Below are 55195 nucleotides of genomic sequence, written 5' to 3' on the forward strand. Positions count from 1 at the left end.
TCGCGCACGGGCGCAAGTCCCGCACCGTGTTCGACGACACGCAGCTCGAGCGGATCGCCCGGGACTACCGCACCGCCGGCCTCACGGAGCTGGAGGTGGCGGCGATGGAGGTCGCCGAGCGGCTCAGCGGTAACTCGTCGGCGATGACCGAGGCAGACAGCCTGCGACTGCGCGAGCTCGGGCTCACCGACAGGCAGATCGTCGACGTCGTGCTCGCGGCGGCTGCGCGCAACTACTACAGCCGCGCGCTGCACGCCCTCGCCGTCGACCCGGACGTGCCACCCGACCTGCCCGAGTCCCTCCGGGACGCTCTCGTCGCAGGGCTCTAGCGAGCGTCGAGAGCTGCTAGGCCGCGCATGGTCGGTCCGCGTCCAGGGCGTGCCCGCGCACCGCCTCGGGCCGCGCGGCCGCCAGGACCAGCGAGCGCTGCCTGGCCATCTCACGAACCCGCCGGTACGCGTCGCAGCGCGCCATCAGGTACACGCCGGACCACGGGCCGCGCGGACCGCCGTCCGAGGCCGCGAGCGCCGAGCGCTGCGCCGTCCACCGTTCCCAGTGCCGCACGAATTCCTCGGGCTGCACCACCCGGCCGCGATCGAGCTGGCCGTCGAGCGCCTCGGCCAGGGAGACGTCCACCGCCACCAGGACGGGGTCCCAGCCGCGCAGCCGCGCCAGGGTGCCGAGGGTCTCGCGGCGCCGGGCGCGGGTGGCGGTGTCGTGCACCAGGAGCGGGGCGGCGGAGCGGGGGCCGCGCGCGAGGCGGGCCACCGTCTCCACGGCGTGCAGCGTGTGCACCGCCCACCGGTAGGTGACGTACGGGACGAAGGACGGCAGCCGCCTGGCGATCGCGCGCCGGTAGCGGTCGGGGTCGAGCACGACGGTGCGGGGCGCGTCGTCGGCGACCCTCGCCAGCAGGGTGCTCTTGCCGGCTCCCGGCACGCCTCCCACGACGATCATCAGCGGGCCCGGGGTCTCGCCAGGGCCGGGTACGGGGCGCAGGCGGGGCAGTACAGCGGGTGTCGTCACATGGTCCTCCACTCGTAGGGGGCCGGGTGAGCAGCATCGCGCGAGCCGATCCGGAAACACCGGGAACACCCTGTGAAGGTGCTGGACCCGGCACGCGGACCGGAGCGAGTCAGGTCGTCCTACAGATGCTCATTCCACCGACTAGAACGGATGAAACCGGCACGTTTGTTCCCGGTTCCGGCGACGAATCCTGGCTGGTGGGAGCGCATATCGCAGGTCCCGGCGATCCTTCCGAGCCGCTAGGGTCGGCCGCGTGAAACGCTTCCTCCTGGGTGCCCTGTCCGGTGCGGCGATCGCCTTGGTCGGCGTCGGTACCTGGTCGGTGGTGGCCGACCACCTCCGGCCCCGCCTCGTGCACGAGGTGTGCGACCCGGACCCGGACCATGCGGCAGAGCAGGCGGCAGGGCCGCTGTGCGTCCAGCTGCGCGACGACGGGTCGCCCGGCGGCGTCCTGTGGGTCGCGCGCAAGGACCCGGAGCTCGGCCCGCGCGTCAGCTACGTCGCCAGCCCGTTCACCGACCTCGAGCACCACACCGCCGAGGAGATAGAGGTGACCTTCGAGCCCGACCACCTGGTGGTGCACGGGCACGACGGCTCCGAGCTGATCCTCACCGACGACTTCATCAGCGAGGACTGACCAGGGGAGGACCGAGCCCGCCCGCCACCGCGAGCCGCCGTGCCGTGGCACCATCGCACCGTGACCAGCAACACCTCCGACACACCCGCCGGCAACGCCACCGATGCCCAGCGCGAGGCCCAGCGCCTGCGCGACCTCACCCTGCTGCGCCGGGTGCGCGACCGCATGGACCGCGAGTACACCCAGCCCCTGGACGTCGAGGCGCTCGCGGCAGGGGTCCACATGTCGGCCGGACACCTCTCGCGGCAGTTCAAGGCCGCCTACGGCGAGTCCCCGTACAGCTACCTCATGACACGCCGTATCGAGCGCGCCATGATGCTGCTGCGCCGCGGGGACCTCAGCGTCACCGAGGTCTGCTTCGCCGTCGGCTGCTCCTCGCTGGGGACCTTCAGCACCCGCTTCACCGAGCTCGTCGGCGTACCGCCGAGCGTCTACCGCAACGACCCGCTGCTGGCGGCCGAGTCGATCGACACGGCCGGGCTGCCGGCGTGCATCGCCAAGCAGGTCACCAGGCCGGTCCGGAACCCGGTCAGGAATCGAGAAGCGCGCACCCCCTGACCGGATCTAGCGTGACTGTCATGAGCACAGACACCGGCATCAGCATCCACCAGACGTTCCTCCCGCACACCGACCCGGAGGCCTCGCTCGCCTTCTACCGTGACGCGCTCGGCTTCGAGGTCCTCCTGGACGTCGGCCAGGGCACCATGCGGTGGATCACCGTAGGTCCCGGCGGCGGGTCCGGCCCGTCCATCGTCCTGACCCCGCCCGCCGCCGACCCCGGCGTCACCGACACCGAACGCCGCACCGTGGCCGAGATGATGGCCAAGGGCACCTACGCCGCCGTCATCCTGGGCGCCAGCGACCTCGACAGCACCTTCGAACGGGTGGCGGCCAGCGGCGCCGAGGTCATGCAGGAGCCCATCGACCAGCCCTACGGCTTCCGGGACTGCGCCTTCCGCGACCCGGCGGGCAACACGGTCCGCATCAAGCAGCTCTGACCCTGGTCCGAGGCCGCGTCGGCGGGCCGGCTCAGACCTGGTCCGCCCACAGGTGCAGCACGCCTTCCGCCGAGACGACGCCGCTGCCGGTCAGCTCCACGCCGTCCGGCAGCGCGCGCACCCGGATCAGGCTCCGCCGGCCCAGCGCCGTGCCCTGCTCGATCTCCACGGTCGCCCCCGGGGCGAGGACGCCCTCCTCGACCAGGCGCGCCGCCAGCGGCCCGGCCGCCGTACCGGTCGCCGGATCCTCCGGGATACCCATGATCGGGTTGAAGAACCGCGCGTACGGCGCCACCCGGTCCTCCTGCGCTCCGGCCTCGAGCGTGTACACGTAGCAGCCCTCCGCGCCGACCGCCCGCAGCGCGTCAGCAAGCCGCCGGTAGTCGGGGGAGACCCGGTCCACCACCGCCCGCGACCGCACCTCGGTCAACAGGTGACCGGCACCGGTCGAGATCACCCGCGGCGACCCCTCCGCGAGGTCAGCCGCCCGGATCCCGAGCGCCCCCGCCAGCCCGCCCCGTGCGCCCGCGGGAAGCACCCCGCCCGCGACGGGCGCCAGCTGGGTCATCGTCACCTCGACGCCGCCGGCCGACCCGGGCCCCGCGGCTGCGCCGGGCCGCGTGACCCGCACCTGGAGCAGGTCGCCGCCGATCTCCTGCACGAACGACTCCTGCCCGACCGGCAGCCGGCCCGCGCCCGCGAGCCAGATCCACGCACCCACTATGTTGTGCCCCGCCCCGCCGACCTCCTCGCCGGTCGGCGTGAACGAACGGAACCGGACGTCCGCCCGCCCGTCCGAGGCACCGAGCACGAACGTCGTCTCCGACTGGTTGAACTCCCGCGCGATCGCCCGCATCGTCTCCACGGGAAGGCCGTCCGCGTCCGGGACCACGGACACCGGGTTCCCGGCCAGCGGCCGCCCAGCGAAGACGTCGACCAGCACGAACGGCACCTTGCTCGCGGCATTGCTCGCATCATTCACAGCGCAACTCTAGGGGCGGGAAACGACCGACCAGACAGAGCGATCCGATACCGATCAGATATCGAGAAGCGGCGCTCGCGGCACCCCGCCTAGTGTGGCTGCCATGGACACCCACCCCGCCGACAGCCACGACCTGATCCGCGTCAAGGGCGCTCGGGAGAACAACCTCAAGGACATCAGCCTCGACATCCCGAAGCGACGGCTCACCGTGTTCACGGGCGTCTCCGGGTCGGGCAAGAGCTCGCTGGTGTTCGCGACGATCGCCGCAGAGTCGCAGCGCATGATCAACGAGACGTACAGCGCGTTCGTGCAGGGGTTCATGCCGTCGCTGGACCGCCCGGAGGTGGACCAGCTCGACGGGCTGACCACGGCGATCGTCGTCGACCAGGAGCGCCTCGGGTCCAACCCGCGCTCCACGCTCGGCACCGTCACGGACACCAACGCGCTGCTGCGCATCCTGTTCAGCCGGCTGGGTCAGCCGCAGGTGGGGCCGCCCATCGCGTTCTCGTTCAACGTCCCGGCGCGCAAGGCGAGCGGGGTGATGACGTCGGCCACCGGCGAGAAGCAGATAGTGCGCAACGCCGTCTACCACGGTGGCATGTGCCCGCGGTGCGAGGGCCGCGGTCAGGTCTCCGACCTGGACCTGACGAAGTTCTTCGACGACTCGCAGTCGCTGAACGAGGGTGCGATCAAGATCCCCGGCTACAACGCCGACGGCTGGATGGTCGCGACGTACATCGAGTCGGGCTTCGTGGACCCGGACAAGGCGATCCGCGACTACACCGAGACGGAGCTCGCGGACTTCCTGCACAAGGAGCCCACGAAGATCAAGGCCAAGGGCATCAACCTCACCTATGAGGGCCTGATCCCGAAGGTCCGCAAGGCGGTGCTGAGCAAGGATGTCGACTCGCTCCAGCCGCACATCCGGGCGTGGGTGGAGCAGGCGGTGACGTTCGTGACCTGCCCGGAGTGCGAGGGCACCCGTCTCGCGGAGGCGGCACGGTCCTCCAGGATCGGCGGCATCAACATCGCCGACGCGTGCGCCATGCAGATCAGCGACCTCGCCGCGTGGGTGCGCAAGCTCGCCGCCACCGACGAGGGCGCGGCTACCGGTCCGCTCCTGACGGGTCTGCAGCTCCAGCTCGACAAGTTCGCCGAGATCGGCCTGGGCTACCTCTCGCTCGACCGTCCATCGGGGACCCTGTCCGGTGGTGAGGCGCAGCGCACCAAGCTGATCCGGCACCTCGGCTCGGCGCTGACCGACGTCACGTACGTGTTCGACGAGCCGACGATCGGGCTGCACCCGCACGACATCCAGCGGATGAACCGGCTGCTGGCCGAGCTGCGGGACAAGGGCAACACGGTGCTCGTCGTCGAGCACAAGCCCGAGGCGATAGCGATCGCCGACCATGTCGTCGACCTGGGGCCGGGCGCCGGTTCCGCGGGCGGGACCATCCAGTTCGAGGGCACCGTCGAGGAGCTGCGCAAGAGCGAGACGCTCACGGGCCGCCACCTCGGGTACCGCTCGCGCCTGAAGGACTCCGTGCGCTCCGCCTCGGGAAAGCTGGAGATCCGCGGGGCGAGCGCGCACAACCTGCGCGACGTCGACGTCGACGTGCCGCTCGGGGTGCTGACCGTCGTCACGGGTGTCGCGGGGTCCGGGAAGAGCTCGCTGATCCACGGGTCGCTCCCGGCCGACGCGGGTGTCGTGACGGTCGACCAGGGCGCGATCAGGGGTTCGCGGCGGTCCAACCCCGCGACGTACACGGGCCTGCTGGACCCGATCCGTAAGGCGTTCGCCAAGGCCAACGGCGTCAAGCCCGCGCTGTTCAGCGCGAACTCGGAGGGCGCGTGCCCCACCTGCAAGGGCGCCGGCGTGATCTACACCGAGCTCGGGTTCATGGACACCGTGGCCACCACGTGCGAGGACTGCGGCGGCAAGAGGTTCGACGCGTCGGCGCTGGTCTACACGCTCGGAGGTGACGACGGCAAGGACATCAGCGAGGTGCTCGCTATGCCGGTCGCCGAGGCCGCCGCGTTCTTCGCCAAGGACGGTCCCGCTCCGGTCCCGGCCGCGCACAAGATCCTGGAGCGCCTGTCCGACGTCGGTCTCGGCTACCTGGGTATCGGCCAGCCGCTGACGACGCTGTCCGGGGGAGAGCGGCAGCGGCTCAAGCTGGCCGTCGAGATGGCCCGTGAGGGTGGTGTCTACGTGCTCGACGAGCCGACCACGGGTCTGCACCTCGCGGACGTCGAGAACCTGCTCGCCCTCCTGGATCGCCTCGTCGAGTCGGGCAAGTCGGTCATCGTGATCGAGCACCACCAGGCGGTCATGGCGCATGCCGACTGGATCATCGACCTCGGTCCGGGCGCCGGGCACGATGGCGGCCGCATCGTCTTCGAGGGCACCCCGGCCGACCTGGTGGCGCAGGCGAGGGCGGGCCGGCCGACGCTCACCGGCGAGCACCTGGCGCAGTACGTGGGGGAGTAGCCCGCGCGGCCGCAGCCCCTGGCAGGTCAGTGGCCTGCGCGTACCAGGCCCGACTCGTACGCGCAGACCACCATCTGGGTCCGGTCGCGCAGCTCGAGCTTGTTCAGGATGCGTGAGACGTGCGTCTTGACCGTCTGCTCGGCCAGGTACAGCTCGGTGGCGATCTCGGCGTTGGACTGGCCGGCGGCGACCAGCTTCATGACGTCGAGTTCGCGGTCGGTCAGCGCGGACAGCCTGGCGTCCGCCTTTGCGGGCCGCTCCGGGCGCGCCGCGTAGTCGGCGATCAGCGCCCGCGTGATCTTCGGGGACAGGAGCGCCTCGCCCGCGGCGACCACGCGGACGGCCTGGGTGAGCTCCTCGGGCGGGGAGTCCTTCAGCAGGAAGCCGCTCGCGCCCGCGCGCAGGGCCGAGAACACGTAGTCGTCGGCGTCGAAGGTGGTCAGCATGATGACCTTCGGCGGTGTGCCCGGCATGGCCATGATCGTGCGGGTCGCTTCCAGCCCGTTGACCTTCGGCATGCGGATGTCCATCAGCACGACGTCGGGCTGGGTGCGGCGCACGACGTCGGAGATCCCGTCGCCGTCCTCGGCCGTGCCGACGACCTTGATCCCCTCGTGCGCGTCCAGGAGGGCGGCGAACCCGGCCCGGATCATCGACTGGTCGTCGACGATCAGCACCCGGATCGCACTGTCGGCAACATCGGGAGCTGGGGGCATGAGACCAAAGTAGCCGACGCGGGACAGGGCAACCCGAAAGTATGACGCCGGATCCCTCTCCCGGGTGACGCGCCGCACACGTCGGACGCATAGCCTGCAGAGAATGGACCACCCACATGCTCGTCCACAGGTACCGAGCGCCGTCGCCGCAGCCAGCCGTGGCGCCCGCTACTGGCGGCTGCGCTCGCTGACCCGCCTGGACCTCAGCACGTTCTCGATCGCCCGGCGCGAGGTCGTCTGGATGTGGACCGTGGTCTCCGTCGCCGCGGTGGCGCTCGTCGCCGTCGGCTGGCCGGTGACCGCGTCCGGGTACGACACCCATCCGGCGGCCGCCATGGCCCTGACGATCGTGCACTGCGCCGCCGCGATCATGGCGGTGCGCTGGGCGTGGGCCGGGCTCGGCGCGTCCATCCCGGCCGCCCTGGGGCTGATGATCGTCACCGCGAACGCTGCGCCCGAGTGGCCCTGGCCGTGGCCGGTCACGGTGCTGCTCACGCACTGCCTGACGGTGTTCGTGCTCGCCCTGCGTCACTCCTGGTACTGGGCGGCGTCCCTGTGGCTCGCCGGCGCCATGCTGACGGTCCTCGCCCCGGCGCTGATCGTCGACGACACCGGCCAGTCGGCCGTCGCCAACGGCGTCGTGCTGGTCTCGCTCAGCGCCGCCATCGCCCTGGTCGGTGTGCTCGTGCGCCTGTGGATCCTGAGCGTCGTCCGCATGGAGCAGGCCGAACGCCTCAGCGCCGCCGAGGCCGGCCGACGCCGGGAGCTCGAGGAACGCAACAGGATCGCGCGCGAGCTGCACGACGTCGTCGCGCACAGCATGTCCGTCATCACCGTCCAGGCCTCGACCGCACGCTACCGGCAGCCCGGCCTCGACGAGACGATCCAGCAGGAGTTCGAGGAGATCGCCGCCTCCTCCCGACGCGCCCTGAGCGAGATGCGCGGCCTGCTCGGTCTCCTGCGCGGCCACGACACCGCACCGACCGCCCCCATGCCCAGCCTGTCGGACATCGCCGAGCTCGTCAGGTCCACCCGCGCCTCCGGCGCGGAGATCGCCTACGAGGGCACCGAAGCGGTGGTCCCCGACGCAGTGGGGCTCACCGCCTTCCGCGTCGTCCAGGAGGCCCTGAGCAACGCCCTGCGGCACGCTCCCGGCTCGGCGATCACCGTCACGGTCACCGACGACGGGCACGACCTGCGTGTCCGCATCACCAACACGGTCCCCGCACGCAGCGACGACCCCACACCGGGCGCCCGGCTGGGCCTGGCCGGCATCCGCGAGCGCGCGGTCGCCCTCGGCGGCACTGTCACCTCCGGCCCCACCCCGGACGGCGGCTTCGAGCTCGCCGCGACCCTCCCCGTCGGTGAGGACGAGCACCCGCTGCTCGCATAGGGCTGCCCACCTCGGCGAGACCCACTACTCACGTAGGGGGTGAGGTTGGCTCCCGCGGGGGACGCGCTACCGACAACCCGGTTCCTAGGTTGACACCTATGACGACCACGACCGAAGCGCCGCCTCGTTCGGCCCAGCGGACCCGCCCAGCACGCACCGCGCGCAACCAGCAGACCAACGACTACTTCGATCTCGCCGAGCGCGCCACCGCCGCCGGCCTGATGGGACGTCGCGTCGGCTGGTACGCGGCCCGCGCCGCCTTCCTCGTCGCTGGTCTGGCGCTCGCGTTCACGCTGCTGCTGACGCTGGGCGACACGTGGTGGCAGCTCGCGGTGGCCGTCCTGTTCGGCATCGTGTTCACGCAGGGCGCGTTCCTCGGCCACGACGCCGGGCACCTGCAGATCTTCCGCTCCGGACGGCACAACGAGTGGGCCGCACGGATCATCGCCAACCTCGTCGTCGGCCTCAGCCACGGCTGGTGGGCCCGCAAGCACAACAAGCACCACGGCAACCCCAACGTGATCGGCAAGGACGGCGACATCGCCACCGGTGCCCTCGTGTTCGTGCCCGGCGAAGAGGTCGGCCGCACAGGGTTCATGGGCTGGGTCACCCGCCACCAGGGCTACCTGTTCTTCCCGATGCTGATGCTGTTCGGCCCGGTGCTGCACGCCAACGCCGTCCAGACCCTCGCCACCACGCCGGCGATCAAGCACCGCACCGCCGAGGGCTTGCTCCTCGGGTTCCGGCTCATCGCGTTCCCGACCCTCGTCTTCCTCACGCTCGGCCCCGCCCTCGGCGCCGCGTTCATGGTCGTCCAGCTCGCGACGTTCGGCCTGTACATGGGTGCGACCTTCGCACCGAACCACAAGGGCATGCCGCTGCTGCCCAAGGACCTCAAGATCGACTTCCTGCGCCGCCAGGTGCTCACCTCCCGCAACATCCGCGGCGGCTGGTTCACCGACATCGCCATGGGCGGCCTGAACTACCAGATCGAGCACCACATCTTCCCGCGGATGGCCAGCGTCAACCTGAAGCAGGCCCGGCCGATCGTGCAGGCATTCTGCGCCGAGCGCGACATCCCCTACACCGAGACCGGGCTGTTCGAGTCCTACGGCATCATCACCGCCTACCTCAACCGCGTCGGGCTCGGCGAGGCCAACCCCATGGACTGCCCGATCGTCGCGCAGTACCGGTAGCGCGCGCACTGCCGGCAACGGCAGTACCCGCAGCAGTCAGGTACGTGCCAGGACCTCCGCGACGGACGACGACGCCCGCCCCGTGAGCCGCAGCACCTCACCCGACACCGTGCCCCACCGGTCCTCACGGACCGACGCGAACATCGTCGAGTACGCATACGTCCACCAGGGATCCTCCCCGGACCTGGCCAGCTCCTCGACCAGCACCCGCGCCGGCACGTCGGTGTAGCTCACCGGGATCCCCGCGATCCCGGTGAGCACACCCGCGAGACCCTCGAACGTGAACGACTCCGGCCCCGTCAGATCATGGTGCCGCCCGCTCGGCGGCAACAGCGCGAGCGCCGCCAGGCACCGCCCGACGTCGGCCCGCGACACCAGCGCGACCCGCCCGCCCCCCGCGGGCACCCGCAGCTCACCCGAGAGCAGCGCCGGACGCAGGAACCCCGCGAAGAACTGCGTGAACAACGACGCCCGCGCAAACGTCACACCGCACCCGCTCTCCACCAGCAGCTGCTCCGTACGCCCGTTGGTGAACGCGTAGCAGAACGGCGACGCCACATCAGCGTCCACACCGCTCAGATACACCACGTGCCCCACCCCGCAGGCGCTCGCGGCCCGCACCACGTTCTCGTGCTGGACCAGCATCCGCGCGGCCTCGCCGTCGCCGGACACGAACACCAGCACGTCGACCCCGCGCAGGGCCGCCCGCAACGAGCCGGCGTCGTCGTAGTCGGCATGGACCGGCACGACGACGCCCGAGGCGTGCGCTGCGGGGCTCAGCACGGCCGGTACGGCGTCGGGCCGCCGGGCGAGCGCCAGGACCTCGTGCGGGGCGTTCTCGGGGCCGTGGAGGCCGTCGTGCGTGCTGTGCCCTGCAGTGGCCAGGAGGCCGACGACCTGGCTCCCCAGCGTGCCGGTCGAGCCGGTGACCGCGATCCTCACGGCGGTCAGGTTACCGGGACGCGGGTACGTCCGTGGCTACTACCGTGCCGGCAGTGCGCCGGCGCTGTCGCGGCCGACGCCGTCCAGCACCGCCAGCTCGTCGTCCGTCAGCCGCAGGGCTCCCGCCGCGACGTTCTCCTCCAGGTGCGCCACGTTCCCGGTACCGGGGATCGCGATGACGTGCGGCCCCCGGTGCAGGGTCCACGCCAGGCGTACCTGCGCCGGCGTCGCGCCGTGCGCGGCGGCGACCGCCGCCACCTCCGCCTGACCGGTCTCGTCCGGACCACCGCTCAGCGCGGCCCCCGGCACCGCCGCCCCGACCGAGAAGAACGGCACGAACGCGATGCCGTGCTCACCGCACAGGGTGACCAGGGCGTCGTCCTCCCGGCTGGTCAGGCCGTACTGGTTCTGCACACACACCACAGGAGCGACGGACATCGCCTCGGTCAGCTGCTCCGGCAGCACGTTGGAGATACCGAGGTGCCGCACCAGGCCAGCGTCACGCAGGTCCGCGAGCGCCCCGAAGTGCTCGGCGACCGACTCGGGCTCGCGCCCCTCACCGGCCATCCGCGTGCCCCACCGCAGGTTCACGACGTCGAGGTGGTCGCGGCCGAGCTGGCGGATGTTCTCCTCCACCTGGGCGCGCAGCTCCTCAGGGCGCGCCATGTGCTCGAACGCGCCGTCCCGGGCCCGGGACGGCCCGACCTTCGTGGTGATCGTCAGATCCTCCCCGTAGGGCTGCAGGGCAGTACCGATCAGCTCGTTGGCCGAACGCACGGGCATGAAGTAGAAGGCCGCGGTGTCGATGTGGTTCACCCCGAGCTCGACGGCCCGGCGCAGGACCGCAATCGAACCGTCCCGGCCACGCGGCGTCTCGTCCCCGGGCATACCCACCAGCCGCATCGCCCCGAGCCCTACCCGGTTGACCGTGCGGTCCCCGAGCCGCCAGGTGCCGGCCGCCGCCGCGTCCGGGGTGGCCGGAGTGGCCGGGGCCGTCGCGGCGCTCGCTGCTGTCGTGTTCACGTCTGTCGTCATGCAGCCAGCATCACGCCGCCCGGACCGGATCTCGCCACGATGGCAACAAGTTGCCGTCCCTGGCGCGGGGGAGCGGTGCTGGCAGAATCGGACCCATAATCGAACCCATGCAGACCGGGGAAGCCGTCACCATCGTGCACGGCGAGCGGGAGCTCTTCGAGCGGACCAGGCACCTGTTCACTACCGCGACCGACGTCGCCTGCGCGGCCAACGACCTCGCCACCTGGGCCACCGCACAGTCCTCACCCGAGTTCACCGGCATGGTCCGCGAACGACGGCCGGCCGGCGCCCGCCTGCGCAAGATGTACCGCTCCGCGATGCTGCTCGACCACGTCGCCGCACGACACCTCGCCCGCGACCGCGACCGCCACGGCGCACACGTCCGCGTCACCACCCAGGAGATCAACGAGACGATCATCCTCGACCGCCGCCTGGTGATCCTCGCCGGCGACCTCACCGCCGGCCGGCGCAGCTACACCGTCATCACCCAGCGCGAGGCAGTACAGGCAGTCACCTCCCTGTTCGACGCGGCCTGGCACTCAGCCACCGAGCTCGACGTCTACGACACCCAGATCGCCGAGATCCGCCACCTCGCACCCCAGGTCCTCGACCTCCTCAGTCAGGGAGCCAAGGACGAGGCCGCAGCCCGGACCCTCGGCCTCGGCGTACGCACCTACCGACGCCGCGTCGCCGAGCTCATGGACGCCCTCGGCGCCGAGTCCCGCTTCCAGGCCGGCGTACGCGCACGAGAGCTCGGCCTCGTCTGACGGCTCTGCCGACCTCGTCCGACGACCCCGCCAGCCCCGTCCGAGGACCGTGTCAGTGACTGGTGCAAGACTCCTGCCGTGAGCGAACGAGCCCCCGTCCCGACCGACACCATCCAGCGCCTCGCCGCCATCCTGGAACCCCTCCCGGAGTGCGCCGAGCACGACGCCTGGACCGGCGTCTCCTGGAAGGTCCGAGACGCCACCATCGGGCACGTCTTCGGGGGAGAGGACGGCCTGGTCCGCATCACCTTCCGCGCCGAACCCGACGAGGTCGAAGCCTTCCCCCACCTCGGCCCCCAGTACTTCAAGGCCAGCTGGGGCACCAACGTCGTCGGCCTGATCCTCGACCAGCACACCGACTGGGACGAGCTCGCCGAGCTCCTCACCGACTCCTACTGCATCCAGGCACCACAAGACCTCGCCGCACAGGTCGACCGACCCGCACCCCAGGCCGGCTGAGCGATCCGCTGATTAATCTCGAGACATGACCCAGCACACCACCGTCCAGACCTGGATCCGCAACGACGAACGCCTCTGGCGCACACCAGGCACCGACGCCCTCACCGACCTGTTCACCACCGACGCCACCTACAAGACCTCACCCTGGGCAGCACCCGTCGTCGGCCTGCCGGCGCTCGCGGAGTTCTGGGAGTCCCATCGTGACGGCCCGGACGAGTCGTTCACCATGTCCTCCGAGGTGGTGGCGGTGGAAGGTCCGACGGCGGTCGTCCGCGTGAGCGTCGAGTACGGGGAGTCCGGTGATCGCTGGCTCGACCTCTGGATCATCGACCTCGACGACGACGGCCGGTGCACCGCCTTCGAGGAGTGGCCGATCGCCCCGGACCGGGCCGTGTCCCAGTAGTTCTGCCTGAGCGACCCTGGTCCTGCGGCTCTGCGTCAGCAGCCCCGGCTCAGTAGCCGCGGTCCAGTGCGACCGCCGACGCCGGGCGGACGCCGGCCCGGATCGCCTTCAGGGCCGCGTCGAGGCCCGCCACGACGTCCGAGGACAGCGTGAGGCCCGAGACGTGAGGCGTCACCGTGATCTCGGGGCGACGCCACAGGGGAGAGGAGGCACCTAGGGGCTCCTCCTCGGTGACGTCGAGGGTCGCGTGCCGGACGTGCCCTGTGGCGATCGCGTCCAGCAGCGTGTCCGTGCGGATGGCCGACCCGCGGCCGATGTTGAGCAGGTGTACTCCGTCGAACGCCCGCAGCAGCTCCGGCGTGATCAGCCCGGCGGTCTGCGGGGTGTGGGGGAGTGCGAGCACGAGGACGTCGGCGCCAGGCCCGTCGAGGGCGGGCGTCCGGTGCATCTCGGCGAGGGGGAGCACGACGTCGAAGGCGTCGTCGGGGTGCCCGCTCCTGCTGAGGCCCGTGACCCGATGCCCGACGACGGCGAGGGTTCTGGCGATCGCACGGCCCATGGCGCCGGTGCCGATCACTACCGCACCGTCGCGGGCGCGTGGTGCGGGCGGGTCCGACGGGTCCCAGGTCGCCGTCGCCGAGTCGGCGACGTAGCGGGCCGTCTGCCAGCGTTCGGCGAAGACCCAGGCCAGTACGTACTCGGCGATGCGGTGCGGCATCGTCCCGGTGGTGCGGGTCAGGAGCACCTGGTCCGCCAGGGCCGGCGCCAGGTGCTCTACACCAGCGAAGGGGGAGTGCACCCAGGAGGCGCCTACGGCATGGGCCGGTCTCGTCGTGATCGCGAGCGTCGCGGCGTCCCGGGTGAGCTCCAGGCCGTTCGCGTGCGCCCAGGAGGCGAGCGTGTCCCGCCAGGCCGGTTCGACGTCGTCCCCGAGGCGGACAGTGGGACTGGCGAGGAGTGCTTCGGCGAGCTCCCGGACTGCGTGCTCAGAGGTCATGCTGGTGAGCAGTCATCGTGGTGAGTCCGGTCCCTCGTGGCGGACGTCCAGGCGAAGGGCACGGCAGAGCTCCTCGAGCCCGTGCTCCGCGACGAACGGTGCGAGGAGCGACAGGAGCACCTGGACGGCGTCGGCTATCGCATCGTGGTCGGGGGAGCCGACGAGGGTGGCGGCGAGCCCGTCGGGTACAGGCCGGCCGGCGTTCTCCAGGCTGACTGCCCCGAACTGCGGGAAGACCACCTGTTCCTGTGCGGCGACCAGCTGGAGGTACAGGTCGCGGGCCTCGGTCAGGCTGCGGATCGCTCTCCAGTAGGTGCCCCTGCGGGCGTGCTTGAGCGCGTCACCTGCGGCGATACAGGCGAGGAAGGCCCATTCGCGCCGTCCGTCAGCATCGGGGTCCCACGTCGCCCGATCCAGCGAGGACGAAAGCCTGTCCAATTTGTCCACCAGGGCGAGGGCTTCGGGTGCGAGACCGGTGCGCGTCGCCGACGGCATCACGACGAGCGAGAGCTGCCGTCCGTCCTGGTATATGCAGACCAGGTGTGTCGTCTCCGGCCCGAACGGCTGACGCAGCACCGCGGCCGTAGGGGCGAACTCGGTCACTGCGTGTTCGACGGCGTCCAGGTCGCCGCCGTCCAGCAGGCCGACGCCGGCGTCGATGTCCGAGTACTCGTCTCCGGCGCCTCGTCCCAGCGAACCGGCGAGCTCGAGCCACTCGACCCACGGGGTCTCGCGCGCCCAGGCGGTCAGGCTCTCGACGAGCTCGGCAGGACCTGGCGAGGCTGGTGGTGCTGCGGAGGATGGCGCTGATGACGCCGTCGACTCCGGTGGCACCGAGGACAGCGGCGTCGACGGCTCCGGCTCCGCCGGCAGTTCTGTCCCTGGTGACGATCCTGCTGAAGATCCTGGCGCTGATGCCGGTTCGGCTGATGCTGGTTCGTATGGCGACGACGTGTGCTGAGCCACGGCCGCAGTCTGGCACGTGAACGCGCCGACTTCGCGTCGTGGATCGGCCTGTACAGCCAGATCAGGCTAGAGCCGATAATGCACATTATGTCATTACGGCGAGGAGAACGACCTTGGAACGACTTCCCTGCCCGCACCACAGGCTGCACCACAGGCTGCGCTGCACTCGCCGCGCTGTTGCGCGCCCTGGCGCGCGATTCACGCCCTCAAGCACGATCCGCCCTCGACGCGGCCTTCTGACTTCGGTCCGTTGCTGGGTGCAGTGAGCGACTTCGGTCGGTTGCCCTGAGATCGGTCAATCAACCGACCGATCTCAGGGCAACCGACCGAAGTCGTGAGCAACGCCGCGCAACCGACCGATCTCACGGATCAGCGATGCGCTCCGGACGCCCTCACACCAGCCAAGCCGCCGCACCAGTCGATCAGCGCTCGAGGAACGCCGATGGGCCCGCACGCGGCGGTCGATCACCGCACCCATCGCCGCCAGGAGAAGCCTCGCGGCAAGCCCGCGCCACCCCGCTCCCCACCAACCCCGATCAGCAAGACATCTATAGCATTGTGTATAGCGCAACACAACTGTCTTCCACTACGAAGCAAGGTCAACACGGTAGCAGCCCGAAAATCCTGCGGCCCGTCGCCCTGGTCGAGGCATACCATCCGGGAACCATGAACCTTGCAGGAGTTCTCGCCGCTTCCACGAGCACCGTGCTGCTCGTGGAGGGCGAGAGTGACCGCGTGGCGGTAGAGATGCTGGCCGCACGGCTGGTCCTCCCCCTCGGCGACCTCGGGGTGCAGGTCCTCGCGATGGGCGGCATCACCAACATCGGCCATCACCTGGTGGCGCTCGGCGGCCAGGGCGTTCGCCTGGGCGGGCTGTACGACGCCGCCGAGGAACGCTTCGTCATCAAAGGGCTCGACCGGGTGGGCCTGCGCTCGTTCGCGGCGACCACTTCCCTGACCGACCTCGGCTTCTTCCGCTGCGACCGGGACCTCGAGGACGAGCTCATCCGGGCGATCGGCATCGACGGGTTCCTGGCCCTGATCGACGCCGAGGGCGAGCTGCGCAGCTTCGAGCGCCTGCAGGGGCAGCCCGCTCAGCGCGAGCGCACGACCACCCAGCAGCTGCACCGCTTCATCGGGTCCAAGGGCGGGCGCAAGGAACGCTACGGACGCCGCCTGGCGGAGGTGCTGCCGCTGGACCGGGTGCCGGCCCCGCTGGACGCGGTGCTGCGCTGGGCGACCTGACTCGCGCCCAGCACCCAACGCCCAACCCAGCACCCACGAAGAGAGTCAGTCCCGCCGCGGGTCGAGCGCGACCATCCCGGCGCGCGGTGCGGTGTCCATGGTCGGCACGAGCGCTGCCGCCTCGGCCAGCCCGATGACGCGGTCCAGCAGGTCCTGCGGACGCAGCGTCCCGGAGGCCACGAGCTCGAGCATCTCCGGATAGTCGGCGGCCGCCATGCCGTGGCTGCCGAGCACGTCGAGCTCCCAGGCGATCACGCGGCCCATCGGCACGCGCGGCCCGCCGTCGACCGGTGTGAACAGGCCCACCTGGACGTGGCGCCCGCGGCGGCGCAGGCTGCCGATCGCGTCGGCGCACGTCTGCTCGCTCCCGACGGCGTCTACGGCGACGTGCGCGCCGCCGTCCGTCATCTGCTGCACGACGGCGGGTACGTCGACCCCGTCCGCGAGCACCGTGCGCTCGGCGCCGGCGCGGCGGGCCACCTCCAGTGCCCCTTCGGACCGATCGACAGCGACGACACGAGCGCCGCGTGCGACTGCGATCATGATCGCGCTGAGGCCGACGCCGCCCGCGCCGACCACCGCCACCCACTCCCCTGCCTGGACGCGCGCGCGTCCGGCCACCGCCCGGTAGGCGGTGGCGAAGCGGCAGCCGAGGCTCGCCGCGGTCTCGAAGGAGACGTCGTCGGGGACGGCGACCAGGTTGGCGTCCGCCGCGTACAGCACCACGAGCTCGGCGTACGAGCCCCAGTGCGTGAAGCCGGGCTGGGTCTGGTCCGGGCAGACCTGCGCCTGTCCGCTGCGGCACCACTCGCAGGTGCCGCAGCCGCTGACGAACGGGACGGTCACGCGGTCCCCGACCCGCCACTTCGTGACGCCCGCGCCGACCTCGGCGACGGTGCCGGCGAGCTCGTGGCCGGGTACGTGCGGCAGGGTGGTGATGTCGGTGTCGTGCCCGGCCCAGGCGTGCCAGTCGCTCAGGCACAGCCCGGTCGCGTGCACCCGCACGACCACGCCCCCGTCAGGGGCGCTCGGGTCGGCCACCTCGCGGACGTCGACGGGGCCCTGGAACTGGTCGAAGACGATGGCACGCACGAGCGGATTGAATCACGACCGCTCCCGTCCCAGCCGCATCCCAGCCGCATCCCAGCCGCCCGGCTCAGGGCCGGACCGTCAGCGCGCCGCGCGCAGCAGGAGGTCGCGTGCCCCCGCCAGACGCCGCGCGTGCGCGATCCGGCCCGCGTTCCGGGCGAGCGTCTGGAGGCGCTGGGTCGGGCGGCGGCGCAGGCGGTCGTAGCGGGCCAGCCCTTCGGCGACACGGCCGGGGGCGAGACAGCGGGCCAGCGTGACGGCGTCGACCAGCGCCTCGCACGCACCGCGGCCGAGGTCCGGCGTCATGCCGTGCGCGGCGTCGCCGACCAGGACGGCGTTGCGGGCTCCCCCGGTCACGACGTAGCTGGGCAGGTGCGGGTGTACGTCGTACATGTCGTGGCGCATGACGTCGTCCTCGGTGATCGCGTCCAGGACCTGCCCGATCGGGTCGTGCCAGCCGGCGAACAGCTCGCGCAGCATCGCGACCTCTCCCCCGGCGGCACGCTGCCCGGGCGGGGCGTCGAGCGACGCATACCAGTTGGTGGTGCCGTCGAGGTAGGGCGTGACGCCGAAGCGGCGGCCCGGCCCCCAGGTCTCGGTCACCTCGTGCGTGGTGACCGCCACCCGCCCGCGCAGGCCGCTCTGCCCCGTGTAGCGGGCGCGGTACCGCTCCCCGAGGAGCGCGGTGCGGTAGGTGCTGAAGACGCCGTCCGCCACGACGACGACGTCGGCCCGCGCCTCGCCTGCCTCGTTGTCCAGGCCGGCCAGGCTGTCGAGGCCCGCTCCCGACGGATCGACCTTCGAGCCGTACCGGACGGCACTGACCGGCAGCGCCGCGGCCAGCATCTCGGCCAGGTCACGGCGGGCGATCAGGTGCACCGGGTCGCCGGGGCGGCGCGTGACGCGTTCGGCGCTGAGGGTGGCCAGCACCGCGCCGTCGGGCCGCCGGATGCTGCCTGCCGCCTGGGGAGTGGCGGCCGCACGCAGAGCCTCCCCCACGCCGAGCTCGTCCAGGGCCGCGAGCGCCGTCGGCCAGATGCCGAGGGCTGCTCCGCTGGTCTCTGGGTGGGTGGCGCGTTCGTGGAGGGTGACGTGCCAGCCGGCGTGGGTGAGGCCGATGGCGGTGGCGGTGCCTGCGATCCCGGCTCCGATGATGGTGGCGTGGGGCATGCCGGCGACGGTACTACAGGTGTAGTGCGGTTGACTACAGCCGTAGTGTGTGGGGGTGCCCACCCGTTCCGTGCCCACCGGTACGCCCACCCGTTCAGAGACCCTGCTCGACGCCGCCATCCACGTGGTCGGGACGGACGGCATCCGCGCCCTCACCCACCGTGCGGTCGATGCCGCGGCGGGCCTGCCCACCGGTTCGGCGTCCAACCTGTTCCGCACCCGGGAGGCGTTGCTGCGGGCCATGGTCGTGCGCATGATCGACATCGAGGTCGAGGGCTGGGGCCGCCTGGCAGGTGCGGCGACCCCCACCACCCCGGACGCACTGGCCGCGACGCTCGGCACCATGGTCGAGACCCTCACGGGCTCCCTGCGTACCCTGACGGTCGCGCGGTACTCGCTGTTCATGGAGGCTGCACGCGACGAGTCGCTGCAGGCCGAGATGGGACGCGGCGCGCGGCGCGTGGCCGCCATCGGCCGGGAGTGGCTGACGGCGGCCGGATCCAGCGACCCGGACGCCCACACCGCGCTGCTCATGGCACACCTGGACGGCCTGGTGGTGCACCGGCTCGCCTTCCCCGACACCCCGCCCGGGTCGGACGCCGCCGCGGCCGGCCTGACGACTCTCCTGCGCGCCCTCATACCGGATGCCCGGTGAGAGGGCCCTCTGACACGGCCTGCTGACGAAGCCGGCTGACTACGCAAACCTGCGTACGAGGGTGCCGCTCCCCGACGGACGCCGGAACCGGCCCGGCGCGCGACGGTGGGCCCATGGACAACGACGACGCGCTCGTGCTGCGCACCGAGGGACTGACCAAACGGTACGGCGACCGGGTCGCCGTCGACGGGGTGAGCATGACCGTGCGCCGCGGTGAGGTGTACGGATTCCTCGGCCACAACGGTGCGGGCAAGACCACCACCCTGCGCATGATGCTCGGCCTCGTCCGCCCCACGGCGGGCGGGGCGACCGTACTGGGCCACCCGGCAGGGCGACCCGACACGACCGCACGCGTGGGCGCCCTCGTGGAGGGCCCCGGCTTCTACCCGTACCTCTCCGGCAGGGACAACCTGCGCTCTCTCGCCCACTACCGCCACCTGCCCCGCACCGAGGTGGAACGGGTGCTGAGCCTGGTCGACCTCACCGCACGCGGCGACGACGCCTACAAGGGCTACTCCCTGGGCATGAAACAACGCCTGGGCGTCGCCGCCGCCCTGCTCGGCGACCCCGAGCTCGTCATCCTCGACGAACCCACCAACGGACTCGACCCCGCCGGCATGGCAGACATGCGCGAGCTCGTCGTGTCCCTGGCCCGCGACGGCCGCACCGTCCTGCTCTCCAGCCACCTCCTGACCGAGGTCCAGGAGATCTGCGACCGCGTCGGCGTCATCGACCACGGCCGCCTCCTGCGCGAGGCAGCCGTCACCGACCTGCGCGGCGGCATCACCGTCCGCCTGCGCGCCACACCCCACGACACGGCGCTCGCGGTCGCCACCCGCCTGGCCGGCCCGGGCGGCGTCCGCACCCTGCCCGACGGCGCCCTCGGCGTGGACCTGCCCGCCTCCGCCGCACCCGACCTGACACGGGCCCTGGTCACCGCCGGCGCCGACGTGCACGAGGTCGCCCCCAGCGAACGCACCCTCGAAGAGGTCTTCTTCGAGATGACGACCCCCGGCGCACGCGCCACCAGGCCCGAATCCACCACCAGCCCGAAGGAGCCCGTCTCATGACCGCCCTCGTCGACTGCACGCGCGCCGAGCTGCTCCGCCTGCGCAGGTGGCCCGCCGTCTGGATCACCGTGGGCGCATGGATCGCACTCGCACTGACGTTCGGGTACGTCTTCGACTACGTCTCCTACGCCACCGGAACCGAGAGCTTCGCCACCGAGGCGACGGCCCGCGACGCCCTCCTCGCCGGGCTGCTGCCCCAGGGCGTACCCGACGTCCTCGTCCAGGGCATGCCCATGTTCGGCGGCGCACTCGCCATGGTGCTCGGCGCCCTCGTCGCCGGCAACGGCTTCGGCTGGGGCACCTGGAAGACCGCGTTCACCCAGGGACCCGGACGCCTCGCCGCCGTCGGCGGTTCACTCACGGCCCTGACCACCTTCGTCGTCCTCATCGTCGCCGCCACCCTCGCCCTGTTCACCACGGTCGCCACCGGCATCGCCCTGGCCGAGGGACAGACCATCACCTGGCCGACGGCGACCGCCCTCGCCCAGGCGGCCGGCGGCGGGTTCCTCGTCCTGTCGATGTGGGCACTGCTCGGCTACACCATCGGGATCATCGCCCGCGGACCGGCGCTCGCGGTGGGGCTCGGCCTGGTGTGGGCGCTCGTCGTGGAGAACCTGCTGCGCGGCGTCGGCTCCCTGCTGGGCGCCGTGGAGCAGCTCACCCTGTTCCTGCCGGGTACCGCGGCGGGCTCCCTCGTCGGGTCGATCACCGGAGCCACCGGCACACCGGGCGTGCTCGACGTCATCGGGGGTGACCGGGCCGTGCTCACGGTGGCCGCCTACGTCGTCGGACTGACCGCCGTGGTGCTCCTCGTGATGCGCCGGCGCGACCTCGCCTGAACCCCTCGTACGCCCCCTCGCGGGACCTGCGGCGCGACCTGTCGAGAGGTGCGGGTCGCGCCGCAGGTCAGCGGCACATTCCGGCATATCGGGAGTGTCAGTGGTCCCGCCTAGGGTGGCGGTCATGGTCGCTCCCCCGCGCCTCGAGCGCATCACCGTCGCCGAAGCCACCCGCCGCTACCTCGCGGCGGTCGAGGTCGAGACGATCCGTGGTGTCCTGTCGCCCGCCACGGCGCGCAGCTACACGCGCGACGTCACCGAGTTCGGCCGCCTCACAGGGCGGGACCGCATCCTTGACGACGTCACCGGTTCCGACGTCGACAGCGTCCTGGTGCGCTACCAGTCGGCGCCCGACGCCCGCTACACCGACCCGGACCGCAAACCCGGGCCCGGGCGCAGCACCGCCACGGTCAACCGGTTCCGGCAGTCCGTCACCCGGTTCTTCGCGTACGCCGCCCGGGAGTGCTGGGTACAGGCCGACCCCATGCAGTGGGCAGCGCCGCCGGCCAAGGTGCGGGGCACCCTGCGCACCGCCCGCACGGCGCTGTCGGCGGGTGCGGCGCGCAGCCTGCTGACCAGCGGCCCTGCCGAGACCCCCGCGCGCACCGACCAGGACCTCGCGCTGCGCGACCGGCTGGTCGTCGCGCTGCTCCTGGTCCTGGGCCCGCGCGTCTCGGAGCTGGCCCGCACCGACGTCGACGACGTCGCACGCGAGCCCGAACGCACCACCTGGCGCATCCGCGGCAAGGGCGGCAACACCCGCACGGTGACGCTGTCCCCGCCCCTGGCCCGCGCCCTGGACGACTACCTCACCCACCTGCGCCCCACCCTGGCCGCCAGACGCCCGCAGGACGCCGACGCGCAGCGCGCCCTCCTGCTGTCCTGGCGCGGGCGCCGTATCGACACCCAGGCGATCCGGGCGCTGCTCTCCCGTGCGGTGCGCCGCATGCCGGCGCCCTACCAGCGTGAGGCGACCCCGCACGCCCTGCGGCACACCACGGCGACGCTGCTGGTGGCCGACGGCTGGGACGTCAAGGTCGTCGCCGAGCTGCTCGGGCACGCCTCGATCGCCACCACCGGCGTCTACCTCGACCGCATCGAGGGCGAGCTCGCTGCCGCCATCCGGTCCCACCCCCTGGCGGGCGCCTTCGACTGATCGTTTCACTGATCACGAGAACCGCGTGCAGAACGCGTTGCGGAACCGCTCCTCGCCCGGCCTCGCGCTGCGGCGCCGGGCGACCGTTAAATCCGCGATCCTGGACGTGAGACCGGGTACCGTGAGCCCGTGGCGTCTCGCAAGGTCCCCGGCAACCTCCCCAGCAACGTGCCCAGCAATCTGCCCAAGCTCACGCTCGACGTACCGACCGACTTCATGCAGCGTGCCCGCACGTTCGCGACCCGGGCCGCGATCATCGCGGCGGCGGTACCGGTAGGGGCGGCGGTAGCGCTCACGGTCACGGACAAGATCCGGCAGCGCCTGCATCCGCTCACGTCGAAGTTCCCCACGGAGAAGCCGCTCACCGAGCACATCGACGAGACCGCCACCACGGTCTACACCTATGGCGCCGACCTGTTCGAGGCGATGCTCGAGGCCATCGCCGGGGCACGCAAGACCGTGATGCTCGAGTCGTACATCTGGAAGAACGACGAGATGGGCCAGCGGTTCAAGCAGGCGCTGATCGACGCGTCCGCGCGCGGCGTCGAGGTGTACGTCATCGTCGACGGGTTCGCCAACCTCGTCGTCCCGTACTCGTTCTTCCGCTTCCCGCCCGCCGTGCACGTGCTGCGCTTCCCCGTGCTGCGCCCCGGGATGGCCTACCTCAACATCCGCACCTCGGGTCGTGACCACCGCAAGATCCTCGTGGTCGACGACGAGACCGGGTTCGTCGGCGGGTACAACATCGGCTCCCTGTACGCCACGCACTGGCGCGACACCCACGTCCGCCTCCAGGGGCCCTCCGCGTGGGAGCTGCGCAACGCGTTCGTCGACTTCTGGAACCGGCACCGCAAGCAGCGCCACCCCGTCCTGGCCGACGCCGGGTCCGGGACCTGGCTGCCCCACCTCAAGGCCGCGCGCAACGCGCCGTCCGAGCTCGTGTTCCCCATCCGCGGGATCTACCTCGACGCCATCGACCGCGCCATCAGCCACGTCTACATCACCCAGGCGTACTTCATCCCGGACCACGACATCCACGCCGGGCTCCTGGCCGCCGCCGCACGCGGCGTCGACGTCCGCGTCCTGGTGCCGCACCGCTCCAACCACGTGGTGGCCGACTGGCTCGCCCGCGGCCAGTACGCCTCCCTGCTGCGCGGCGGGGTGCGGATCTTCCTGTACCAGGGCGCCATGGTGCACGCCAAGACCGCCACCATCGACCGCCGATGGACCACCATCGGCACCGCCAACATCGACCGGCTCAGCCTCACCGGCAACTACGAGATCAACCTCGAGGTCGTCGATCCAGGCCTCGCCGGCCGCATGGAGGACATCTTCGCCATGGACCTGTCCAACGCGCAGGAGCTCACCCTGGCCCAGTGGGAGGAACGTGGCGCGCTCGCCAAGATCGGCGAGTACCTGCTCATCCCACTGCGCCCTCTGCTGTGACGATCCGGCGGCTCAGACCGTGACGAGCCGCCGGCTCAGACCGTCAGCGACTCCCCCGCCTGGAGCCGCGAGTACGTGTAGTCGCCGCTGAGCCGCGCCGTGTCCAGCCGTGCTCCGACGATGGTGAGCCCGATCTCGGAGAGCAGCGCCTCGTGGATCGGCACGACGGTACGGGCCGGGACCGACCGCGTGAAGTCGATGGCGTCGGCGATCTTCATCCACGGGCCCGAGACGGGCAGCAGGAGCACGTCCAGGCCGGCGGCCGGCAGGGCCGCGGGGGCGTCGTAGGAGTCGCCGGGGTGGAACGTGCTTGCCCCGTCCGCCTCCACGAGGTAGGTCACGTTGACCGCCCGCGGGATCTCCGGGTGGATCAGGGCGTGGTCGCCGCCGCCCACCGTGACGCGCGCGCCCGCGATCTCGAGCACCTGCCCGGGGGTCACCTCGTGCACGCGGTCGGCCGGTGCGCCACCTTCCCGCAGGGCTTCGGCCGCCGGCGTGGTGGCCCATACCTGGGCGTCCGGCGCGGACGCGAGGTGCTGCACGACGGCGGGTACGTCCACGTGGTCGGGGTGGTCGTGGGTGACGAGCACGGCCGCGGCGCCCGTGAGCGCGGCGGCGGCGTCGCTGAAGGTGCCGGGATCGATCACGAGAGTGCCGTCGCCGTCGGGCAGGTCGATGGAGACACAGGCGTGGCCGTGGAAGGTGAGCTGCATGCCCGCAGGTTACGCCTGACCCCTGGATACGGCAGACCGTCTGGTCGGGGTGCATGGCGCCCCGTCCCAGACGGCTGAGTCGTTCGGTGTGTCGTTCGGTATGTCGACCGGTGCGGAGGTGGTTGTCAGACGGCGGACCTGGCCGCCCGACGTTGCGCGAGCTCGTCACCCTCGACCGTGGGGACCTCACCGATCTCGCCCTGGTCGAGGGTCTCGGTCGGCATCTGGGCCAGGGTCCCCTCGATCTCGCGCCATACGCGCCCGACCGCGATGCCGAACACGCCCTGGCCGCCGGCGACGAGATCGACCACCTCGTCGGGCGAGGTGCACTCGTACACGCTCGCGCCGTCGGACATCAGCGTGATCTGCGCCAGGTCGTCCACGCCGCGCTCGCGCAGTGCGGTGACGGCGGTGCGGATCTGCTGCAGGGAGACGCCGGTGTCGAGGAGTCGCTTGACGACCTTGAGCACGAGGATGTCGCGGAAGCTGTACAGCCGGTGCGTGCCGGAGCCGGTGGCCGGCTTGATGCTCGGCTCGACGAGGCCGGTACGGGCCCAGTAGTCGAGCTGACGGTACGTGATGCCGGCGATGTGGCATGCCGTCGTTCCGCGGTAGCCCGTCGTGGCGTCCTGCTCCGTCAGGTCCTCACCGAAGAGGAGACCCTGCGCGCCGTGCGGGACCGTAGCGCGTGTGGCTCTCTCACCGCTGGTGTTCACTGTGCCTCCTGGGGTGTCGTGGCCACGCTAAGGCGCGTCGAAGGTGATTTCAAAGATGCGCGCCGTGAAAGGTTCGGCGTGTCGCGAGTTGGTGGGTTTTCACCCACCAGATTGATCCCTTTTCACCCGGTTCGACCACCGCCGCCCTGAGTTCCACCTCCTGGCGGTCCGAGGAAGTCTTCGGGCGTGACGTGGTCCAGGAAGTCGCGGAACCGCTCGACCTCGGCCTGCTGGTCGACGTCGACGATCTCCACGCCGGCCAGTGCGACGATCTCGGCGGAGCACAGGACGGGGCTGCCGGTGCGTACGGCCAGCGCTATCGCGTCGGAGGCACGGGAGTCGAGGTGGACGCCGTTGCTCAGGACGAGCTCGGCGAAGTAGATCCCGCCTTCCAGGGCGACGATGTCCACCCGTTCGAGCGCGACGCCCACTGCGCCGAGCACGTCGCGCAGGAGGTCGTGCGTCATGGGGCGGGGGGTGGCCAGCCCGGCCTGCGCCATGGCGATGGCGCTGGCCTCGCGCGCTCCGATGACGATGGGGATGGCCAGGTCGGCGGCGCTGTCGAGCAGCAGCACGACGATCTCCTGATCGCGCTGCTGCTGTCGAACGCCGAGGATCTCCACGGGGACCATCGGCACGTCGTCCGGCCTCACGCTTTCACCGTACGGCCATTGACCGTCACTCGTCGCGCGCTCGGGACAAATTTCTGGTCACGGAGCGGTCGTCCGGTGGCAATGGTGGGTGAATCTTTGTGGCGGTTGGGGGTCAGCCGAGGTCGTCGATGCCCTGCCGGACCCATGCGGCGTGCAAGCGGGTGAACAGTTCCCCCATGTCGCTGGCCATGCTCGCGGCGCGGCCGCGGGCCGCGCTGGCGTGCTGGCTGCGCAGGGGCGCGACGACCTGGTCGACGAGCGTCACCTGCCGGTCGGCGGCGGTGCGGAAGGAACGCAGGTGGCGCGGTTCGATGCCGAACTCGGCCAGCGCGCCCGCGATACGGGCCACCTCGACGGCGCCCGAGCCGAACGTGCCGCCCGACGCGGGCAGGAGCCCTGCCTGGGCGAGGTTCTGCACGAACTCCTCGGTGACGCCGGCCGCGTCGGCCACGGCCTGCGCGGTCCAGCGGCGTCGGGCGGGCGAGCCCGTGCCGGCGAGGCGGGGTGCGGGGTGCTCGGCCGAGTCGGGGTCGGCGTCCATCGCGGCGAGGCGTTCCTTGATCACCTTCAGCGGCATGTAGCTGTCGCGCTGCTCGGTGAGGACGAATCGCAGGCGCTCGACGTCGGCCTGGCTGTACTGGCGGTAGCCCGACGGTGTGCGCACCGGCTCGATCAGGCCCTGCTCCTCGAGGAAGCGGAGCTTGGAGTGCGATACGGACGGGAACTCCTGGCCGAGGGCGCGCAGGACGTCGCTGATGCGCATGGTGGCCTGGCGGGAGATCCCGCGGGGCCAGGGCGCGTCGAGGTCGTCCTGCGCGGCACCGTGCTCCTGACCACGCTGGTCGTGCTGCGGGCTCTGCTCGTCGTCACGCTCGTCGTCACGGATGCGCTCGTGGGCGCGCTCATGACGCGGTTCGGTGCCGCCGTGGAACCCACGATGGTCGCGTGCGGCTCCGGCCGTCACGGGGCGGGCGTCCCCGCGCCCCACTGCGCCGGCGACTGCGGGCTGGCGTGGAAGGTGAGGCGGAACTTGCCGATCTGCACCTCGTCGCCGGTGACCAGCGTGGCGGCGTCGATGCGACCGCGGTTGACGTAGGTGCCGTTCAGGGAGCCGATGTCGCGCACGACGAACGAGTCGCCCTCGCGGACGAACTCGGCGTGCTTGCGGGAGACCGTGACGTCGTCGAGGAAGATGTCGGCCTGCTCGCTGCGGCCGGCGACGCTGCGGCCGGTGTCCAGGAGGAAGCGGGCGCCGAATCCCGGGCCGCGCTGCACGATGAGCAGCGCGGAGTGCCGCGGCAGGGCGGCGACGGCGGCGGCTTCCTCGGGGCTGAGCGCCGTGCGGGGCGCCTGCTCGTCTGAGGTCGGGAACGCGATCCGACCCAGGTTGGCCGTGGTATCGGGCCCGACCGGATGGGCGCTGGGGTCCGTCATCAGGTCTCCTCGGGTGCGGTGGGGATACTGCGTTGGTCACAGGGCGGGGCGCTACGTTCGGACAACGGTCGGGACCGCGTCCGGGTTCCACTCAACCTACCTCGATCAGGTTCGAGGCGGGAACCATAGAAGGGAACCAACCCGGATAAAACTACCCAGGTCACGGCCGTTCCGCATGCCAGTTTTCACAGCCTCGGCCCGATCTGGCGGTGATCTTCGCCAAGAACTGGCGCAAACGTGGCGCGAGTCACTTCTCTCGTCACTTCTCCTGGGCCGGTTCGGCGTGCTCGGGCTCGCCCGGGATGCGCACGGCATCGACGCTGACCTGGTCGGAGACCGTGGTGGTCGCTTCGCCGCCCTCCTCCCGGATCCGGGGCAGCGCGCCGCCGGGGATCTCGAGGGCGCGGTCGATCGTCTCGGGGTTGCCGATGGCGGTCCACTCGTACGGGGAGGCGATCGCGGCGCCGTCGAGCACGACGCCGCCGCCGGAGTCGACGAAGTAGCTGGTGGTGACCAGCCGCACCCCGTTGACCTCGATGGCCTCGGCCCCGGCGTTGCGCAGCTCCTCCAGGAGGTTGAACAGCACCTGCGCCTCCAGCGGCCGGTCGCCGTCCGCCACATGGACCTGCACGCCCGGGCCGTGTGCGGGAAGCCGGCCTGAGAGGATCCCCTCCTGCTCGGCGCGCTGCCGCGCGAGGTCGCGCGCTGCCTGGTCGCGTCCGTCCTCGGAGCGCAGGTCGTCCCGGATCTCCTCCAGGTCCGAGACCTGCGCGTCGAGCTGGTCGGCGCGCTGCGTCACCTCGTCCAGGAGCCGCACGAGCTCGTCCTGGCGCAGGCCGCTGAGCTGGTCGCCCGTCGACTGCCCCACCTGGACGGCCAGCGCGAAGCCCAGCGCCAGGCACAGCAGGCCGGTGAGCACCTCGGACCGGGTACCGCGGGGTCGCAGCAGCTGCGCCACACGCTTCCAGCCCGACGCCGGCGGGGTGTCCTGGACAGCATCCTGGACGTCGTCCCGCACGTCGTCCCGCACCGGACCCTCGGTTCTGTCCTGCTCGATCCTGTCTTGCTCGATCCTGTCTTGCTCAGACTTGTCCTGCTCAGTCCTGTCGCGCTCGTCGCCCATGCTCACGCCTTGAAGATGTGCCGGCGGATGGAGGCGGCGTTCGAGAAGATCCGGATACCCAGCACCACCACGACCGCCGTCGACAGCTGCCCGCCCACGCCGAGCTGGTCACCCAGGAACACGATGAACGCCGCCACCACCACGTTCGACAGGAACGAGACCAGGAAGACCTTGTCGTCGAACAGCCCGTCGAGCATCGCCCGCAGACCTCCGAACAGGGCATCCAGGGCCGCGACCACCGCGATCGGCAGGTACGGCTGGAGTATCAGCGGGACGGTCGGCTGCAGCACGAGACCGGCGACCACCCCGATCACGAGCCCGACGATCGCGATCATCCGTTGTCCTCCTCGGATCGGTCCTGCGTTGACTGCGCTGTCTGTGCTGACGGCGTCGGCTGTGCCGTCTCTTGCGCACCCCCGGACCGCTCGGAGTGCGCGTACCGCAGCGTCGGGGACCCCGCACCCGGCAGGTGCATCCCCTCGCTCGCGGTCACCTCGTGCTCGATGCCGTACTCGGCGCTCAGCAGCTGCAGGAACCCCAGGCCCGCCGAACGCGCGAACTCGACCTGCATGTCCTCCGGGTCACCCACCGCCTCGACCGTGTACGTGGGCCCGTTCAACGGCTGCAGGTCCACCAGGATCGCGTCACCCGCGTTCCGGATCGCCGACAACGACGTCAGCCGCTGATCGTTCACCGCGACCGCCTCCGCCCCCGCCGCCCACAGCTCGTTGACGACGAACTGCACGTCCGCGTCCCGCACCCGCGACTCGGCGGGCGCGTCACCAGGATCCACCAGCCCACCACCCGCGCCATCCGTCAGCTTCACCACCATGCCAGGACCCCGCACCGGCACCGCACCGTTGACCCACCGGTCCAGCTCGTTGATCTCCACCAGCGCCGACGGCAGCAACGCGGCACCCTGCAGCCCGTCCACCTCCGCACTGAGCTCGGCAGAACGCCGCGACAGCGACTCCACCTCGGCGCTGCGCTCCTGGATCTGCTCGATGAGCACCGTACGGCCCCTCGTGAGCAACGGCTGCGGCGCTCGCAGGTCGAGGACGGCGACGGTGGTCGCGGCACCGAGCAGCACGGCGACCAGGAGCAGACCAAGGCTGCTCGCCGTCCCGCGGCGCGACGTCGTCTCCCCCGCCTCCGCGCGCCGCTGCGCCATCAGCGCGTAGCCCGGGTCCAAGGGTCGCTCCGTGACCTCGCGCAGCAGCGTCATCGACTCGTCGGGACGCCGTCCGGTATGCCGTCCGGTATGGCGCGGAGGGATGGTGCTCGGAGCGGTCATGCCGCGGCCGCCAGGCGCCGCACCTGAGCCACGTACTGCAGCCCCGCCAGCCAGTACAGGCCGACCCCCCACCAGGTGAAGGCCCAGCCCACCACGTGCGCCACGGCGCCCAGCCAGCCGGGTACCGCGGCGAGGAGCAGCAGCGGGAACGCGTAGAGCAGGGCGAACGTCGCGACCTTGCCGACCAGCGTCACCTCCAGCGTCCCGTAGCCCAGGCGGGCCAGGACCGGCACCGTCAGCGCGAGCAGCACGTCCCGCGCCACGATCGCCAGCACCAGCCACAGGGGAACCACCTCGCGCCACGCCAGACCGATCAGCGTCACGAAGATGAAGAGCCGGTCGGCGAACGGGTCGAGGATCTGCCCCAGCCGGGTGACCTGGTTCAGGCGACGGGCAAGCACACCGTCGAGCCAGTCCGAGGCGCCCGAGACAGCGAGCACCAGCAGCGCCCAGCCGTCCTCACCCACGACGATCAGCACTGCGAAGACCGGCACGAGCGCCAGTCGCACCAGGCTGATCATGTTGGGCACGGTCAGGACCCGGGAGCTCATCTCCGCCCCAGTGGACACGCGCACCGCCCTTGCTCACGCCGGTTTCGTCTCGGCCGCCATACTACGGGGAGAGCGTTGCGTATCCGCACTGGCGCGCCGTCCGACGGCCCGACAACGCCCCTCACCACGCACGACATCACCCGCGTGCTGCACGTCACGCTCCCCAGCCCTGTGCCGAAGGCCCCAGCACCGGATAGGGTGTAGCCACATCCCCTTGGAGTTCGTCGTCTTCCCGTGTGTGCACAAAACGTGCGAGACAGGCCCGCAGCCTCGGCTGCGGGGAAGGTGTTTCGGGAGCGAGCGACGCGAGGGCCCTCACCTCGGCCCTGACTCCGCCCGCGACGACGAACGGTGCATCACTGCATGTCTATCGACACCCATGACCTGATCGCGCCTGCTGAGCAGGACACCGAGCAGGCCACCGCCGACACCGGCGACCAGACGGCCCCCGAGGCCGTCACCAACGAGAACACCACCTCCGAGGACACCACCACGGAGACCGCGGCCCCCGAGCCCGAGCCCACCGGCCCGACCTTCGCAAGCCTCGGCCTCCCCGCGCAGCTGATGGCAGCCGTCGACAAGCTCGGCTTCGTCACGCCCTCCGCCATCCAGGCCCGCGCCATCCCCGAGCTGCTCGCCGGCCACGACATCACCGGCGTCGCCCAGACCGGCACCGGCAAGACCGCCGCGTTCGGCCTCCCGCTGCTCGCCGCCATCGACCCCAAGCTCCGCAAGGTCCAGGCCCTCGTCCTGGCCCCCACCCGCGAGCTCGCCATGCAGGTCGCCGACGCCATCGAGTCCTTCGCGACCGAGCTCGACGACGTCCGGGTCCTGCCCGTCTACGGCGGCGCCCCCTACATCCCCCAGCAGCGCGCCCTGCGCGACGGCGTCCACGTCGTCGTCGGCACCCCCGGCCGCATCAAGGACCACCTCGACCGCGGCGCCCTCAAGCTCGACGACATCCGCTTCCTCGTCCTCGACGAGGCCGACGAGATGCTCCGCATGGGCTTCGCCGAGGACGTCGAGGAGATCTTCGGCCAGGCACCCACCAAGCGCCAGGTCGCCCTCTTCTCCGCGACCATGCCGCCGGCCATCCGCAAGGTCGCCGACCACCACATGACCGACCCCGTGCAGATCGCCGTCACCCGGCAGGCCTCCACCGTCACCGCGGTGCGCCAGACCTACGCCGTCGTGCCCTTCCGCCACAAGGTCGGCTCCCTCGCCCGCGTCCTCGCCACCTCCGACGCCGACGCCGCCATCGTCTTCACCCGCACCCGCGGCGCAGCAGAAGACGTCGGCTCCGCCCTCATCGAGAAGGGCATCTCCGCCGCCACCATCTCCGGCGACGTCGCCCAGAAGGAACGCGAGAAGATCGTCGAGCGACTCCGCTCCGGCGCCCTCGACGTCCTCGTCGCCACCGACGTCGCAGCCCGCGGCCTCGACGTCGACCGCATCGGCCTCGTCGTCAACTTCGACGTCCCCGGCGAGCCCGAGGCCTACGTCCACCGCATCGGCCGCACCGGCCGCGCCGGACGCACCGGCGAGGCGCTCACCTTCGTCACCCCCCACGAGCGCGGCAAGCTCCGCAGCATCGAGCGCACCATCCGCGCCTCGCTCGAAGAGATCGCCATCCCCTCCCCCCGCGACGTCTCGGCCCACCAGGTCAAGCGCGCCCTCGGCAAGGTCGCGGCCCGCCGCGAAGCCGGACGCCTCGAGATGTACACCGACCTCATCCGCACCTACGCGGAGGAGACCGGCACCGACCCCATCGAGATCGCAGCCGCCATGGCGGCGCTCGCGGTCGGCGACGACGGCCCCCGCGCCCGCGCCGAGCAGGAGGAGTTCGAGCGCGAGCAGGCCGAGGCCAAGTCGGCGGCCGCCAGGCGCACGACGCGCGACGGTGACCGGCACGACCGGTCCGGCGACCGCGGTGCTCCGCGCGGACGGTCCGAGGGCGACCGCGGCATCCGCCGTCCGGCCCGTGGCACGCGCTACCGCATCGCCGTCGGGCACACGCACGGCGTGCAGCCGGGCGGGATCGTCGGCGCGCTGACGGGCGAGGGTGGCATCACCGGCGCCGACGTCGGCAAGATCGACATCTTCGGCAGCTTCTCGCTGGTGGACATCATCGCGCCGCTCGACACCGAGGCACTGGACCGTCTGGGCCGCGCCCGCGTGGCCGGCAAGCCGCTCCGCATCACGCTCGACCGCGGCCCCGCGCGTACCACCGGCGGCGACCGTGACCGCGCCCCCCGGAGCGGTGGCGACCACCGCCGTCCCGACGGCGAGCGTGGCCCCCGTGCCCGCACCACCCCGCACTGGGACGCGCGCACCAGCCGCTGATGCGGTGAACGCAGTCGTATGACGACGGCGGTCGTGCTTACCGAGACCTGATCTCGGTAAGCACGACCGCCGTTCTTTGTCGTCCGGTCGGGTGATCAGCTACGTGCGGTCGGGCTCCGCGGCCTCGCCCAGCTCGGCGATGAGCGCCACCAGGCGGCGCGCCTCGGCCATGCCGTGCTCGCCGTCCGCCCGCTGGATGCCCATCACGGCGAGCACGTCGCCGTCGGCCAGGTCGAGGTGCACCCACGGGTCGTTCGGCCCGAACCGCACGGTCACTATCTCGGCCCAGACGAGCCGGCGGCTCGCGGCGTAGTTGATGACGGTGAGGCCGCCCGGGTCCGGGACGGCGCGCACGGCGCCGAAGCGCCACGCGATCACGGCGCCCACCAGCCCGAAGACGATCATCGCCACGCGGTTGGCGGTGTCAGCGGTGCTCGACGCCAGCGCGACGAACGTGCAGCCGCCCCCGGCCAGGATCGCCAGGCCGTACGCCGTCGGGGTGCCGAAGCGACCCCGGAAGGTGCGGAAGCGGTCACGGTCATGGCGAGGGGCGCTGTCCTCTGCCCCCCGGCCCGTGCCCGCCCCCGCACCCATGAGGTCTACAACCGCGAGGCGTGGATCGACGTCACGATGATGGCGCGCGCCCCGACGTCGTACAGGGCGTCCATGATCCGGTTGGTCTCCCGGCGCGGGACCATGACGCGCACGGCGCAGGCGTCGCTGTGGTGCTGCGCCGAGACGGTCGGGGACTCCTTGCCCGGCGTGATCGCCACCGCCTCCTCCAGCCGCGACGCGGGGACCACGTAGTCCATGAGCACGTACTCACGGGCGGTGATCACGCCCTCCAGGCGGCGGGTCAGGATGTCGAGGCCGACGGGCGGCTCGGCGTCGGACTGCCGGATGAGCACAGCCTCCGAGCGCAGGATCGGTTCGCCGAACACCTCGAGGCCCGCGGCCCGCAGGGTGGTTCCGGTCTCGACGACATCGGCGATGACGTCCGCGACGCCGAGCCGCACGCTCGACTCCACGGCGCCGTCCAGGTGCACGATCGCGGCGGGCTCGACGCCCTGCTTCGCGAGGTGCTGGGCCACGAGCGTGGTGTACGACGACGCCACGCGCCGCCCGGCGATCTGGCTCACGTCGGTCACGGGGTCGGTCTCGCCAGCGCCGGCGGGCGCCGCGTACCGGAACGTGGACCGGGCGAACCCGAGGCCGAGGTGCTCGACGGCGTCAGCGCCGGAGTCGAGCATCAGGTCACGGCCGGTGATGCCGACGTCGACCGTTCCGGTGCCCACGTACACCGCGACGTCGCGCGGGCGCAGGAAGAAGAACTCGACGTCGTTCTCGGGGTCGGCGAGCACGAGCTCACGGGTGTCGCGGCGCTGGCGGTAGCCCGCCTCGCGCAGCATCTCGGAGGCGGGGCCGGACAGGGCACCCTTGTTGGGGACGGCGATGCGCAGCATGTGGTTGGTTCCTCTCTGGGTGTACGACGGATCTGGGCGCGAGACACAAGGTCCCGCTACAGATGCGTGTACACGTCCTCGAGGGTCAGTCCCTTGGCGACCATCAGGACCTGCAGGTGGTACAGGAGCTGGGAGATCTCCTCGGCGGTCTCGCTGTCCGACTGGTACTCGGCCGCCATCCACACCTCGGCGGCCTCCTCCACTACCTTCTTGCCGATCGCATGGACGCCGGCGTCCAGCTGGGCCACGGTGCCGGAGCCCGCGGGACGGGTCTCGGCCTTCTCGGTCAGCTCGGCGAACAAGGTCTCGAAGGTCTTCACGGGCCCAGCCTAGTCGGGCGACGGGGGCGCCGGCCTTCGCCGTCCCACGTGGTGGCCACTCGCCGCTATGACGCGGGCCACTCCGACGGCAGCGCGCCGTCCTTCGCCGGGGTCAGGACGCCCTGGTAGGGCGTGATCAGGTGGAAGTCGTCGACGTCGTCCTCCTCCGCCGAGCCGTCGCCCAAGCCGTCACCCAAGGCGGCGGACAGGAGGATGATCACGGAGCCGTCCTCGCCGCCGAGACCGCTGGCCGGGTCGAGCGGGTCGCCCCCGGGGTACCCCCGCACGCTGCACGTCTCCGGCGTCGAGACGACGGCGATCTGCTCCCCGGGCGAGACCTCGAGCTCGGGCTCCGCCTGCGGGTAGCCCGACGGCGGATCCGGCCGCTCGAGCACCTCCTCGACGGTGACCAGCCAGCGGTTGGCGTCGACGCCGTACATCTGCGCCGTGCCGTCCTGCTCCACCACGGTCCCGCGGAGCGCAACGCCTGCGCCGGACGCCGCCTCGGCCGGCGTCTCGAACAAGACCCAGTCGACGCAGGCGTTGGGGTACTCGCCCAGCGGGTCCTGCGACGTGTCCACGGTTTCCTCTGTGTTCGAGGGTTCCGCTCCCCCGGCCGGCTGCGCCGCCGCGCAGCCGGCGAGCCCGCCTGCCGTGACCGCTGCGACGGAGGCGCTGACGACCGCCGTCCTCAACGCCGATCGTGAGATCAGCCGTGCTGCCGCCCGCGGAGTACGTGTAGTTCTCATACCCCGTACATGTGCCGAGGAGCCCGTTCTTTCAGGCTCTGGTTGGCCTGTTTGCCAGGTGCGGGTGACGTTTTGGACGCTTGGCACACTATTAATGCAGGACTGGAGCGAGAGTCAGGTCGCGCAGCGTCACCGCCGTGGCGACGGCGGCCTCCACCGCCTCGGCACCCTTGTCCTCGCTCGAGCCCTCCAGACCCGCGCGGTCCAGTGCCTGCGCCTCGTCGTCGCACGTCAGCAGACCGAACCCGACGGGGACGCCGGTGCGCACGCTCACGTCCGTCAGGCCGGTCGTCGCCGCGGAGCACACGTACTCGAAGTGCGGTGTGCCGCCCCGGATCACTACCCCGAGCGCCACCACGGCGTCCGCTCCCCCGGCTGCCGCCCGCGACGCAGCGACCGGCAGCTCGAACGAGCCGGGCACGCGGACCTCCGTCCAGTCGGCGCCCGACTCGCGCAGCGCCCTCCTGGCACCCGCCAGCAGGCCGTCCATCACCTGCTCGTGCCAGCTCGCCGCGATCACGACGACCCGCAGGCCGCTACCGTCCACAGTCACCTTCGGTGCTCCGGCGCCGCTCATGCGCATGCTCCTTCGTCCTCGTTCATGCTTCGTTCAAGGCTCGGCTCGAGCTCGAGCTCGAGATCAAGGTCCAGCTCTTCGATGCGGTGGCCCATGACCACGCGCTTCGTCTCCAGGTACCGGTGGTTGTGCACGCCGCGTCCCACCACGAGTCCCCGGCGCCCGACGACGTGGGTGCCCGCCGCCCGCAGACCCGCGACCTTCTCCGGGTTGTTCGTCAGCAGCGTCACGCCGTCGAGCCCGAGGTCCGCCAGGACGGCCGACGCCGCGCCGTACTCCCGCGCGTCCACCGGCAGCCCGAGGTCGACGTTCGCCTCGACGGTGTCCCGGCCGCCGTCCTGCAGCGCGTACGCCTGGATCTTCGCCGCCAGGCCGATACCCCGGCCCTCGTGGCCCCGCAGGTACACGACGGCGCCACCCTCAGCGGCGACCGCCGCCAGCGAGGCCTCCAGCTGCGGACCGCAGTCGCACCGCAGGGAGCCCAGCGCGTCGCCCGTCAGGCATTCGGAGTGCACCCGCACGAGGGAGCCCGCACGCGTCGCCTCCTCCTGCGCGGAGCCCGCACGGCGCGGGCCGGACAGCGCGACGGGCGTCAGCGCCAGGTGCTCCGCGCCCGACCGCAGGTCCCGGTACGCCACCACCCGGAAGGTCCCGTGCCGCGTGGGCAGCGACGCCTCCCCTACCCGGAGCACCCGGGGCCCCGGAATGCCGCCACCTTCGACCACCGGGTCGTCGGCCTGCGGGTCGTCAGTCTGCGAGGCAGGGTCGTGCACCCGGCGCCACGCCACGAGGTCCTCGACCGTCAGCAGCACGAGCCCCGTCTCCTCGGCCAGGGCCTGAGCCTCGGCCAGGCGCATCACGGCGCCGTCGTCCCGGACGAGCTCGGCGATGGCGCCCACCTCGCCCAGGTCCTGCCCTGCACCGCCCGCCAGGCGCACGAGGTCCACTGCCGCCTCGGTGTGTCCCGCACGCTCCAGCACGCCGCCGGCCCGCGCCCGCAGGGGCAGCACGTGCCCCGGCCGGATCAGGTCCCGCGGGCCGGAGGACGGGTCGCCCAGCACGCGCAGCGTCCGCGCCCGGTCCGCTCCCGAGATACCCGTCGTGACGCCGACCGCGGCGTCGACGGACACCGTGTAGGCGGTTCCTCGAGGGTCCTCGCTCCGCTCCACCATCAGCGGAAGCTCGAGCGCGTCCGCGCGGTGCGCGGGCATCGGCGCGCACAGGTACCCCGAGGAGTGCCGCACGGTCCAGCCCACCCACTCGGCGGTCGCGACGCTCGCCGCGAACACCACGTCGACCTCGTTCTCCCGGCCCGCGTCGTCCGCCACGAGGACGGGCCGGCCGGCGGCGAGCTCGGCGAGGGCCCGCTCCACGAGGCCCGTGTCCACGGCGTCCTGGTGCATGACGTGCACCGTCCCGCCCGCGCTCATCGTGCCGCCCCGGTCAGGTCGCCGAGGCCGGCCGCCGCGTCCGCCGCGGTTGTCCCGCCCGGCACCGACGCCCCCGCCGCAAGGAGCCGCTCGACGTACTTCGCGAGCACGTCCACCTCGACGTTCACGACGTCGCCCGGGACCAGTCTGCCGAGCGTCGTCGCGGCGAGCGTGGTCGGGATGAGCGAGACCCCGAAGCCGTCGTCGGACACCCACGTGACGGTCAGCGAGACTCCCGCCAGCGCGATGGAGCCCTTCTCCGCGATGTACCGGGTAAGGGCTGCGGGCGCGGAGAACTCCAGGTCGTCCCAGCGCGGGCCGGGCGTGCGGCGCACCAGCGTCGCCATGCCGTCGACGTGTCCCTGCACCACGTGCCCGCCCAGTCTGCCGTTCGCAGGCAGTGCGCGCTCCAGGTTCACCACGGAACCGGGGACGAGGCCCCCGAGCGAGCTGCGGCGCAGCGACTCGGGCATGATCTCCGCGACGAACGAGCCGTCCGCCACGGAGACGACGGTGAGGCACACGCCGTCGACGGCGATCGAGTCACCGGGCCGGGCGTCGGACGCGGCGAGCGGGCCCGCGACGGTCACGACGGCGTCCGCACCGTCGTCACCGTCGGGACGGTCGAGCGCGACGACGGAGCCGAGCTCCTCGATGATTCCGGTGAACATCAGATCTCCTCCTTGGGGTGCCGGCTGGGCCGGCCGGGCTGGACTGGCTGGACCGACTCGGTGGCCTCGGTGGGCCGAGCGTGCTGGGCGCGGCGCGCTACCAGGAGCACGTCGTCGCCGAGCCGGGTCACGTCGTGGGTGGTGAAGCGTGCGGCGTCGCCGATCGTGGTGACGCCCAGGTCACCGACTGCGGTCGCGCCCGCGCCGAGCAGCACGGGCGCCACGTACGCGTGGAGCTCGTCCACGGCGTCGGCGGCGAGCAGAGCGGTAGCGAGGGTGGGGCCGCCCTCCACGAGCAGGTGGCGCACCTCGCGCTCCGCGAGCTGGCTGAGCACCGCTCCGAGGTCGTGCTCGGGGAGGTGCAGCAGGGCGCCGCCCGGCCCGCGCAGGCGAGCGCCGTCGGGCACCGCGCGGCGGCCGACGACCACCCGGAGCGGCTGGTGCTCGAAGAGGCCGCCGTCGATCGTCCGTGCGGTGAGCGACGGGTCGTCGGTCAGGGCGGTCCCCGTGCCGACGCCGATCGCGTCGACCTGCGCGCGGATCGTGTGGGCGTGGGCCCGTGCCTGCGGGCCGGTGATCCAGCGGCTCGTCCCGTCCGTGGCGGCGACCCGTCCGTCGAGGCTGGTCGCGAGCTTGAGGGTCACGTAGGGGCGTCCGGTCCGGACGGCGTGCAGCCACTGGCGCAGCAGCTCCTCCCCCTCGTCGGCGAGGAGGCCGGTCGTCACCTCGATCCCCGCGGCGCGCAGCTTGGCCGCGCCACCGGTCGCCACCGGGTTCGGGTCGGCGACCGCGACGTGCACCGCGGCGACGCCCGCGTCGATCAGGGCGTCGGCGCAGGGGCCGGTACGGCCGTGGTGGGCGCAGGGCTCGAGCGTCACGACCGCTGTCGTGCCCCGCGGGTCGACGCCACGCGAACGGGCGGCGGCCAGCGCCGCCGCCTCCGCGTGCGGCGTGCCCGCACCGCGGTGGAAGCCCTCGGCGACCGGCTGACCGGCCGGATCGAGGAGCACGCAGCCGACGCGCGGGTTCGGGCCGTATGCAGGGCCCTGCGCGGCCAGCGCGAGAGCGCGGCGCATGGCGGTCCGGAGCGTCGTGGTCTCGAACGTCGTAGCCTCGAACGTCGTGGCCGCGGGAGAGCGCGCTCCGGCGGGTCCTGCCGCATATGCCGCGGCGCGTCCCTGCGGTGGCTGGGTCATGCTGTCCTCCCCGAGCTTCGGTGCTCCGGGGTGGACGACGGGAGCGCGGACGAGGCCGGCCGGCCCTGCCCGCGCGCACGACGTCACGACGACGCACGCCCCGAGGGACGGCGACGCCGCACGTGCTTCCTCCCATCCGGACTTTCACCGTCGGTCCTGGAGTTTCACCAGATCAACCGGTCCTCCTCGCGGAGGACGCGGGTCGCGGACTTTAACCGCCGGCTCGGAATTACACCGACCCCGGAGCACGTGTGTGCGTACTGCTGCCTGCCAGCATGCCACAAACCTCGCGGACGTCGGCATGGCTTGCGTCACACCCTGGCCGGGATCCGCCGACGACGGATCACCCACTCGGCCACCGCCGCGTTGATGACCCACGCAGCGGTCATGAGCACAGTGTTGACGACCGGACCCGGCATACCCGCCACCGCGATGTACGGACCGATCAGCAGCGCCTGCGTCCCCGCGCCCATGGCCAGCGCGTAGGCCCGCATCATCCATGCCGGGTGCGCTACGAAGTCGTGCCGCAGCGCCGCGCGCACGCCCAGGACCAGCGACACCACCATCACGACGCCGACCACGTAGCGGACCCCGTTGACGACCACGGTGTCCTTGGTGGGCAGGTCGTAGAACGCGGTCATCCAGAGCCCCGTCAGCGCGGCACCGAGCCCGGCGGGGAACAGGACGCGGCCCGCCAGCCGGTGCCAGCTGCGGCGCCGCAGGCTCGGGACGAACTGGAACGCGCCCAGCATGCTGTAGACGGTCACACAGACGATGTGCACCAGAACCGGGATCGGCTGGGTCACGAACCGCGCGTTGTCAGTGGTGAGCGCCGGGTCTGAGGCCAGCTCGGAGACGCGTGCGGCACCGCCGAGCGCGGGAACGAGCGCGAGCAGGAGAAGGCCTGCGGGAACGAGCCATTGGCGGCGGCTGGTGGGCTTGGTCCGCACCTGGGATGTGGTCATGGTGCGAGCCTGCTCCGCCCGACCCACGCAGGTCATGGGCCCGCGGACCGGTCTCGTCCTGGCCGAAAGTACGAGTCGCCGAGAGTACGGGTGCAGCCCGCGTCAGTGCTCGCGCGTGGGGCGCGCGGGACGGAGCCGCCCCGTGTCGTACGCCCAGAGCGCCACCTCCACGCGGTTGCGCGCCCCTAGCTTGGTCATCAGGTTCGCGACGTGGGACTTCACGGTGCTCAGCGTGACGAACAGCTCGCGCGCTATCTCGGTGTTCGTCCGGCCGCCGGCCACCGCCAGCAGGACCTCCTCCTCACGCGCCGTGAGCGGGTCCAGCGGCTGGGCGGGCAGGTCGCGCGGGCCGGCGTCGGCGAAGGCGCGCAGGAGGCGCGTGGTGACGCTCGGGGCGATCAGGGCGTCACCCGACGCGGCGGCCTCGATCGCCTGGGCCAGGAGCGCCGGTCCGGCGTCCTTGAGCAGGAAACCGCGAGCCCCGGCGCGCAGGGCTGCGTACACGTACTCGTCCAGGTCGAACGTGGTGATCACGACGACCGCCAGCGGGTCCGCGACAGCGGGGCCGGCGAGCAGTCTGGTCGCCTCGATACCGTCGACGTCCGGCATCCGGATGTCGAGCAGGGCGACGTCCGGACGCAACCGCTGTGCGAGCTCGACGGCGGTCCGGCCGTCGGCGGCCTGCCCGACGACCTCGATGCCCTCCTGGGCGTTCAGGATCATGGTGAGGCCAGTACGGACGATCTCCTGGTCGTCGGCCACGAGGACCCTGATGTTGCCGGTAGTTGTGCGCCCGGCAGTTGTGCGCCCGGCAGTCATGCGGCGCCCGAGAGCGGGAGGATCGCCTCGACGGTCCAGCCGGCCGCGCCGGGCCCGGCGTCGAGCGTGCCGCCCAGCAGCGCCGCGCGCTCGCGCATCCCGGCCAGCCCGTAGCCGCCGTGCCCGTACCCGCCATGGCTCGGAGAGACCGCCGCACCGCCGTCGTCGGACACCCGGAGCCGGACGGACGTCTCATCGACGGTGACGCGGACCGCGATCCGGGTGGCGCCCCGGGCATGACGGCGCGCGTTCGTGACCGACTCCTGCGCGATGCGCTGTACCGCACCGCCCACGGCCGCCGAGACCAGGGCGGGGTCGCCCTCCAGGTTGACCTCGACGCGCGGCACGGTGGGGTCGGCGAGGCGTTCGACGTCGGCCAGCGTGGGCCCGGGAGCGAGCTCGTCCGCCCCGTCGCCGCCGTCCTCTCCAGGGACGAGCTCGTCCGACCGCAGGACGCGGACCAGCGTGCGCATCTCGGCCAGCGCACGGGAGGCCTGCTCCTCGATCACCTGCAAAGCCTCGGCAGCCGCGCCGGGATCGGTCTGCGACACCGCGAGTCCGGCCTGTGCCCGCACCGCGACGGCCGAGATGTGGTGCCCGACGACGTCGTGCAGGTCCCGGGCCAGTCGCTCCCGCTCGAGCAGAACCACCTGCTCGCGTTCGCGCCGGCGCGCGCCGGACCGGTACCGGAGCGCCAGACCGAGTGCGAACGTCGAGCCGAGGATCAGAGCGCCGATGCCCACGTCAGCGAGTGTGAGGAAGCCGAGCGCCGCGTTCGTCCCCATCTTCGCGAGGACCACCGCCGCGCCGAGCACCATGGCCCGCCCGCTCCCCCACCGGAACAGCGCGTACGCCAGGACCAGCATGAAGATGTTCGAGCCGAAGGCCAGGTCCCGGCCGAGGACGAGCGCCGGCACCGTCGACGCCGCGAACGCGACGACGACCGTCGTCAGCGGGTGCGTCCGGCGCCACAGCAGCGTCGGTGCGAGCACGACGACGGTGGCGAGCTCCAGCCACCGCCCCTGGACATCCGGCCGCGCGACCATCTCGATCACGGCCCCGGCCACGACGGCGGCGACGAGCACCCAGTCCCGCCACACGCGCACGGGCGGATCGGCGGGCCGCGGTTCGTCCCAGAGCGAGCGGATGGCGGACACGCGCTCATGCTACGAGGGCCGGGGGCACCGCCGGATCAGGCAAAAGTACGAGCCGGGCTCCCGGGGCCGGGGCTGTTGGTGACGTGCCTCCGGGGCGGGTGTTGTGCGGCACGCGCTTGGCACACTATTTATTCCTACGTAGCGATTGTGCCCAAAACTCCCGTGAATTGTGGGCACAATCGCTGCGTAGAGCGATCCGGTCTCCCTCAGTGCGTGTGCTTGCTCGCGAGCTCGCGCAGCGTCGCGATCTCGGCCGGGATGTCCTCGGCCCCGTACACCGCCGAACCCGCCACGAAGACGTTCGCCCCGGCCTCGGCCGCACGCTCGATCGTCTCTCGCGACACTCCCCCGTCGACCTGGATCCATACGTCCAGACCGGACTCGCTCACGGCCTCCCGTGCGCGGCGGATCTTCGGCAGGGTGCCCTCGATGAAGGACTGGCCACCGAACCCCGGCTCGACCGTCATCACGAGGATCATGTCGATCTCGGCGAGCAGGTCGAGGTAGGGCTCCACCGGCGTCGCCGGGCGCAGCGCGACGCCGGCTCGCGACCCGAGCTTCCGCAGCTCCCGCGCCAGACGCACGGGTGCCTGCGCCGCCTCCGCGTGGAAGGTGACCGACGCCGCCCCCGCCTCCGCGAACGCGGGCGCCCACCGGTCGGGGTTCTCGATCATGAGGTGCGCGTCGAGCGGGACGGGCGACACCTTCGCGAGCCGCTCGAAGATCGGCAGCCCCAGCGTCAGGTTCGGCACGAAGTGGTTGTCCATGACGTCGACGTGCGCGTAGTCGGCGTCGGCGATCCGGCCGAGGTCGCGCTCCAGGTTCGCGAAGTCGGCGGACAGGATGCTCGGGGCGATAAGGGCTGCCATGATGCCAGCGTAGAGCGCGATTCTCCGCACCACCGAACCGCATCCCCAACCGCGCAGTCCCCACAGTCCGGGAGCAAAGATGATCCCCGAAGTGAACTACTGGGCAGTGCTCGTGGCCACGCTGTCCACGCTTGTCGTGGGCTCGCTCTGGTACACGCCGAAGGTGTTCGGCACCCGCTGGATGCGGCTGGCGAAGGTGGACCCCAAGGCCGCCGAGGCGGCAGGCATCTGGCCCATCGTCGTCACGGTCATCGTCAGCTTCCTGACGGCGTGGGTGCTGGCCGGCGCCGTCTACATCTCGTGGGAGTTCTACCAGGGCGCGTTCCTGACGGCGTCGGTCGTGACCGCCGTCCTGCTCTGGATCGGCTTCACCGCAGCGCGCATGATCACGCACGACGCCTTCGAGGGCCGTCCCCCGGCGCTCACCACCCTGAACCTGGCCCACGAGCTCGTGACGATCCTCGTCATGGCAGTGATCATCGGGGTGTGGCCGCCGGCGGGCGTCTGACACCGCAGGCCTGACTGGAAGTCTCTAGCTTCGGCGAAGATCACCCGGCCCGTGCCGCAGAGGTCGTGGTCCGACGTCGGACCGCACCGCTAGCCTCCGTGCGTGGCAGAGCAGCAGGGGCGCGCAGCAGGGACGCGCCTGGGTGCCCTCGTCCGTGAGCTACGGCGTTCAACGACAGGCGGACTCGTATCCACCATCTGCTGGATCGTCGTGCTGTCAGCCATACCCGGCTACCTCACGTTCGGGTACTTCCAGGACAGACAGATCCTCGCGGAACGCGGGGTGCAGATCGTCGCGTCGGTGACCGAGGTCAACGGGTCGCGCAGGGCCCCCGACACGGTGGTCGTCCGTCCCGTTGATCCGCCGTACTTCGAGTCGACGCTCCACCGCTTTCCGGATGTCAGCGTCGGTGATCGACTCGACGTGGTCTTCGATCCACAGAATCCGGCACGGATCGCCGCTGCCGACGGGCCGCTGATCAACGGCTCCGCCCTCGTCGTCGCGGGCCTCGACCTACTCAGCCTCCTGGCGCTGCTCTTTGCCCTCGCGGCAGCCGCCGAACTCGTCCGGCGCGCGTGGGCACGCCTGCGTGGTGATCGAAGGCCGGGCCCCGACGGCTCCCATCGCTAGGCTCTCTTGCGCAGCAGCGTCAGGTGCATCGCGTCCGTGCCGTGCACGTGCGGCCAGAGCTGGACGTCGTCGCGGTCCGACAGGGGAATCTCCTCGCCTGCGCCACTCGCGCTGACCACGGACCGCACGGCGGCGGCCGTGTCGAGCCGCTCGACGTCGTCGCGCTTCTTCAGGACGTCCGAGACCACGAGCTGCGTCTCGGCGAGGTGCGGCGAGCACGTCACGTACGCCACCACTCCCCCGGGCCGGACGGCGTCCAGCGCCGAGGCGAGCAGCTCGCGCTGCAGGCCGGTGAGCTCGGCGAGGTCCGACGGCGTCCGCCGCCACCGGCTCTCGGGCCGACGGCGCAGCGCGCCCAGTCCGGTGCACGGAGCGTCGACGAGCACCCGGTCGTAGGCGCCGGGCTCGTCGGCGCCCACGTCGCGCCCGTCGCCGGTGCGCACCTCTTCGACGACGCCCTCGGGTATGGCCGCCAGGGCGTTCGCGACGAGGCGGGCACGGTGCGGCGCCACCTCGTTGGCGACCAGCGTCGCGCCCCGCTGGGCGGCCAGCGCCGCCAGGAGGGCCGCCTTACCGCCCGGGCCGGCGCACAGGTCGAGCCAGCGTTCGTCACGGCCGTCCAGGGGTGCGCCCGCGAGGGCGAGGGTCACGAGCTGCGAACCCTCGTCCTGCACGCCCGCGAGGCCCTCCCGGATCGCCGGGATTCCCGCCGGGTCCGAGCCCTCCAGGCGCAGCGCGGTCGACGCCCAGCGCCCGCCCACCAGCTCGGCGTCGCCCCACGCGGCCTCGTCCGAGACGTCGACCAGGCCCGGGCGCGCCACCAGCGTGACGCGCGGCGGCACGTTGTCGGCGGCCAGCAGGGCACCGATCTCGTCGACGTCGCGACCGTTGCCCGCCAGCGCCTCGCGCATCGCCCGGGCGATCCACATCGGGTGCGACTCGGTCGCCGCGAGGCCGGCCAGGGCGTCCGGCGCCTCCTTCGTGAGCACCGAGAGCCACTCGTCGAGCGGACGCTCCGAGACCCGGCGCAGCACCGCGTTCACCATCTGCGCGGGCCCGGCGCCCACGCGGTTGCGCGCGAGCCCCACCGTCTCGGAGACGGCGGCGTGCACGGGCACCCGCATGCCGAGGACCTGGTGCGCACCGAGCCGCAGGACGTCGAGCAGCGCCGGGTCCAGCCCGGGCAGCGGACGGTCCACCAAGGTCGCCAGGATCGCGTCGTACCGGCCGCGCAGGCGCAGCGTGCCGTAGGTGAGCTCCGTCGCGAAGCCCGCGTCCCGCCCGCGGATCTGCCGCTCGCGCAGCAGCGGCGGCAGCACGAGGTTCGCGTACGCGTCGGACTCGTCCACCTCGCGCAGCACGTCGAACGCGACCATCCGGGCCGGGTCGGTGCGCTTGCGGCGCTCCGACGGCGCTTGCGACGTGCGAGGACGGTCGCCGGCCCGGAACCGCGCCGCGCTGCGTTCCCGGCCTCGAGAGTTCCGGCGCGGATCGTCGCGGCGCGGATCGTCCTGGGGCGGGTGAGAAGAGGTGTTCGGCACTCCCCGATCCTACGTTGACGCGCCTGGTCAGCCGTCTCTGCACGGATCCGCCCGGAGCACCATGGGGAGATCTCCCCATCGAACCGTCGGGCCGGTCGTCGTCGTGGCTCCTAACCTTTCGTCCGCGCGGTGACAGATGCGCACATCGGACGAGAAGCCACACTGGAGGAAACATGTTCGGGAAGAAGCTGGCACACGGTGCCCTCGTCGCAGCGGCGTCGATCGGGCTCGTACTGGGGGCCATGCCCAGCGCGTCCGCCAACGACATGTCGTGGACCCTGAAGAACGCCTCGGGCACGGTGCTCGCGAAGGCGTTCGCGGACGACTCCGCCAACCGGGTCCAGGCCTGGGACACGTACGTCAACGACCGCAACGTGCGCCTCGACGTCTGGCGGGTCGGGAACGAGGGGGGCACGCACGTGTACTGCCGGGACAACCTCGCCGCGGACGGGGTCAAGTGTGACAAGGCAATGATCTGGGTGGAGGACACCCGCCTCGCCGGGCGGCTCTGCGAGATGAGCGGTTCGACGGCGACGCGCTGCACCGGCGTCAAGGAGTTCTACAACTGACCGTAGGCCTGGGCTGAGCCGACGTGGTCCGCACCGGTGCGGACCACGTCGGCTCAGCCGTCTCAGACGGCCGCGCCGCCCAGCACGAGGCCCGCCTCCACGAGCGGACGCCCGCCGCCCCGCGCCCAGTCGGGCGCCGGCATCGCCTTCTTCCCGACGGGCCGTACCTCGCCGAGCGCGACGGCGTGCGTGGCAGTGCCGACCAGCACCTCGTGCTTCAGTGCGCGCACCTCGCCCGCCCGCAGGTCGGTGACCTCCGGGCGCGGAGCGACCGGCCCGAGACCCAGGCGGGTGCCGTCCGGCAGCACGGTCCACGCGCCGGGCGCGGGCGTGCAGCCCCGCACCAGGCGGTCGATCGCGAGCGCCGGGTCGGTCCAGGCCACGCGGGCGTCGTCGGTGGTGAGCTTGGGGGCCACGGACACGCCGTCGGCGGGCTGCGGCTGGGGCTGGAGGGCGCCGTCCTCCAGCGCGTCGAGGGTGGCCACGAGCAGCTCGGCGCCGGAGACCGCGAGGCGGCCGAGGAGGTCGCCCGACGTGTCGGTGGGCCGGATGGTCTCGGTGGCCGTGCCGAGCACGGGGCCGGTGTCCATGCCCTCGTCGAGGAGGAACGTCGTGGCGCCCGTGACCTCGTCGCCCGCGATCACCGCGCGCTGGACCGGAGCGGCACCGCGCCAGGCGGGCAGCACCGAGAAGTGCAGGTTGATCCAGCCGAGGCGCGGCACGGCCAGCACCGCCGGCCGCAGGATGTGGCCGTACGCGACGACGGGGGCTGCGTCGACCTCGAGGCCGCGCAGCCGGTCGATGAACTCGTCACCGCGCGGGACGTCCGTGATGACGGGGATCCCGGCGTCCTCGGCGCGGGCGCGCACCGGGCTCGGCGTGAGCTTGCGGCCGCGGCCCGACGGCGCGTCGGCGCGGGTCAGGACGGCGACGACCTCGTGGCGCGAGCCGATCAGTGCCTCCAGCGAGGCGACGGCGGGTTCGGGGGTTCCTGCGAAGAGAAGACGCACCGGGTCATTCTAGGTTCGGCGGACCGGCGCGGTGCTCCCGGGCGCCGGGTTCTCCGGCTGCGTCTTCTCGGACTGCTGCTCCGCTACCGGGAGCCCCAGGGCGCGCAGGTCCTTGCGCAGGGTCTCTGTGGTCGTGAACACGACACCGTGGAACCCGACGCCGCGCGCGGCGTCCACGTTCACGTCCTTGTCGTCGATGAACACGGCGCGGGCCGGGTCGATGCCGAACCGCTCCACGACCAGCTCGAAGATGCGCCGGTCGGGCTTGGCCATGCCCTCACGGCCGGACACGATGACGTCCTCCATGAGGCCGATCGCCGGCGCGGCGGGCTCAGCGCTGTGGAACGTCTCGGCCTGCCAGTTCGTCAGCCCGTACAGCCGCAGCCCGAGGCCCTTCAGCTCGGCCACGAGCTCCGCCGAACCTTCTATCGGTCCGGTGAGCGACAGCTCGTAGTGCTCGACGTACCGGCGCAGGTCCTCGACGAGGTCCGGGCGGGTGCGTTCCAGGCGTTCGAGCAGCACGGAGAACGGCGTACCGGCGTCGGCGGCGTGGTTGATCGTGTGGAAGTCCACCGCCTCGAAGAAGGCCTCGATCTCGGCCCGGGGCCGCCCCGCGTACGGGCCGAAGGGGTCCCAGCCGACCAGGACGTTCCCGAAGTCGTACACGACCGTGTCGATGACGGTCGCCGTCTCGGTCGCCGTCTCGTCCTCCGGTCGGGTCGTGGGGGCGGGGACCGGGACGGTCGCGGGGTCGGCAGAGGTCACAGCATCTCCTTCGGGTCGAGCTGGACACGGACCGTCCCGCCCTCGCGGCGCGCGGAGCGGACGGCAAGGCTTGCCTTGAGCCTACGGGCGAGCTCGTCGCCCTGGGCGAGCGGTACGCGCAGCACGGTACGCACGGGCAGGTCCAGCGCCTGCACCCCGGCCGCTCCGCCCCGGCCGGACGACGGCGCCCCCGTGCCGCGGCCTCCCGGCCCGCGCCCGGCGGCGTCCGGGTCGAGCTCGACCGGGCCCAGCACGCCCGAGCCCGCCCCGGGGTCCTCGCGCAGCCCGACGCGCGCGACGACGGCTTCGACGGCCGTCCGGTCCCCGGTCACCGCGGCGACGCGCACGGCCGGCGGGAGGTGCAGCTCGGCCCGCTCGTCGAGCTCGCGCTCCGCGAAGCCGGCAGGGTCCCAGCGCACCAGGCCCTGCGTCGGGCCGGGGGCGCCGTCGCCGACGAGCAGCACCTGCCCCTGAGGCCCGGGCCGGACCAGGGAGGCGGCGGCCAGCCAGCGGTGCAGGGCCTCCGTCCCGGAGGCGAGGCCGGTGCCGCCCGTCATCACCGCCGCGTCGAGGAGAAGGGCCGTCGCGTAGCCGGACTCGGCGACCGGTTCCGCGCCGGGCGTCGCGACGACGAGCGCGGGCGTGCCGGGGACGGCGTCGAGCACGCCGCCGGGCGCCGTGGCGGAGGACAGCCGTACGGGCACCCCGGTGAACGCGCGCCCGAGCTCTTCTGCCGTGCGCGCGGAACCGACACGCACCGACCGCAGGCCGGTCCAGCCGCACTCCTCGCAGTGCCACCCGCCGGCCAGGCGGCCGCACCACGAGCACTGCGGGGCGCCGTCGGCGTGCGGGAGACCCAGCGGGCCGTGGCAGTGACCGCACCGGGCAGCGACCCGGCAGCGGGAGCACGCCACGACCGGCAGGTAGCCCGACCGGGGCACCTGCACCAGCACGGGGCCGCGTTCCAGGGCGTCGCGGGCGGCCTTCCAGGCCACGGACGGCAGCCTGGCCGCCGCCGCCGCGCCGTCCCGCGCCAGCTCCACCGAGGTCAGGGCCCGGACGCGCGGCGCACGGGACCGGACCACGTCCCTGGGCGCCGCCAGCTCACGGGCCCAGCCGGATGCCAGCAGCGCCTGCGCCTGCACCGTGCGACCTGGCGAGCCCAGCAGGAACGCCGTGTTCTCCCGCTCCGCGCGCAGCGCCAGCACGTCGCGTGCGTGCGGGTACGGGGAGTGCGGCTCGGCGAGGGTCTCCTCGCCGTCGCCCCACAGGACGACCAGCCCGAGGTTCGTGACCGGGGCGAACATCGCGGCCCGGGTACCGACCACCACACGCGCGGCACCCCGCAGAGCGCGCAGGAACGCACGGTAGCGGGGGGCCGGGCCGTCGTCCGCGAGGAGCCGCACGACGTCGTCCGCCGCGAGGCCGGCCAGCTCCAGCGCCGCGGTCACGCGCGCCGCGTCCCGGGCGTCGGGTACGACCACGAGCACCCCGCGGCCGCCTGCGACGCACGCCAGGACCGCCTGTGCGACGGCGGCCGCCCAGTGCGGCGTGCTCGCGCTCGTGCCGGCGGTTCGGGTATCGGTACGGGTATCGGTACGGGTATCGGTACGGGTATCGGTACGGGTATCGGTACGGGTATCGGTACGGGTATCGGTACGAGCATCCGTATCGATGCCCACACCCGGCAGCGCCGACCAGACCGCACGCGGTGCCTCGCCCGCCATGATCCGGCGCAGGTACGCCTCTCCCCCGCGGTACGGGGCCCAGGCGGTGGACGACGGGGCCTCTGCGAGCTCCGGGGCCTGGACAGGCTCGACCAGCGAGGAGGCGGGCTCGACCAACGGGTGGGTGGGGCCGGGTGTCCCGACAGGCTCGACCAGTGGATCGGCGGGCTCGGCCGGCGAGGGGGCCGACACCGGCTCCTTCTCGACGCGCGCGTGCCGTGGCGGCAGCGCGAGGCGCAGCACGTCGGCCAGCGTGCCCGCGTAACGGTTCGCGACGGCGCGGCACAGGTCCAGCACCTGCGGCGTCAGCACCTGCTCGCCGGACACCACCTTGCGCAGCGGCACGAGGCGGCCGTCGTGGTCAGAGGTCTCCTGGCGGGCCACCACGTACCCCGCGACGTCCTGCCGGCCGAAGCGGGCCTTGACGCGGACGCCGGGCTGGGCTTCGTCGGCCATGGTGACCGGGACGAGGTAGTCGTACGCCTGGTCGAGGTGCGCGGGCTGCAGGTCGAGCACGACGTGCGCCACCGGGAGCGTCTGCGTGATCGGGACGCCGTTGGTCTCGGCGTTGTCGAGCGGGTTCCTGGACCTGCTCCGACCCTGCCCACCGCTCGATCCACCACCACGCCCGCGGCCACCCGCGGGCACAGCACCCACCTCGTCCAGCCCGAGCAGCGCTCCGTCCGGCAGCGTGTCCTGCTCTGTGTCCCCGTTCACGTGCCTATCCCACCACGCGCCACCGACATCCGAGTCCGGGCCTGCCGGCGGTCAGCCGTCGCCGGAGCGGACCGCCGTCAGAGCAGGCTCAGAACAGGCTCAGGAGGTCCTCGACGCGGTTCGTGCGCTCCCACGTGAAGTCGGGCAGGTCGCGCCCGAAGTGCCCGTACGTCGACGTCGCGCGGTAGATGGGCCGCAGCAGGTCGAGGTCGCGCACGATGGCGGCCGGGCGCAGGTCGAACACCTCGCGGATGGCGGCGGTGATCCGCTCCACGGGCACCGTCTCCGTGCCGAACGTCTCGACGTAGAGGCCCACGGGGTGCGCCTTGCCGATCGCGTAGGCGACCTGCGCCTCGCAGCGCCGCGCGAGCCCTGCCGCGACCACGTTCTTGGCGACCCAGCGCATGGCGTACGCGGCGGACCGGTCCACCTTGGATGGGTCCTTGCCCGAGAACGCACCGCCGCCGTGCCGCGCCATGCCGCCGTAGGTGTCGACGATGATCTTGCGGCCCGTCAGCCCGGCGTCGCCCTGCGGCCCGCCGATGACGAACTTGCCGGTCGGGTTCACGAACTTCTTGGCGCCCGACCACTCGAGCCCCGCGGACTCCAGCACGGGCGCGATGACGTGCTCGGCGACCTCGACGTGCAGCTTCTCCTGCAGGACGTCGGCGTCGTGCTGCGTGGAGAGCACCACCGTGTCCACCGCGACGGGGCGGTCGCCGTCGTACCCGACGGTGACCTGCGTCTTGCCGTCCGGGCGCAGGCCCAGCACCTCGCCGGACTTGCGCACCGCCGCCAGCCGCTCCGAGAGGCGGTGCGCCAGCCAGCCGGCCACGGGCATCAGGGACGGCGTCTCGTCGGACGCGTAGCCGAACATGAGCCCCTGGTCCCCCGCGCCCTGGGCGTCGAGGGGGTCGAGGTCGCTCGTGTCGTCCCGCATCTCCAGCGCCTTGTCGACGCCCTGCGCGATGTCCGGCGACTGCTGGCCGATCGACACGGAGACGCCGCACGAGTCGGCGTCGAACCCGATGGTGGAGGACGTGTAGCCGATCCCGCGCACGACGTCCCGCACGATCTGCGGGATCTCGACGTAGGCCTCGGTGGTGACCTCACCGGCGACGTGCACCAGGCCGGTGGTGACCATCGTCTCCACCGCGACGCGCGACGTCGGGTCCTGCTCCAGGAGCGCGTCGAGGATCGCATCACTGATCTGATCGCACACCTTGTCCGGATGACCCTCGGTCACGGACTCGGACGTGAACAGACGCAGCTCGCTCATGAGCCCCAGCCTACTGTCTCGCACAGCGAACAGTCGATCCTGAAAGGTGAGACGGGGATCACGACTGAGGCTCGATCAGCACGGCGGCAGCTCAGGGCAGCAGCTTGACGACGGCGTCCCAGACGGCGTCCGCCACCGCGCGCTTCGTCCCCGACGCCGCACCGACCACCTCACCGGTGCCGTCGAGCAGCGTGACCTCGTTGCTGTCGGTGCCGAATCCACGCCCGGAGCCGACGGCGTTGACCGCTATCAGGTCGGCGCCCTTGCGCCGCGCCTTGGTGCGGCCGTGGTCCAGCACGCTGCCGGACGCGTCGCCGGTCTCGGCGGCGAAGCCCACCACCACCTGGCCGGGACGCAGGCGCTCGTGCGCGAGCTCGGCCAGGATGTCCGGGTTCTCGAGGAGCTCGATCGGCGCGGGCCCCTGGCCCGGCACCTTCTTGATCTTGGCGCCCGGCGTGGCGGCGGGCCGGAAGTCGGCCACGGCGGCGGCCATCACCACGACGTCAGCGGCGGCGCCGGCGGCCCGCACGGCGGAGCGCAGCTCGGCGGTCGACTCGACCCGTACGACGGAGCAGGCGAGCCGCCCGGCCGCGCCGCGCACGGACTCGACCTGGTCGGTCACGTCCTGGGCGAGGTTGGCCGCGACCAGCGTCACGTCCGCGCCGCGTGCGGCGGCCGCCTGCGCCAGCGCGACACCCTGCCGGCCGCTGGACCGGTTGCCGATGAACCGGACGGGGTCGATCGGCTCGCGCGTGCCGCCCGCGGAGACGACCACGCGGCGGCCGGTCAGGTCCTGGGTCTCGACAGACCCGGCCAACGGGGCGTCCACCAGCGCCAGGGCCTCGCGCGCGATGTCCACCGGCTCCGGCAGGCGACCGGGGCCTGTGTCCGTGCCGGTGAGCCGGCCCGACGCCGGCTCGATCACGTGCACGCCGCGCTCGCGCAGCGTCGCCACGTTCGACCGTGTCGCGGGGTGGTCCCACATCTCGGTGTGCATCGCCGGAGCGAACACCACGGGGCAGCGGGCCGCCAGCAGCGTGGTGGTCAGCAGGTCGTCGGCGAGGCCGGCGACCGCACGCGCCATGAAGTCGGCAGTCGCCGGGGCGACGATCACGAGGTCGGCACCCTTGCCCAGCGCCACGTGCTGCACGCCGGGCACGTCGTCGAACACCTCGGTGCTGACGGGCTCGCCCGACAGCGCCTCGAAGGTCGGTGCGCCGACGAACTCGAGGGCGGCGCTCGTGGGGATCACCCGCACGGCGTGCCCCTGCTCGCGCAGCAGGCGCAGCAGGAGGACCGCCTTGTACGCGGCGATCCCCCCGGTCACGCCGAGGAGGATCCTCATCGGTGGTTACCTCTCAAGAACCGTGCAGCTCAAGAACAGTGCAGGTCAAGAGGCCTGCGACGAGTCCGGTCAGGCCGGGAAGTCGGGCAGCGGCTGCTCGGCCTTGGCTGCCGCGGCGGCGTCGGCCTGCGCCTGGACCTCTGCCGGGTCGACCTCTTCGATCGTGAGGAGGCCCTGGGTGATCTCGCGCATCGCGATGGAGAGCGGCTTCTCCTGGTTGCGGGTCTCGACGAGCGGACCCACGTTCTCCAGCAGGCCCTCGTTGAGCTGCGAGTAGTAAGCGTTGATCTGACGCGCGCGCATGGATGCGTACAGCACGAGGCCGTACTTCGAGTCGATGCGCTCGAGCAGCTCGTCGATCGGCGGGTCGGTGATGCCCTCGGGGGCGGCGACGGTTCCGGCCATGGTGAAGCTCCAGAAGTCTGAGGTACGGGGGGAAAGTCCGAGGCACGAGTCTACCTGCTCGATCGCTCGGACGCGGCAGGCCGGACGTGGTCCGGCCTGCTCTGGTCTGCGCGGGGCCTGTCAGCCGGCGACAGGTGTGGTGGAACCCACACCCATCCCCACACCCATCACAGCGACGAGCGCGTCCGTGGCGCGGTGGACGTCGTCGTTCACGATCGTGACGTCGAACTCCTCCTCCGCGGCGAGCTCGACCCGCGCGGTGGCGAGCCGGCGCTCGCGCTCCTCGGAGTCCTCGGTGCCGCGTCCGACGAGCCGGCGGACCAGCTCGTCGAAGCTCGGCGGGGCGAGGAAGACGAATCGGGCTTCAAGACCCGAGGCCGTCACCGCGTCACGCACCTGGCGTGCACCCTGGAGGTCGATCTCCAGGAGGACGGGCACCCCGGCGGCGAGCTTCTGCTCCACCGGCCGCCGTGGCGTCCCGTAACGGTTGTGACCGTGCACCACTGCCCACTCGAGCATCTCGCCGGCGGCGACCATACGGTCGAACTCCTCCGGTGACACGAACAGGTAGTGCACTCCGTCCACCTCGCCCGGGCGCGGCGACCTGGTGGTCGCCGACACGGAGAGCCAGACCTGGGGGTAACGGTCCCGCACATCGGCGGAGACCGTGCCCTTGCCCACCGCGGTGGGTCCTGCGAGCACGGTCAGCCGTGCGGGTTGTGACGTACTGATCTCAGCCAAACCTCTCGATGAGCGCCGCCGACTGGTGCGGTCCGAGGCCTCGGACGCGGCGGGTCTCGGCGATCCCGATCTCTTCCATGATCGCCCTGGCCTTAACCTTACCGACCCCGGGCAGTGACTCGAGCAACGAGACGACCTTGAGCTTGCCGACGACGTCGTCCTTCTGGCCCTGCTCGATGACCTCCTTGAGGGAGCCCTGCGAGTACTTGAGCTTGTTCTTGATCACTGCCCGAGCGCGACGCGCCTCGGCGGCCTTCTCGAGTGCTGCCGCACGCTGCTCGGGGGTGAGGGGAGGTAGTGCCACGCAAGTCACCTACTCGTGTCTCGACCGGCCTCCTGGGCTAGGACGTCCGGTCCTCGCTCGGGCCGGATGCCCAAGTCCGTGACCTGGTCCGCGACCGGTCTGGTGTGAACTGCTGCATCGAAAGTAGCCACCGCCCCACCGGTCGGCAATCGCAGAACGCCACTTCGTGAAAACTCATGCACATGGGCTTTTACGCATTTGGTGCATTCCATGACAAAGCGCCCTCGATACATAGCGATCGAGGGCGCTTTGTCCTTCGGACGAGTTTCAGCTCCGCAGCGCGGTCTTCGCCTCCTGCGCGGCCGTTCGTGCGGCTCTCACCAGTGCGTCCGGGTCCGGTCCGGCGGCGAGCACCCCCCTGGACGACGACGCCAGCACGTTCCGCCGGGCGTCCCCGAACGTCGTGGCGAGCTCGCGCTCCCCCGCCCCCTGGGCACCCACACCGGGAGCCAGGAGGGGTCCGTTGACGGCGACGAGGTCGGTCCCCGTGGCAGCGACGGCGTCACCGATCGTCGCGCCCACCACGAGGCCGACGGAACCCATGGGCTCCGCCCCCGCGTTGAGCACCGCCGCGCGCGCGGCCATGAGGGCGGCCACCGTGCCGCCCGGGACGCCGTCCGGACCAGCCTGCCCCGAGACCTCGGTGCGGGCGTGCTGCACCTCGAAGCCCTCCTTGTTGGAGGTGAGGCACAGCACGAACAGCCCGCGGCCGGTGGCCGCGGCCAGCTCGACGGCCGGCGCGAGCGAGCCGAACCCGAGGTACGGCGACACCGTGAGGGCGTCCCCCGCCAGGGGCGAGCCGTCCGCGAGGAACGCGTCCGCGTAGGCGCCCATCGTCGAGCCGATGTCGCCGCGCTTGGCGTCCACGATCGTCAGCGTGCCGGCGCCGCCGGGGCCCGCGGGTCCCGCAGTGCGAGCTGCCGCGATGACCTC

At 72.1% G+C, this 55195-nt stretch carries 60 protein-coding genes and 1 riboswitch (2 of these 61 cut by a window edge); of the genes, 20 read left to right on the forward strand and 40 right to left on the reverse strand.

Features of this window, described 5'->3' with window-relative positions; translation table 11 throughout:
* Positions 1 to 329: the 3' portion of a carboxymuconolactone decarboxylase family protein gene (locus ACFO6V_RS00800; RefSeq protein ID WP_377131165.1), read on the forward strand. 241 nt of this gene lie to the left of the window's left edge; 329 of the gene's 570 nt are visible here — the last part of the coding sequence; its start codon lies off the left edge, out of view; it ends in the stop codon at positions 327 to 329.
* 16 nt (positions 330 to 345) lie between these two features.
* Here ACFO6V_RS00800 and ACFO6V_RS00805 read toward each other — a convergent pair whose 3' ends face one another.
* A complete protein-coding gene (locus ACFO6V_RS00805; protein WP_377131167.1) occupies positions 346 to 1026 on the reverse strand; it encodes an AAA family ATPase in 681 nt (226 codons plus the stop codon).
* A gap of 253 nt (positions 1027 to 1279) precedes the next feature.
* Here ACFO6V_RS00805 and ACFO6V_RS00810 point away from each other — a divergent pair, with 253 nt between their 5' ends.
* Genes ACFO6V_RS00810 through ACFO6V_RS00820 form a run of 3 tightly spaced genes read left to right on the forward strand, consistent with a single transcriptional unit; the run spans position 1280 to position 2661 of the window.
* Positions 1280 to 1663: a hypothetical protein gene (locus tag ACFO6V_RS00810; RefSeq protein WP_377131169.1), complete on the forward strand. Its 384-nt coding sequence runs from the start codon at positions 1280 to 1282 to the stop codon at positions 1661 to 1663.
* 60 nt (positions 1664 to 1723) lie between these two features.
* Positions 1724 to 2221: a helix-turn-helix transcriptional regulator gene (locus ACFO6V_RS00815; protein WP_377131171.1), complete on the forward strand. Its 498-nt coding sequence runs from the start codon at positions 1724 to 1726 to the stop codon at positions 2219 to 2221.
* 20 nt (positions 2222 to 2241) lie between these two features.
* On the forward strand, positions 2242 to 2661 hold the full coding sequence (locus tag ACFO6V_RS00820) for a VOC family protein (RefSeq protein ID WP_377131173.1): 420 nt from the start codon (positions 2242 to 2244) through the stop codon (positions 2659 to 2661).
* A 31-nt stretch (positions 2662 to 2692) separates the two neighbouring features.
* On the opposite strand, the gene ACFO6V_RS00825 is transcribed toward ACFO6V_RS00820, so the two are convergent.
* Complete coding sequence (locus tag ACFO6V_RS00825; RefSeq protein WP_377131175.1) at positions 2693 to 3643, reverse strand: PhzF family phenazine biosynthesis protein; 951 nt, start codon at positions 3641 to 3643, stop codon at positions 2693 to 2695.
* 103 nt (positions 3644 to 3746) lie between these two features.
* Here ACFO6V_RS00825 and ACFO6V_RS00830 point away from each other — a divergent pair, with 103 nt between their 5' ends.
* The gene (locus tag ACFO6V_RS00830) at positions 3747 to 6134 is read left to right on the forward strand and encodes an ATP-binding cassette domain-containing protein (protein WP_377131177.1); all 2388 of its coding nucleotides are present in this window, start codon (positions 3747 to 3749) and stop codon (positions 6132 to 6134) included.
* A gap of 26 nt (positions 6135 to 6160) precedes the next feature.
* On the opposite strand, the gene ACFO6V_RS00835 is transcribed toward ACFO6V_RS00830, so the two are convergent.
* Positions 6161 to 6850, reverse strand: a complete 690-nt coding sequence (locus ACFO6V_RS00835) for a response regulator (protein ID WP_377131179.1) — start codon at positions 6848 to 6850, stop codon at positions 6161 to 6163.
* Between the two features lie 103 nt (positions 6851 to 6953).
* Between ACFO6V_RS00835 and ACFO6V_RS00840 the strand changes: the two genes are divergently transcribed.
* Positions 6954 to 8243, forward strand: coding sequence for a sensor histidine kinase (locus ACFO6V_RS00840; RefSeq protein WP_377131181.1), 1290 nt, complete (start codon positions 6954 to 6956; stop codon positions 8241 to 8243).
* 98 nt (positions 8244 to 8341) lie between these two features.
* Complete coding sequence (locus ACFO6V_RS00845) at positions 8342 to 9439, forward strand: fatty acid desaturase family protein (RefSeq protein ID WP_377131184.1); 1098 nt, start codon at positions 8342 to 8344, stop codon at positions 9437 to 9439.
* A gap of 36 nt (positions 9440 to 9475) precedes the next feature.
* On the opposite strand, the gene ACFO6V_RS00850 is transcribed toward ACFO6V_RS00845, so the two are convergent.
* Together ACFO6V_RS00850 and ACFO6V_RS00855 are read right to left on the reverse strand one after the other, a co-directional pair.
* On the reverse strand, positions 9476 to 10381 hold the full coding sequence (locus ACFO6V_RS00850; protein WP_377131186.1) for an NmrA family NAD(P)-binding protein: 906 nt from the start codon (positions 10379 to 10381) through the stop codon (positions 9476 to 9478).
* Positions 10382 to 10420: 39 nt separating this feature from the next.
* Positions 10421 to 11416, reverse strand: coding sequence for an oxidoreductase (locus tag ACFO6V_RS00855; RefSeq protein ID WP_377131188.1), 996 nt, complete (start codon positions 11414 to 11416; stop codon positions 10421 to 10423).
* A gap of 107 nt (positions 11417 to 11523) precedes the next feature.
* On the opposite strand from ACFO6V_RS00855, the gene ACFO6V_RS00860 reads away from it, so the two are divergent.
* The 3 genes from ACFO6V_RS00860 (at position 11524) to ACFO6V_RS00870 (ending at position 13045) form a co-directional block, all read left to right on the forward strand.
* A complete protein-coding gene (locus tag ACFO6V_RS00860; RefSeq protein WP_377131191.1) occupies positions 11524 to 12183 on the forward strand; it encodes a DNA-binding response regulator in 660 nt (219 codons plus the stop codon).
* A gap of 78 nt (positions 12184 to 12261) precedes the next feature.
* Positions 12262 to 12642, forward strand: a complete 381-nt coding sequence (locus ACFO6V_RS00865) for an MmcQ/YjbR family DNA-binding protein (RefSeq protein ID WP_377131193.1) — start codon at positions 12262 to 12264, stop codon at positions 12640 to 12642.
* 25 nt (positions 12643 to 12667) lie between these two features.
* The gene (locus tag ACFO6V_RS00870; protein WP_377131195.1) at positions 12668 to 13045 is read left to right on the forward strand and encodes a nuclear transport factor 2 family protein; all 378 of its coding nucleotides are present in this window, start codon (positions 12668 to 12670) and stop codon (positions 13043 to 13045) included.
* Between the two features lie 49 nt (positions 13046 to 13094).
* Here ACFO6V_RS00870 and ACFO6V_RS00875 read toward each other — a convergent pair whose 3' ends face one another.
* Both ACFO6V_RS00875 and ACFO6V_RS00880 read right to left on the reverse strand, forming a co-directional pair.
* A complete protein-coding gene (locus tag ACFO6V_RS00875) occupies positions 13095 to 14042 on the reverse strand; it encodes an NAD(P)-dependent oxidoreductase (protein ID WP_377131197.1) in 948 nt (315 codons plus the stop codon).
* 12 nt (positions 14043 to 14054) lie between these two features.
* Positions 14055 to 14876 (reverse strand): hypothetical protein, encoded by an 822-nt coding sequence (locus ACFO6V_RS00880; protein WP_377131200.1) that lies wholly within the window; start codon positions 14874 to 14876, stop codon positions 14055 to 14057.
* Between the two features lie 798 nt (positions 14877 to 15674).
* On the opposite strand from ACFO6V_RS00880, the gene ACFO6V_RS00885 reads away from it, so the two are divergent.
* On the forward strand, positions 15675 to 16253 hold the full coding sequence (locus ACFO6V_RS00885) for a TOPRIM nucleotidyl transferase/hydrolase domain-containing protein (RefSeq protein ID WP_377131203.1): 579 nt from the start codon (positions 15675 to 15677) through the stop codon (positions 16251 to 16253).
* Between the two features lie 45 nt (positions 16254 to 16298).
* On the opposite strand, the gene ACFO6V_RS00890 is transcribed toward ACFO6V_RS00885, so the two are convergent.
* Both ACFO6V_RS00890 and ACFO6V_RS00895 read right to left on the reverse strand, forming a co-directional pair.
* Positions 16299 to 17345, reverse strand: coding sequence for an alcohol dehydrogenase catalytic domain-containing protein (locus tag ACFO6V_RS00890; protein ID WP_377131206.1), 1047 nt, complete (start codon positions 17343 to 17345; stop codon positions 16299 to 16301).
* A gap of 78 nt (positions 17346 to 17423) precedes the next feature.
* Positions 17424 to 18512, reverse strand: a complete 1089-nt coding sequence (locus tag ACFO6V_RS00895) for an FAD-dependent oxidoreductase (RefSeq protein WP_377131208.1) — start codon at positions 18510 to 18512, stop codon at positions 17424 to 17426.
* Between the two features lie 55 nt (positions 18513 to 18567).
* On the opposite strand from ACFO6V_RS00895, the gene ACFO6V_RS00900 reads away from it, so the two are divergent.
* The 5 genes from ACFO6V_RS00900 (at position 18568) to ACFO6V_RS00920 (ending at position 23678) form a co-directional block, all read left to right on the forward strand.
* Complete coding sequence (locus ACFO6V_RS00900) at positions 18568 to 19167, forward strand: TetR/AcrR family transcriptional regulator (RefSeq protein ID WP_377131210.1); 600 nt, start codon at positions 18568 to 18570, stop codon at positions 19165 to 19167.
* Between the two features lie 113 nt (positions 19168 to 19280).
* Positions 19281 to 20237, forward strand: coding sequence for an ABC transporter ATP-binding protein (locus ACFO6V_RS00905; RefSeq protein WP_377131212.1), 957 nt, complete (start codon positions 19281 to 19283; stop codon positions 20235 to 20237).
* On the forward strand, positions 20234 to 21076 hold the full coding sequence (locus ACFO6V_RS00910; protein WP_377131214.1) for an ABC transporter permease: 843 nt from the start codon (positions 20234 to 20236) through the stop codon (positions 21074 to 21076). The genes ACFO6V_RS00905 and ACFO6V_RS00910 overlap by 4 nt, the downstream gene beginning before the upstream one ends.
* A gap of 124 nt (positions 21077 to 21200) precedes the next feature.
* Positions 21201 to 22232, forward strand: coding sequence for a tyrosine-type recombinase/integrase (locus tag ACFO6V_RS00915; RefSeq protein ID WP_377131216.1), 1032 nt, complete (start codon positions 21201 to 21203; stop codon positions 22230 to 22232).
* 216 nt (positions 22233 to 22448) lie between these two features.
* Entirely contained in the window at positions 22449 to 23678 is a 1230-nt protein-coding gene (locus ACFO6V_RS00920; protein ID WP_377132117.1) for a phospholipase D-like domain-containing protein, read from the forward strand.
* Between the two features lie 35 nt (positions 23679 to 23713).
* Here the strand turns inward: ACFO6V_RS00920 and ACFO6V_RS00925 are convergent, their stop codons facing one another.
* The 9 genes from ACFO6V_RS00925 to ACFO6V_RS00965 all read right to left on the reverse strand — a co-directional run bounded on the left by ACFO6V_RS00925 (position 23714) and on the right by ACFO6V_RS00965 (position 30162).
* Positions 23714 to 24391: an MBL fold metallo-hydrolase gene (locus ACFO6V_RS00925; RefSeq protein WP_377131218.1), complete on the reverse strand. Its 678-nt coding sequence runs from the start codon at positions 24389 to 24391 to the stop codon at positions 23714 to 23716.
* Positions 24392 to 24516: 125 nt separating this feature from the next.
* On the reverse strand, positions 24517 to 25107 hold the full coding sequence (locus ACFO6V_RS00930) for a MerR family transcriptional regulator (RefSeq protein ID WP_377131220.1): 591 nt from the start codon (positions 25105 to 25107) through the stop codon (positions 24517 to 24519).
* A gap of 122 nt (positions 25108 to 25229) precedes the next feature.
* Positions 25230 to 25739 (reverse strand): bifunctional nuclease family protein, encoded by a 510-nt coding sequence (locus ACFO6V_RS00935; protein ID WP_357452955.1) that lies wholly within the window; start codon positions 25737 to 25739, stop codon positions 25230 to 25232.
* A 133-nt stretch (positions 25740 to 25872) separates the two neighbouring features.
* Complete coding sequence (ftsR, locus tag ACFO6V_RS00940) at positions 25873 to 26646, reverse strand: transcriptional regulator FtsR (protein ID WP_377132119.1); 774 nt, start codon at positions 26644 to 26646, stop codon at positions 25873 to 25875.
* A 74-nt stretch (positions 26647 to 26720) separates the two neighbouring features.
* Positions 26721 to 27194, reverse strand: coding sequence for an FHA domain-containing protein (locus tag ACFO6V_RS00945; RefSeq protein ID WP_116675148.1), 474 nt, complete (start codon positions 27192 to 27194; stop codon positions 26721 to 26723).
* A gap of 259 nt (positions 27195 to 27453) precedes the next feature.
* A complete protein-coding gene (locus ACFO6V_RS00950) occupies positions 27454 to 28317 on the reverse strand; it encodes a DUF881 domain-containing protein (protein ID WP_377131223.1) in 864 nt (287 codons plus the stop codon).
* 2 nt (positions 28318 to 28319) lie between these two features.
* Positions 28320 to 28652, reverse strand: coding sequence for a small basic family protein (locus ACFO6V_RS00955; RefSeq protein ID WP_108494149.1), 333 nt, complete (start codon positions 28650 to 28652; stop codon positions 28320 to 28322).
* Complete coding sequence (locus tag ACFO6V_RS00960) at positions 28649 to 29611, reverse strand: DUF881 domain-containing protein (protein ID WP_377131225.1); 963 nt, start codon at positions 29609 to 29611, stop codon at positions 28649 to 28651. The genes ACFO6V_RS00955 and ACFO6V_RS00960 overlap by 4 nt, the downstream gene beginning before the upstream one ends.
* Entirely contained in the window at positions 29608 to 30162 is a 555-nt protein-coding gene (locus tag ACFO6V_RS00965) for a CDP-alcohol phosphatidyltransferase family protein (RefSeq protein ID WP_377132121.1), read from the reverse strand. Before ACFO6V_RS00965 ends, ACFO6V_RS00960 begins: the two co-directional genes overlap by 4 nt.
* A 363-nt stretch (positions 30163 to 30525) precedes the next feature.
* Here ACFO6V_RS00965 and ACFO6V_RS00970 point away from each other — a divergent pair, with 363 nt between their 5' ends.
* Positions 30526 to 32505 carry a DEAD/DEAH box helicase gene (locus tag ACFO6V_RS00970; protein WP_377131227.1) on the forward strand — a complete coding sequence of 660 codons (1980 nt, stop codon included), beginning with the start codon at positions 30526 to 30528 and terminating at the stop codon, positions 32503 to 32505.
* A gap of 99 nt (positions 32506 to 32604) precedes the next feature.
* Here ACFO6V_RS00970 and ACFO6V_RS00975 read toward each other — a convergent pair whose 3' ends face one another.
* The 12 genes from ACFO6V_RS00975 to rpe all read right to left on the reverse strand — a co-directional run bounded on the left by ACFO6V_RS00975 (position 32605) and on the right by rpe (position 42721).
* On the reverse strand, positions 32605 to 33099 hold the full coding sequence (locus tag ACFO6V_RS00975) for a PH domain-containing protein (RefSeq protein ID WP_377131229.1): 495 nt from the start codon (positions 33097 to 33099) through the stop codon (positions 32605 to 32607).
* Positions 33100 to 33104: 5 nt separating this feature from the next.
* Positions 33105 to 33968 (reverse strand): ATP phosphoribosyltransferase, encoded by an 864-nt coding sequence (hisG, locus tag ACFO6V_RS00980; protein ID WP_377131231.1) that lies wholly within the window; start codon positions 33966 to 33968, stop codon positions 33105 to 33107.
* A 56-nt stretch (positions 33969 to 34024) separates the two neighbouring features.
* Entirely contained in the window at positions 34025 to 34288 is a 264-nt protein-coding gene (locus tag ACFO6V_RS00985; protein WP_108494143.1) for a phosphoribosyl-ATP diphosphatase, read from the reverse strand.
* Positions 34289 to 34353: 65 nt separating this feature from the next.
* Positions 34354 to 34869, reverse strand: coding sequence for a hypothetical protein (locus ACFO6V_RS00990; RefSeq protein WP_377131234.1), 516 nt, complete (start codon positions 34867 to 34869; stop codon positions 34354 to 34356).
* A gap of 259 nt (positions 34870 to 35128) precedes the next feature.
* Positions 35129 to 35614 carry a 6,7-dimethyl-8-ribityllumazine synthase gene (ribH, locus tag ACFO6V_RS00995; RefSeq protein ID WP_377131236.1) on the reverse strand — a complete coding sequence of 162 codons (486 nt, stop codon included), beginning with the start codon at positions 35612 to 35614 and terminating at the stop codon, positions 35129 to 35131.
* Positions 35611 to 37044 carry a 3,4-dihydroxy-2-butanone-4-phosphate synthase gene (gene ribB / locus ACFO6V_RS01000; protein WP_377131238.1) on the reverse strand — a complete coding sequence of 478 codons (1434 nt, stop codon included), beginning with the start codon at positions 37042 to 37044 and terminating at the stop codon, positions 35611 to 35613. The genes ribH and ribB overlap by 4 nt, the downstream gene beginning before the upstream one ends.
* A complete protein-coding gene (locus ACFO6V_RS01005; protein WP_377131240.1) occupies positions 37041 to 37715 on the reverse strand; it encodes a riboflavin synthase in 675 nt (224 codons plus the stop codon). Before ACFO6V_RS01005 ends, ribB begins: the two co-directional genes overlap by 4 nt.
* Complete coding sequence (gene ribD / locus ACFO6V_RS01010; RefSeq protein ID WP_377132123.1) at positions 37715 to 38791, reverse strand: bifunctional diaminohydroxyphosphoribosylaminopyrimidine deaminase/5-amino-6-(5-phosphoribosylamino)uracil reductase RibD; 1077 nt, start codon at positions 38789 to 38791, stop codon at positions 37715 to 37717. Before ribD ends, ACFO6V_RS01005 begins: the two co-directional genes overlap by 1 nt.
* A gap of 238 nt (positions 38792 to 39029) precedes the next feature.
* Positions 39030 to 39164: riboswitch (FMN riboswitch) on the reverse strand.
* 58 nt (positions 39165 to 39222) lie between these two features.
* The gene (locus ACFO6V_RS01015; protein ID WP_377131242.1) at positions 39223 to 39876 is read right to left on the reverse strand and encodes a DUF2306 domain-containing protein; all 654 of its coding nucleotides are present in this window, start codon (positions 39874 to 39876) and stop codon (positions 39223 to 39225) included.
* Between the two features lie 102 nt (positions 39877 to 39978).
* The gene (locus ACFO6V_RS01020; protein ID WP_377131244.1) at positions 39979 to 40695 is read right to left on the reverse strand and encodes a response regulator; all 717 of its coding nucleotides are present in this window, start codon (positions 40693 to 40695) and stop codon (positions 39979 to 39981) included.
* Positions 40692 to 41852 carry a sensor histidine kinase gene (locus ACFO6V_RS01025; protein ID WP_377131246.1) on the reverse strand — a complete coding sequence of 387 codons (1161 nt, stop codon included), beginning with the start codon at positions 41850 to 41852 and terminating at the stop codon, positions 40692 to 40694. Before ACFO6V_RS01025 ends, ACFO6V_RS01020 begins: the two co-directional genes overlap by 4 nt.
* 206 nt (positions 41853 to 42058) lie before the next feature.
* Positions 42059 to 42721: a ribulose-phosphate 3-epimerase gene (gene rpe / locus ACFO6V_RS01030; RefSeq protein ID WP_377131248.1), complete on the reverse strand. Its 663-nt coding sequence runs from the start codon at positions 42719 to 42721 to the stop codon at positions 42059 to 42061.
* Positions 42722 to 42800: 79 nt separating this feature from the next.
* Between rpe and ACFO6V_RS01035 the strand changes: the two genes are divergently transcribed.
* Both ACFO6V_RS01035 and ACFO6V_RS01040 read left to right on the forward strand, forming a co-directional pair.
* The gene (locus ACFO6V_RS01035) at positions 42801 to 43229 is read left to right on the forward strand and encodes a DUF1761 domain-containing protein (RefSeq protein WP_377131249.1); all 429 of its coding nucleotides are present in this window, start codon (positions 42801 to 42803) and stop codon (positions 43227 to 43229) included.
* A 282-nt stretch (positions 43230 to 43511) separates the two neighbouring features.
* Positions 43512 to 43859: a hypothetical protein gene (locus ACFO6V_RS01040; protein WP_377131250.1), complete on the forward strand. Its 348-nt coding sequence runs from the start codon at positions 43512 to 43514 to the stop codon at positions 43857 to 43859.
* Here ACFO6V_RS01040 and ACFO6V_RS01045 read toward each other — a convergent pair.
* Positions 43856 to 45400 carry an RsmB/NOP family class I SAM-dependent RNA methyltransferase gene (locus ACFO6V_RS01045; protein ID WP_377131252.1) on the reverse strand — a complete coding sequence of 515 codons (1545 nt, stop codon included), beginning with the start codon at positions 45398 to 45400 and terminating at the stop codon, positions 43856 to 43858. The two genes, ACFO6V_RS01040 and ACFO6V_RS01045, sit on opposite strands and share 4 nt — an antisense overlap.
* Positions 45401 to 45573: 173 nt before the next feature.
* On the opposite strand from ACFO6V_RS01045, the gene ACFO6V_RS01050 reads away from it, so the two are divergent.
* The gene (locus tag ACFO6V_RS01050) at positions 45574 to 45969 is read left to right on the forward strand and encodes a hypothetical protein (RefSeq protein ID WP_377131254.1); all 396 of its coding nucleotides are present in this window, start codon (positions 45574 to 45576) and stop codon (positions 45967 to 45969) included.
* Positions 45970 to 46031: 62 nt separating this feature from the next.
* On the opposite strand, the gene fmt is transcribed toward ACFO6V_RS01050, so the two are convergent.
* From fmt to pyrF, 9 genes are all read right to left on the reverse strand, one after another.
* Positions 46032 to 46979, reverse strand: a complete 948-nt coding sequence (gene fmt, locus ACFO6V_RS01055; RefSeq protein WP_377131256.1) for a methionyl-tRNA formyltransferase — start codon at positions 46977 to 46979, stop codon at positions 46032 to 46034.
* 9 nt (positions 46980 to 46988) lie between these two features.
* Positions 46989 to 47744 carry an HAD family hydrolase gene (locus ACFO6V_RS01060; RefSeq protein WP_377131258.1) on the reverse strand — a complete coding sequence of 252 codons (756 nt, stop codon included), beginning with the start codon at positions 47742 to 47744 and terminating at the stop codon, positions 46989 to 46991.
* Positions 47741 to 50188, reverse strand: a complete 2448-nt coding sequence (locus tag ACFO6V_RS01065) for a primosomal protein N' (protein WP_377131260.1) — start codon at positions 50186 to 50188, stop codon at positions 47741 to 47743. Before ACFO6V_RS01065 ends, ACFO6V_RS01060 begins: the two co-directional genes overlap by 4 nt.
* Before the next feature lie 88 nt (positions 50189 to 50276).
* Positions 50277 to 51467: a methionine adenosyltransferase gene (metK, locus tag ACFO6V_RS01070; RefSeq protein WP_377131262.1), complete on the reverse strand. Its 1191-nt coding sequence runs from the start codon at positions 51465 to 51467 to the stop codon at positions 50277 to 50279.
* Between the two features lie 91 nt (positions 51468 to 51558).
* The gene (gene coaBC, locus ACFO6V_RS01075; protein WP_377131264.1) at positions 51559 to 52812 is read right to left on the reverse strand and encodes a bifunctional phosphopantothenoylcysteine decarboxylase/phosphopantothenate--cysteine ligase CoaBC; all 1254 of its coding nucleotides are present in this window, start codon (positions 52810 to 52812) and stop codon (positions 51559 to 51561) included.
* A gap of 69 nt (positions 52813 to 52881) precedes the next feature.
* Entirely contained in the window at positions 52882 to 53217 is a 336-nt protein-coding gene (gene rpoZ / locus ACFO6V_RS01080; RefSeq protein ID WP_357508611.1) for a DNA-directed RNA polymerase subunit omega, read from the reverse strand.
* Between the two features lie 120 nt (positions 53218 to 53337).
* On the reverse strand, positions 53338 to 53919 hold the full coding sequence (gene gmk, locus ACFO6V_RS01085; RefSeq protein WP_377131267.1) for a guanylate kinase: 582 nt from the start codon (positions 53917 to 53919) through the stop codon (positions 53338 to 53340).
* 31 nt (positions 53920 to 53950) lie between these two features.
* A complete protein-coding gene (gene mihF, locus ACFO6V_RS01090) occupies positions 53951 to 54262 on the reverse strand; it encodes an integration host factor, actinobacterial type (RefSeq protein ID WP_116675126.1) in 312 nt (103 codons plus the stop codon).
* Positions 54263 to 54529: 267 nt separating this feature from the next.
* Positions 54530 to 55195: the 3' portion of an orotidine-5'-phosphate decarboxylase gene (pyrF, locus tag ACFO6V_RS01095; RefSeq protein WP_377131270.1), read on the reverse strand. It continues 243 nt past the right edge of the window; the window shows 666 of its 909 coding nt (coding positions 244-909); the start codon falls outside the window, past its right edge; its stop codon occupies positions 54530 to 54532.

It is taken from the genome of Promicromonospora alba (genome assembly GCF_042654905.1).
Taxonomy (GTDB): Bacteria; Actinomycetota; Actinomycetes; order Actinomycetales; family Cellulomonadaceae; genus Promicromonospora; species Promicromonospora alba.

Coding starts and splice junctions, on each gene's coding strand:
- ACFO6V_RS00820 (WP_377131173.1), top strand. CDS start 2,242: ATGAGCACAGACACCGGCATCAGCATCCACCAGACGTTCCTCCCGCAC.
- ACFO6V_RS00830 (WP_377131177.1), top strand. CDS start 3,747: ATGGACACCCACCCCGCCGACAGCCACGACCTGATCCGCGTCAAGGGC.
- ACFO6V_RS00835 (WP_377131179.1), bottom strand. CDS start 6,850: ATGCCCCCAGCTCCCGATGTTGCCGACAGTGCGATCCGGGTGCTGATC.
- ACFO6V_RS00840 (WP_377131181.1), top strand. CDS start 6,954: ATGGACCACCCACATGCTCGTCCACAGGTACCGAGCGCCGTCGCCGCA.
- ACFO6V_RS00845 (WP_377131184.1), top strand. CDS start 8,342: ATGACGACCACGACCGAAGCGCCGCCTCGTTCGGCCCAGCGGACCCGC.
- ACFO6V_RS00855 (WP_377131188.1), bottom strand. CDS start 11,416: ATGACGACAGACGTGAACACGACAGCAGCGAGCGCCGCGACGGCCCCG.
- ACFO6V_RS00860 (WP_377131191.1), top strand. CDS start 11,524: ATGCAGACCGGGGAAGCCGTCACCATCGTGCACGGCGAGCGGGAGCTC.
- ACFO6V_RS00870 (WP_377131195.1), top strand. CDS start 12,668: ATGACCCAGCACACCACCGTCCAGACCTGGATCCGCAACGACGAACGC.
- ACFO6V_RS00875 (WP_377131197.1), bottom strand. CDS start 14,042: ATGACCTCTGAGCACGCAGTCCGGGAGCTCGCCGAAGCACTCCTCGCC.
- ACFO6V_RS00885 (WP_377131203.1), top strand. CDS start 15,675: ATGAACCTTGCAGGAGTTCTCGCCGCTTCCACGAGCACCGTGCTGCTC.
- ACFO6V_RS00895 (WP_377131208.1), bottom strand. CDS start 18,512: ATGCCCCACGCCACCATCATCGGAGCCGGGATCGCAGGCACCGCCACC.
- ACFO6V_RS00905 (WP_377131212.1), top strand. CDS start 19,281: ATGGACAACGACGACGCGCTCGTGCTGCGCACCGAGGGACTGACCAAA.
- ACFO6V_RS00910 (WP_377131214.1), top strand. CDS start 20,234: ATGACCGCCCTCGTCGACTGCACGCGCGCCGAGCTGCTCCGCCTGCGC.
- ACFO6V_RS00915 (WP_377131216.1), top strand. CDS start 21,201: ATGGTCGCTCCCCCGCGCCTCGAGCGCATCACCGTCGCCGAAGCCACC.
- ACFO6V_RS00920 (WP_377132117.1), top strand. CDS start 22,449: ATGCAGCGTGCCCGCACGTTCGCGACCCGGGCCGCGATCATCGCGGCG.
- ACFO6V_RS00925 (WP_377131218.1), bottom strand. CDS start 24,391: ATGCAGCTCACCTTCCACGGCCACGCCTGTGTCTCCATCGACCTGCCC.
- ACFO6V_RS00935 (WP_357452955.1), bottom strand. CDS start 25,739: ATGGTCCCCGTGGAGATCCTCGGCGTTCGACAGCAGCAGCGCGATCAG.
- ACFO6V_RS00945 (WP_116675148.1), bottom strand. CDS start 27,194: ATGACGGACCCCAGCGCCCATCCGGTCGGGCCCGATACCACGGCCAAC.
- ACFO6V_RS00950 (WP_377131223.1), bottom strand. CDS start 28,317: ATGGGCGACGAGCGCGACAGGACTGAGCAGGACAAGTCTGAGCAAGAC.
- ACFO6V_RS00955 (WP_108494149.1), bottom strand. CDS start 28,652: ATGATCGCGATCGTCGGGCTCGTGATCGGGGTGGTCGCCGGTCTCGTG.
- ACFO6V_RS00960 (WP_377131225.1), bottom strand. CDS start 29,611: ATGACCGCTCCGAGCACCATCCCTCCGCGCCATACCGGACGGCATACC.
- ACFO6V_RS00965 (WP_377132121.1), bottom strand. CDS start 30,162: ATGAGCTCCCGGGTCCTGACCGTGCCCAACATGATCAGCCTGGTGCGA.
- ACFO6V_RS00970 (WP_377131227.1), top strand. CDS start 30,526: ATGTCTATCGACACCCATGACCTGATCGCGCCTGCTGAGCAGGACACC.
- ACFO6V_RS00975 (WP_377131229.1), bottom strand. CDS start 33,099: ATGGGTGCGGGGGCGGGCACGGGCCGGGGGGCAGAGGACAGCGCCCCT.
- hisG (WP_377131231.1), bottom strand. CDS start 33,968: ATGCTGCGCATCGCCGTCCCCAACAAGGGTGCCCTGTCCGGCCCCGCC.
- ribH (WP_377131236.1), bottom strand. CDS start 35,614: ATGAGCGGCGCCGGAGCACCGAAGGTGACTGTGGACGGTAGCGGCCTG.
- ribB (WP_377131238.1), bottom strand. CDS start 37,044: ATGAGCGCGGGCGGGACGGTGCACGTCATGCACCAGGACGCCGTGGAC.
- ACFO6V_RS01005 (WP_377131240.1), bottom strand. CDS start 37,715: ATGTTCACCGGAATCATCGAGGAGCTCGGCTCCGTCGTCGCGCTCGAC.
- ribD (WP_377132123.1), bottom strand. CDS start 38,791: ATGCGCCGCGCTCTCGCGCTGGCCGCGCAGGGCCCTGCATACGGCCCG.
- ACFO6V_RS01015 (WP_377131242.1), bottom strand. CDS start 39,876: ATGACCACATCCCAGGTGCGGACCAAGCCCACCAGCCGCCGCCAATGG.
- ACFO6V_RS01020 (WP_377131244.1), bottom strand. CDS start 40,695: ATGACTGCCGGGCGCACAACTGCCGGGCGCACAACTACCGGCAACATC.
- rpe (WP_377131248.1), bottom strand. CDS start 42,721: ATGGCAGCCCTTATCGCCCCGAGCATCCTGTCCGCCGACTTCGCGAAC.
- ACFO6V_RS01035 (WP_377131249.1), top strand. CDS start 42,801: ATGATCCCCGAAGTGAACTACTGGGCAGTGCTCGTGGCCACGCTGTCC.
- ACFO6V_RS01050 (WP_377131254.1), top strand. CDS start 45,574: ATGTTCGGGAAGAAGCTGGCACACGGTGCCCTCGTCGCAGCGGCGTCG.
- metK (WP_377131262.1), bottom strand. CDS start 51,467: ATGAGCGAGCTGCGTCTGTTCACGTCCGAGTCCGTGACCGAGGGTCAT.
- coaBC (WP_377131264.1), bottom strand. CDS start 52,812: ATGAGGATCCTCCTCGGCGTGACCGGGGGGATCGCCGCGTACAAGGCG.
- rpoZ (WP_357508611.1), bottom strand. CDS start 53,217: ATGGCCGGAACCGTCGCCGCCCCCGAGGGCATCACCGACCCGCCGATC.